Raw genomic sequence first — 57,671 nt, 5'->3', positions numbered from 1 at the left:
GTCAGAGGAAAACTGCGAAGCAGCCTGCTACGACTGCCTCATGAACTACAGCAATCAGCGGGATCATGCCCTGCTAGATCGCCAGGCGATTCGGGCTATCTTGATGCAGCTGACTGGGGCTGAGGTGTTGGCGTCACCCTCCCCCAAACCCCGCACGGAGCATTTAGATCACCTATTGAACAAAGCAGATTCAGAGCTGGAGCGAGACTGGGTTCGGCATCTGTATGACCACGGCTATCGCCTGCCTACCACCGCCCAAGTGAGGATTGCTGACTGCGGTACTCGCCCTGACTTTGCCTACACCGACCAGGCTACCGTGATCTACGTGGATGGCCCCCATCACGATTTTCCCGATCGCCACCAGCGAGACCAAGGCCAAGCCGACTGTCTAGAAGATTTTGGCTACACCGTGCTCAGGTTCGGTTACCGGGATGACTGGGCAGCCATTCTAAAGCAGTACCCCGGCATCTTTGGGGAAGGCTTTGCCCATCCACAGCCCGGAGAAAACAATGGATTTATCCCAGGATGTGGGCACGTTGATCTAGAGCTATTTGATCCACAGTGGCATCCACTGATAGAACAGCTTTGCCAGAACCATGACTGGCAAGTCGAGCCAGGCGGGGATGTGTTCGACGGCAGTCGTGTAATTGGGGATTATCTGGCCCAAGTGTCATGTACCGGTCAGACGGTTCACCTGATTGACCCTGAACAACCTGAGGCAACGGCCATAGCAACACTCCTCAACGCTCAAGGTCAATTGGTTTTACCCATCACGCCTAACCTGCCAAACTTAATGCAAACCCTAAAGACGCTGTTAGAAGAGAAATCGTAATGACTGCAATGACCACGTTTGACAGTACGAAAGAGGGGCTTCTGGATCTCCTCAGAAGCATTCGCAAAGGAGAGATTCAGCTTCCTGACTTTCAGCGTGGTTGGGTTTGGGATGACGAGCATGTGCGCAGTCTGTTGGCTAGCCTCTCCTTGGCTTACCCCATCGGGGCCGTGATGATGCTCCAGACAGGCAATGAGGAGGTTAAGTTCAAAGCTCGCCCCGTTGAGGGGGTACAGATAGCGTCCCCAGTTCAAGCCGATCGCCTAATTTTGGATGGTCAACAGCGCCTCACCTCTTTATTTCAGGCGCTTAATTCAGAGCAACCTGTCCTCACGCGAGATCTGCGAGGACGCTCCATTCATCGCTGGTACTACATTGACATTGAAGCGGCCCTCAACCCCAATGTTGAACGGGAAGATGCCATCATAAGCTTGCCAGAGAACCGACAACTCAAAAATTTCCGAGGAGAAGTCACTGAAGACTACTCCACACCGGCAAAGGAATATGAGCGAGGCCTGTTTCCGATTGGCCAAGTATTTGATTGTTCAAGCTGGCGCGAAGGGCACCAAGCCCATTGGGACTACGACAAAGACAAGATTAAGCTATTCAGCCAGTTTGAAAAAGAAATCATCAAACGCTTCGACAAGTACCAGATTCCAGTCATTTCCCTAGGCAAGGAAACACCGAAGGAAGCCGTTTGCCAAGTATTTGAGAAGGTAAATACTGGCGGTGTGTCGCTGACCGTGTTTGAGCTTTTGACGGCAACCTTTGCCGCTGAAGACTATTTGCTGCGCCAAGACTGGGCCGATCGCAAAACCCAGCTGACCCAGTTTCGTCTTCTAGAAACCATTGAGAGTACCGATTTTCTTCAGTCAATTGCTCTGGTGGCTTCTCTAGAGCGACAAAAGACCGCGATCGCAGGAGGCACATCCCCAGACAAGGCCCCAGGGGTAAGCTGCAAGCGACGAGACATTCTCAAACTCACCCTGGATGAATACAAAGCCTGGGCCGACCCCGTTACCAGGGGATTTCAGGAGGCCGCTAAATTACTGCACGGGCAAAAAATCTTCACCGCCCGCGATATTCCTTACAAAACCCAGCTCGTTCCGCTAGCCGCTATCTTTACGCTGCTAGGTGATCATGCCCTTAACCACGGCGTGCGACAGAAGCTGACTCGCTGGTACTGGTCTGGAGTGTTTGGAGAGCTTTACGGCAGCGCGATCGAAAGTCGCTTTGCGAAAGACCTACCTGAGGTGCTGGCTTGGGCCGCAGGGGGCGCGGAACCTGACACTGTGACAGTGGCCAACTTCAGCCCTGGGCGCTTACTCGGCTTAAGGACTAGAAACAGCGCGGCTTACAAAGGCATCTATGCCTTGCTGATGCAAGATGGAGGCCCAGATTTTCGCTCTGGTGTTCCCATTAATGACCAAGTTTACTTTGACGACAAAATCGACATTCACCATATTTTCCCCCAAGACTGGTGCCGTAAGGCTGGGCTCGATGTCAAACGCTATGACAGCATTATCAACAAAACTCCCCTATCGGCTGGCACCAATCGCCGCATCAGCAACAAGGCCCCCAGCAAGTATCTCGCCAGCTTAGAAAAAAGTGCTGAAATCCCAGCAGAACAGATGGATGGCATCCTGACCAGCCACCTTATTGATGCCACAGCCCTTAGGGATGATAACTTTGAACACTTTTTCCGCGCTCGGGAAGCTGCTCTGCTAGATCGGATTGGCAAAGCGATGGGTAAACCCATTGTGCGAGAAGAGACCAGCTCAGTAGATTACGACCTGTTTGCCTCAGAGTGGCATACCTTCCTCCAGGCTTTGGCCAAGCTAGATGGCCTATCGATTGAAGCTGGTGGAGATGTCGAGTCCCATGGAGCTGTTGTGGGTTCCTATTTGGCTGAGGTCATAAAAGATGAAAGAGTCATTCACCTGATCGATGGCCGACTGGCCTCAGTAGAAGCCGTAAAAGCAGTATTAGAAGGAACCGGTGCCACCACCGTCTTGGTTACTCCCCATGAGCCCGAAGCTGGTTTAGCTAGCATTTTGGCAACTTTGCAGGCACCTACCCAGGCGATCGCACCCCAAGAAGAGACTCTGCCTGAACCAGAGGAGGCTGAAAGAGAGCCCCCCGTTGATTTTCGGCAAGATTGTATCGACCAGGTCGCTCAAAAGCTAGGGCTGCCGCTGATATCCAAATCTCGCACAACCTACGCGACTGCCGATGGGGTAACAGCCGTTGTCTGCGTCATCTCTAAGACCCATACCCACACGGGCATACCCTCCTACTGGTTTGCCTTTCATCCAGCCCAGAAGGAGTTCCTAGAAAACTGCGTTAATGGCTACCTAGCTCTGGGCTGTGGTGGGCCAGAGCAAACCATTTTGCTGCCCTTTCAAGAGGTGTCGTCCTGGCTAGATGACTTTTGGACGACTGAAAAAGACGACCGCATGTATTGGCATATTCGCATTCACCAGGAGGGAAAGGCGTTTCGCCTAGACCGTAGGCAAGGCCTGGGTCGCATGGATATTACCCATTATCGGCTGCATAGCTGAGGAGGATTCTGATGCCCGTACTCATTGATCAATCCCTCCCAGCAGCTGTTGCCCTGCTTGACCCCAATGATGCCAGGCGGGTTTGGCAGTTTTTGGCCAAGTTTATTGATAACCCAGCCCATCCTAGCCTCAGCCTAGAGCGAGTCACCCGAACTAAAAACGAGAATCTATGGTCAGGCCGAATTACCCAGGGGCTGAGAGCCATCGTTCACAAAGACGGCGACGTTTGGACAGTACTCCATGCTGATCAGCATGATGCTGCTTACAAATGGGCAGAGACAAAGCAGATTGCGCGACACCCTAAAACCGGTGCCCTACAAATTGTTGAGTCGCCCGATACGGTAGTAACCCAAGGGGCCTTTGCGGGACCTGAGATTCCGCACCTGTTTGATGGCCATGACAGTGACTATTTAGAAAGTCTTGGCGTGCCGCCTAGTTGGCTGCCAACTATCCGCAAAGTTCAAAATATGGACGAGCTTTGGCTGGTAGTGATCAAGCTGCCGGAGGATGTGGGTGAGCGCCTGCTAAAGCTGGCAGATGGTGAGTTTGTTACTCCACCAGCGGCGATCGCCGCCAACCAGCCCATTACCGCCAGCCAAGATACGCAGCGCCGGTTCTTTGTGCTGGAAAACAACGATGACCTGATGAAGATGCTGGAGGCTCCCCTGGCTACCTGGGTAGCTTTTTTACATCCTTCCCAACAAAAGCTGGCGACAAGTAGCTTTAATGGCCCTGTCAAAATTTCTGGTTCGGCAGGGACGGGCAAAACGGTGGTGGCCATGCACCGAGCCCGACATCTAGCGCGGCAAGGTAAGCGGGTCTTTTTAACCAGCTATGTCTCAACCCTCTGCGAGAACATTCAGCGAAACCTGGAGCTGTTGTGTACAGAGGAAGAGCGATCGCGCATCACGGTCACGACGGTTCATAGCCAGGGGCTGGGCATTGCTAAGCAGGCTAATCCAGATCTCTACCCTGCTGTCAACGACGACATTTGGAAGCTGATTGACGAGTACTACCATCCCGGCATTTGTCCCCTAGATCCTGATTTGCTCAAAACTGAGTGGGAAACCGTCATTCAAGACCAGGGCATTACCTCTTGGGATGAGTATCGTAGCGCTAACCGGGCGGGGCGGGGCTTTCCACTGACGGTAAAGGGGCGACAGCAGGTTTGGCAAATCTTTCATCGGGTGTTTGAGACTTTGAATGAACGGGGCTGTCTGGACTACCCCTCCATCTGCCGCCTGGCCAGAGACCTCGTGACCTCTGGCCAGGTGAAGAGCCCCTTTGATGCAGTGATTGTGGATGAGCTGCAAGATCTGCGACCGCAGGAAATCATGCTGCTGGCTACCTTAGCTGGCGATGGAGCCGATGCCTTGACCCTAGTGGGTGACGGTGGGCAGCGGATTTATAGCACACCGTTTAGCCTCAAAGCTCTAGGTGTAGATGTGCGGGGCCGATCCCACATCTTGCGCATTAACTACCGCACTACAGAGCAGATTCGGCAGTTTGCTGATGCCATGCTGGGCTATCAGAGTGACGATATGGATGGGGGGCAGGAGAGCCGCAAGGGCACGGTCAGCCTGCTGAGCGGCCCTGAGCCGGTGATGAAAGGGTTCAATAGCCAGGAAGAGCAGCAAGATTTCTTGGTTCGGCAAATTCAGACGATTACCCAGCAAGGCTTGGCTCCAGAGGAAATTGCGATTTTTGCCCGAACCAATAAGGCGATCGCAGAAATGGAGGGGGCGCTGAAGCAGGCGGGATTGAAGTGCCATAACTTGCGTAAGGGGGGGAGTCGGGAGGCGGCGGTGAATTTGGGGACAATGCACCGGGCCAAGGGGCTGGAGTTTAAGGCGGTGTTTGTGGTGAATGTGTCGGATGACCAGGTGCCGCTGAGATACATCGTCGAGAGGACGAAGGATGCTCAGCTACAGAAGGATGTGCTGGCACGAGAGAGACAGCTTCTCTATGTGAGCCTGACACGAGCCCGTGATGAGCTGTTTGTCACGTGGGAAAAGACAGCAAGTAGATTCTTACTCTTACAGTAATTTTTTAGCTCTTATAAGGAGAACTTAAATGGCTAAACATCATCCTTTAGGTGACATCGAATACCTACGAGAGAATTTGCTAAAGAGCTACAAGCTAGGATTTCCGATACTTAAGGAGTTGATTCAAAATGCAGAAGATGCAAAGTCAACCTGCTTTGACTATGGCTGGGTCAAAGGTATTGAAAATGCCGAACATCCTCTACTCAGATCCCCAGCGCTATTTATTTTAGACAATGGAGAGTTCACCGAGAAGAATGCAAAGGCAATCCAATACATCCTAGGTGGAAGTAGCAAGCCAGATGAAAATGAGTCAATCGGGAAGTTTGGCCTTGGCTTGAAAAGCATTTTTCATCTTTGCGAAGCCTTCTTCTATGTAGCTGACAAGGAAAAATATGGAGTCAATCCAGGCTACAGTATTTTCAACCCATGGGCAGGAGAAAACAATAAAGATCACTACCATCCTGATTGGAACGACTTGAGCCTGAGTGATCGGAATAAGCTCCAAGAGTCAATCCAAAAGATTTTGAATTTAGAAGAATACACAGAAGAAGGTCGAGACGGTTGGCTACTCATTTGGATACCACTAAGACAAAGATGTCATAGAACCCAACCCGAGGAGATATCCTTGGAAGATGGAATTGAACTAGGCTTCATTAAAGAAGGCTCTGTAGATTTTTTTAAAAATTTCCCTCCAGCCTTTCTGAATGGTCAAGAAGCACAGCATCAATTGTCCCTATTACTTCCGTTACTTAGCTACATAGGAAGAGTAAGATTCTGGAACCAAGATCAAGAGCTAGAGAAGCCTGAATTTGAAATCACCTGTATAAGTGAAGCAAGAAGAAGCTTGTCTATTGGGATGCTCAGGCCAAATGAATTACGACAAATCTCAGGCGAGATTCATGTCAGAGACATGAATAATCACAAAAGAATGCTTTTCTCTGGAATTGAGTCCCTATTCTCCGATCCCATACTTGATGAGATTGTTAATGTTGATTGTTTTCCTAAAAAGTTTAAATCTATCAAGCCTCATGCATCAATAATCTTTGCATGGCCAGATTTAGGTTCAAACCAGAATGAAAGCAGAACCTTGACACTTAGAACTGCCGTGTTTTTGCCAACAGGTGAAGATGTAGAATTCATTACTTCATCCAACTTAAATTGTTTCCTGACTTTGCACGGATATTTCTTCGTAGATTTTGCTAGAACTGGGGTATTAGGATGGGACAAAGAAAAACTTTGTATAGAAGATGAGCCTATACAATCAAAAACAACCTTTCATGAAAATATCGAAACACAGATTAATTCCGATGATTCCCTAAAAAAGAAGTGGAATAAAAGATTATATGAATTGATGTTGGGAGAGTTCACCTATGCCCTTAAAGAGACATATTTATTTAGGTCTAGGACTGTAGACAATGTCAACATAGGCTCTCTCTGCCAAGCACTAAAGCAATATATTTTAGACAAGGATAATATTTCCCAAAAAGTCCTTGATCGGTATTACTGGGTATATAGGCTCGATAGGGAAAGTTGTGATTGGGAACTTGTATCTTCCCAGCAACGTATCTTAGCAATGCCTAATATCCCCAACTGGGAAATATGGAAAGAACTAGATAGTCTCCCTACCGACATCTGTCTTGTCTTAGATAGTGCTCCGAATCTTTTATCTTCAGGCAAACCTGACGAATGGGGTGATAAAGAAGTCGTTAGAATTCTAGAATCGCTCAATATCATCCAAATTTTTGATGAGCCAGAAGAAGTAGATTTTTGGTTAGATTGGCTAGAGACCATTGCTACTCAGAATAAAGGCAAGCATTTTTCTGTCAATGTCCAGGACTGCTTACAAAAACAACTCAAAAAGATGCTTACAGAAATTGACTCTCAGAAGTTAGGTGAGGAAAGACGAACTTCCCTCACCTCAATTATTTGTAAATTAGATCAGTCAAGGTGGTTCTGCTTAGACTGTCTTGATGTAGATCTATTTCAATATCTAAACCAGATGCTAGACAATGTTCTATTAATACCTAGGCAATTAAGCCCTTCTTACGAGCAGCAAGCTCTCTCAGGACGCAACGCTGCATGGTTGATCTCTAGCTTAATAGAATATGGCGGAGAAAAAGAACTAGTTATTTCAATTATCAATCAAATAATTCAAGCAGTTGCAGCGCAAGACTTAGCAGATTTTCGAGAACAGACTAAAACGTTTCAATTTATCCCTATTTATAACTGTCGTACTGGAGAAAACAATTTTCATAGTCTCAACAAGCTTAATAGCTCAAGCTATTTTGCCTTTAGAGATACACCTAGCAGAAGAGACATTGCTAAGGCCTTGCAAAAGACTTTGGCAGAGAAAGATGTGATCTTAGTTGATCGTGAATTAGCAAAACGACTTTTTGATCAGCTGAGAGAATGTGATAATTCAGCATGTTTTCAGGTTTTACAGCAGTGTCCCACTCTATCTGCATCTGAAAATCGTACCGACTTACTAGAAAGGCTATTGTGATGAATACCCAGGCTCTACGCTTTTTATTGCATGGTTCTTCTGAAAACTTTGACAACACAGAATTGCTTCTTGTTACATCTGAGAGTAATTCTGTTTGGAGTAAGGTGGCTAGATATATTTTCGAGCCTTGGCGTATTATTCCTCAAGAGCTAGCTAAAAAGATCCTTGAAGATAAATGGAAGATATTAGGAATTTGTTCTACATCTCCTCAAGAACTTATCCCATCTTTAGATCCTTCCCTCTTGAATGGGCAGAATTTCACGCTAGAAGAAAGACAAGAAGTCTTGAATCAGGTCTCGATTTATGGTGGCAAAGACCTTTGGAGAAGCCTCGAATTTCATACAGCAGATGATGGAGCAATCGTTTCGATTACTCCCGACACATATAGAAGTAATCCAGATTTTGAGATCCCTCTTCGATTGAGCCCTTTAGTTAGCATTATTTCTGAGACTAGCCGCCTAGACTGGATTCCTTTATGGACACCGAGAGCAGCAATCCTACTAGTCCTCAGTCAGCCCCAACCTGAGCAATATTACGATCTGCTACTTAAATTAATTCCGCAAGCCAACGATCTGAAATCTGATAACGAGTTACTTAAGCACCTCAGGGAGGTTACTTGGCTTCAGTTAAATACAGGAGATAGAGTTGCACCTAAAAACGTTATCCTTCTCCCTCCTCAACTAGACTCCTTTATGCCTCGATTAGAGGAAGCTTTTCGAAGTGAAGGAGATTGTGTCTATGTCACCTACTCAATGCTAGCTAGCCAGCTTACACATCTCCAAACACTTAGACATATATGTGAGACCTGGTATGGAAACAATATCTTAGAGTTTTTGTTAGGGAGAGACCAACGATACTCAGTTAAAGATCCTTCTATTTATGCTTGCTTTATTCTAGATATACTAGGCGCACTAGGTAGACTTGAGCAAAAAAATCAAGGTCTTCGCAATAACCTAATCCAGCCATTGAGAGAAACTGCATGGCTAGTAGATATCGAAGGTCAATCGCGATCACCTAACCAAATTATTTATCTTCCAGAAGCAACAGCAATAGTAACAGAGTTACTCAGTGGTTTCAATCCTAGGAACTATGTAAGTCCCGACATGCTTCGTGCGGACATAGATATCTTAAGCTCCAGATATATTTCAGAATGGCTGATATCTGGTGAGTTAGCTTATGAAATATTAGGTGAAGTAGTCGCAGACCAGCCTTGGCACCATTTAGGCAATCTACCAGAAAGTCAAAACTTGCTAGAAAACGTAGTGTCTGTATTGGTCAACTGCCCAGAAACGTCAATCTTAGCTTTAGCTCAAGATTTAGATGCTTTTGCTGTATTTATTTTTCCAAGCCTAATTAAAAAAGTTAAAGGAATTGAAGGTTCTACTAAAGTCAAAACCATCCTGAACTGGATAACAACACATCACGGCAATCCCAAAAAAGAAGCCATTCAAGTTTTTAATAGCTTTCTTTCAATTGCGTGTAATCTACCTGACTTTTGTTCTGCTATCTTGCCAGAAATTCAGCTACTAAGCCAAAGCAGAAAACCAGAGTGGCGGACTACAAAGCTTCTGTGTGATGGAAGCGATAATCACAGTATTGATCCAAGTTATCTTCTAAATGAAGCTCAGAGAATTATTTTAGCTTCATATTTTGACGATTTAGCCTCAAGCCACATCACGATCCAGAATTTAGACCAAGTTACTCAAGTAGAACCAGAAGAAGATGCTGTGGAGAGTCTTAGCAGTAATGCCCAAAGGCTTGAGGAATACTTTACATCTTGGCTCAACCATGTTCCATCGCAGGTTATTGGAGGAATTGTTGCTCTACTGGCAGGTTCTGATAAAGGTGTTCAGATGTTGGCACAGAGTTTCCTACAAAGACGGCCCTTTGAAACTCTTCGCAATGAATTAGTTTGGGGACAGGCTCGAACCAAATCCTTCACAATTCAGATAAATCAGGAGAAAAGTCAGCAGGTTAGAAATCTCATAGGAGCTATCATTGATGTCCCCATATCAAACTCTACTCAGCTAGAAACTATTTTTGTAGGCAGCCTTAAATCTAATATCAGCTTAAGAAAGTTAGATCTTCAAAGTTTAAACTCAAATATATTAGCTAATTTGCTATTTCGTTCTTTTAAGCAGCTAATCAAATCTTTGGACGAGAATGGATATAGTGATAAAGAAAGTCTAATAGAAAATATCTGGAAGAGGCTGAATGATTCGCAGCAGATAGAGATTGATGTAGCTAAAGATTTTATACTCAAGAACTCTCGGCATCTTTTGAGAAGTCTAGGAATAAGAAACCCTCAAATTCGAGAACAGTTACGCTTGTGGGATGATAAAGAGTTTGCCTTAAGTGACTGGCGTAGAAGAAGTCATAAAAACCCAAAGGAATTCGAGAGGTTGTTGCAAGAAATTCAAGATATCTCAGATACGATAGAAAGCCTCATTCAATCAAACGAAAATCAGGCTGAAATTCTTGCTGCTGTTAGAAAAAAGATTGGTGAAGGGCAGTATGGCTATCACTTAATTAATATACCATTTGAAATATTTCAGAATGCTGATGATGCCGTCAAAGAACTAGTACATTTTTCAAATGAAGTTGAGGCAGGACATGAATACTTTGTATTGAAATATGATGCTCAGAACCTAGTTTTTGCGCATTGGGGAAGAACCATTAATAAATTTAGACACTCTGATTATACAAATCATGATTTACGAGAGAGAGGATTTGATCAAGATTTAGTTAAAATGCTCTCTTTCAACATTTCTGATAAGCCAGAAGATGAGACAGGGAAATTTGGACTTGGCTTTAAGACAGTTCATCTTGCAACAGAAAATCCAGCCATCATTAGCGGCGATCTAAGCTTCAGAGTTTGCGGTGGAATTCTACCGCTGCCAATAAATGACTTGAAGCTGTTAGATAGCTTGAGAGAAGAACTAGTTAATGAACAGTCAAATCCAGATCTTACAGATGGAACCTTAATATCATTACCCCTTGGTGAGGACTTCAAAAGTGATTCAATTATTTTGGAGTTTGAGCGCCAGGCAAATTTATTACTGATCTTTGCAAAAGCCATTCGAAAATGCAAGCTGGTTACAGTGCATGGTTCTAGAAATCTCTCATGGTCGCCTATTTCAATATTTAGTATCCCTGAAATTGAAGTCGGTAACGTCTATCTTATGAACGCATTGAGACAATGGGAATGCCATAAGCTCTTGTGTTTTAGGTTGCCTGCTGGAATTGTTGCGATAACTTTCTCAAAGGATTTAGACAGTAGTAGTTCCCCACTGCAAGACATCTCGTCGTTTTGGGTGACAACTCCTACCAAAGAAGATTCTGATTTGAGGTTTATAGTCAATGGTAATTTTGATGTTACCACTGGCAGAACTCGTCTGGATCCTAACTCTTCTCATAATCGCGTCTTGATAGAGGAAATAGGACGTCAGTTTGGAGAAAAACTATGCCAACTTTTTCAACTTTCTATAGGAGATAACTGGTCTTCCTTAAAGCGTCTTTTAGGCTTTGAAGGTGCTGTTCCTATTGAACTCTCTTCCCAGACTCTTCAAAAAGTTTCTGTTGAGGATAGAAAAAAAGTAGATAAATTGTTAGCTATGGCCAATCAATCAGTCTCACCTCATGAGGCAGAAATCTCTCGGGAAAAACTTTTAAAATTACTGGCTCCTCACGGAATAACGATTGATACTTCTGACAGATATAAGTTCTGGAAGTTTTTATGGGAAGCTTTTGCTGCGGATTGGCTAAATAAATCTAGTGAAAGTATATCGACCAGCCTAATTCATCATGGCTTCTCAGGGATATCTCAGGGAATTGGCCATTTAATTAGCACTTGTAAAGCCTTGCCAAATGGATTGTCTGGTCAGCTTGTTGCTTTGCAGGATATAAAGTGTCAAGTAACAGGCTTATTAGGTAAGAGTAGTCTTTTTGCGTGTGTATCTTCTTGGGAAAAATTTCAAGACTGCTATTCTGACGAACAATTGATTGGCTACAAAGTTTGGGGAGACGTTAAGAGGCTTTTGAACTTTGATGAAATACCTCAAGTAGAAAATCTTGATCTGGCTGATTGCTTGAGAGAAGAGTTGGGAGGTCAGAATATTAGAGTTGTAACAGCAAGTCGCATTGGACAGATAATTAATTCTGATAACCTGAGCACTTGGGAGATTTCCAATCGATCAGATCACAGCAGAATTCTTGATGTACTCAAATCTTCGTCCACCTCATTTACGAATCAGTCAGGAGGTTACCTAGCCGCATCGCTTCTTCTTCTACATCAGCCTGAAGATCTCGAAGAGAAGCGTTTAGTAGCTTTTGCTCCCCCAAATCGAATCTTACACCCTGACTATACAGACACAGCTCTTCAGTTTTTCCGTGTTTGCCGTTTACGACGTGAAACAATTGAGATTGATGAACTAGTTCGGTGGGCAAGAGCAGCAAACACAGAAAGCCAGCAGCAAGGCGTTTTAGAATATCTTTCCAGTGGGGATAGGAATTTAGATTTCTCTAGCCTACTTAGGGATTCTATTTCTGGATGCTGGATGGAAAGTGACCCTAGAGTTCAGAGTTTACTAAAAACGAAAGAACGGCAAAGTCTAGAAGATAAGGCTTTGAGAGGAGAAATTCCTTGGGATCAAGTCTCTCCGAATGGAGACTCTCCATTCGAAGCTATTACTCCCCCCTCTCTCCCTCTAGCAGAACCTAATCAGCTAAAAGATATTTATGCTTGGTGGGAAGAAAACTACCTTACTGAGATAAGAAGATATAACGAGCGGCTTTACCCTATCGATATTACTGAGTTGCAATATGGGTTAATCGATGATGATCGTAGTGCGTGGCTAATGCTATTTTTCATTGGAGCTACCCACACGATGGGACGCACTACCCACGAACAACATCGAAACTTTATACGCTTTTGTATCGACCAAGGGTGGTGGGATGTTTTCTCCTCCCCCGATCCACAGAACCAGCCCGATCAGTGGATAGAGGTTCTAAATAGCTATGTAGACTCTTTGACAGACAACACAACTTGGTATTCCTGGATCGAGAAGTACCCAAATATCTATCAGATCTCCAAATATCTTGATGAGTATCGAGAGTCTTTTTGTAGCGCAGATCGAATGCAGAAAGCCTTCAATTTGAGGTCATTAACTAATCCAAGGGTCGCAAGCCATTTATCACGGGGAGGCGTAGATGCACCTCCCCTTAGAATTGGTATCGGAGCCAATTTTATTGTTAGAGAATTAGTTCGACTAGAAATCCTCAAAGGAAATAAGTATTTATCCTCTCACTGCTTTGTGCCTCGTGAAAATGTCCGGAGAGCACTAACTTGGCTTGGCTGTGATGGATTGCAAAAATCAGACTATAACCACTCAAAGCAGATTTTTAAGTTCTTAAAAAATAAGTTTAACTGCCTAGATATCTCGGAAAATATGATTTTAGATTCTCACTTTGATATTCCTTTTGAATTATTTTCAGAAAACCTAGATCTCAACCTAGTTGGCTTGAATGTTCAAGATGATGATCGAATATTCTGATGAGCTTTAAGCATTTATAAATACAGAAAATGCCAGTCAAAATTCAATCTAGATATATAGGAAACTAAAATGGAGTATAAACGCGGAGATCGCGTCAACCATCCTAGATTTGGTAGTGGTGAAGTCCGAGTAGACGAAGATGCCACAGTGGTTGTCCGGTTTGAACATGGTATTGAAGAATGTCTTAAATCAGAACTAACGCGACTACAATCTCTTCAGGAAGCTATTCTTGCTCCAGAATGGCACGATCCTCTAGAGGTTATTGCTCGTACCCAAGCTCTTGCAATTCGTTCTATTAACGATATGTGGGGAGTCTTTTCCCTTGCCCGCATAGTCCTACTACCACACCAACTTTGGGTCTGTCGCAAAGTCGTACAAGAACTGCCTACTCGATGGCTAATTGCTGATGATGTTGGCTTAGGCAAGACCATTGAAGCTGGTCTAATTATATCTGCCTTACTTAGCAAGGATGCCGTTAGGCGCATCCTGGTATTATGCCCTGCTGGTCTCGTTGAACAGTGGCAGGAACGACTGCGCAATATGTTTGATATCCGCATGGCGCGCTACACCACCGAGGCGGATACACCTAGAAGTGATTTCTGGAATACCCACTTACAGGTGATTGCCTCTTTACCAACTCTGCGCAAAGACAGTGGTAACCGACATCAGCGCATGTTTAACGCAGAACCTTGGGATTTGGTAGTTGTAGATGAGGCCCACCACCTGAATGCCGATGAGCAGACTGGTCAAACCTTAGGCTACAGCTTGATGAATCGCCTAATGTATGACCATCAAAAAATTAAATCTGCTGTCTTCTTTACTGGCACTCCCCATAGGGGAAAGCATTATCAGTTTTTTGCACTTCTAAAGTTACTCCGTAATGATCTTTTTGATCCAGCAGAAGCAGTAGAGTCATCGGACGATCTTCAGAAGCAGATGCGTTCTTTGCATTTAGCGATGATTCGGAACAATAAACAGCTTGTGACTGATATGGAAGGGAAAAAGCTATTTTATCCTCCTAATGTTTTTTCGGAGACTTATAGCTACTCTTTAGAAGAAGAAGATTTCTATTTTAAACTCACAGAATTTATCTTGACTGGTAAAGCTTATGCCTCAGGTCTCAGTCAGACAAATCAAAGAGCTGTAATGTTGATCTTAATCTGTATGCAGAAGCTAGCTTCCAGCTCAGTTGCTGCTATTCGATCTGCCCTCAAAAAGCGATTAAATAAAATTATTAATTACCGAGAGGAACTAGAAGACGCTAAAAGCAGAAAAGATACGCTTGAAAAATTAAAATTACTAGATGATGACGAGAAAGCTGACAGTGACGAACTGAGCCTGCTGGAGGAAAAAATATTTGATCTTAGCCTAAAAGTATATCTCATGGAAGATGAGAAGCCAAGATTACAAGAGCTTATCGAGGCTGCTGAGCTCGTCAAATTTGAAACAAAAATTGGAAAAATAGTTGAGATATTAGAAACAAGATTCTCAGGCCGACAAGTTCTATTCTTTACGGAGTATAAAGCTACTCAATCTTTACTCATGTCTGCTCTCATCGCTCGTTTTGGCAATGACTGCGTTACCTTTATCAATGGTGATGGTCGAGCTGATGAGGTGATTGAAAGTACTGGAAGGCTTCGTACCTATTTTGAGAAGAGGGAGCGTGCTGCCGAAAAATTTAACTCTGGAGAAGTTAGATTTCTAGTTTCGACCGAAGCCGGTGGTGAGGGAATTGATCTTCAAGAGACATGTTATTCCCTTATTCACGTTGATTTGCCCTGGAATCCTATGCGTTTACATCAGCGAGTAGGGCGGCTTAATCGCTATGGGCAGACGCAGAAAGTTGAGGTTATTAATCTGCGTAATCCTGATACTGTAGAAACGCGAATTTGGGATAAGCTTAATAGCAAGATTGAGAATATTATGCAGTCTCTTGACCAGGTCATGGAAGAACCTGAAGACTTACTTCAATTGGTACTTGGGATGACTTCACCAAAAATGTTTCGAGAAATTTTTAGCGAAGCTGACCAAAACGAAGAAAACTTAAGTCGATGGTTTGACTCTAAAACCGCAACGTTTGGTGGCCAAGATGCTGTAGCAACGGTTAAAGAACTCATGGGAAGTTGTGAGAAATTCGACTTTCAGAGAGTTTCTTCTTTGTTGCCACAGGTAGACTTACCAGATTTGCGTCCTTTCTTTGAAGCAACACTTCTGCTTAATAAGCGGCGGATTTCTCGGAATGAGGATGGTCTGTCATTTATCACCCCAGAATCTTGGCTGACGGAACCAGCAATCCGTAAGCGCTATGAGCATCTGCATTTTGATCGTGCTTGCCGAGACAAAAAGAAGATCAATAATCTCCTCGGTGTAGGTCATTGTCTAATGAATCAGGCGTTGAAGCAAGCCTCAGAACTGGATAGCTGTGTTGCACAAGTGGCTGAACTTGAGCATCCTGTAGTCATTTTCCAAATTGTAGACCGAGTAACAACTGTGCAAACAAATGTGCGACAGGTTGTAGTAGGGGTAAAATTTACAGGATCGGAAAAAGATATTTTGAAAGATTGGGAGTTGCTAATACTCTTGAACAGTAATATTAGTCAGGTTGATCGATCGCCTAACTTAACAAGGCCAGAGGTCGAAATAGGTAAAGTTTTGAGCTTGTTAGAGGAGGCCAAAAATCGTCTTGATAGTTACCTGGATTCGCTGGAGCTACCTTTCCAGTATCCCAGGATTTTGGCTAGTGTATTACTCTATCCCAAGCAGAATTCTCAGTGAAAAGCGGCTGATAGTATCAGTTAATTTTAGGAAATTAATTTAAGACATGACTTTTGCCGTTGGTTCTCTCGTTAAAGCACGCGATCGCGAGTGGGTCGTCCTCCCCGAATCCACCGAGGAGATGCTCATCCTGCGCCCCCTCGGCGGCACCGAAGACGAAGTCACCGGCATCTTTCTCCCCCTAGAGTCCGTCGAGCCCGCCCAATTTGAGCTACCCGACCCTAGCCAGCTCGGCGACTATCGCTCCTGCCGTATGCTACGAGATGCCGTGCGCCTCGGCTTTCGCTCTAGTGCTGGCCCATTCCGCTCCTTTGCCAAGCTGGCCGTCGAGCCCCGCCCCTACCAGCTCGTGCCTCTGCTCATGGCCCTCAAGCTAGAGCCCGTGCGCCTGCTCATTGCCGACGACGTGGGTATCGGCAAAACCGTCGAAGCCGCCCTCGTCGCCAAAGAACTGATTGATCGCGGCGAAGTTGATCGCCTCGCTATTCTCTGCCCACCCCACCTAGCCGAACAGTGGCAGTCAGAGCTTCAGAGCAAATTCCATATCGATGCCGAATTGGTGCTGCCCAGCACCGCCACTCGCCTAGAGCGCAGCTGCCGCCTGGGCCAGTCTCTCTTCGACCTCTACCCCTATGTCATCGTCTCCACCGATTTCATCAAATCAGAGCATCGGCGCGATGAATTTCTCCGTACCTGCCCCGAGCTAGTGATTGTCGATGAGGCCCACACCTGCGCCTTTGCCGGGGAGGGGCGAAGCGGCAAGCACCAGCGCCACCAGCTGATCAAAGGCCTAGCTGATGCCCCTAACCGCCACCTGATTTTGGTTACGGCTACCCCCCACAGCGGCAAGGAAGCCGCCTTTCGGTCGCTGCTCGCCCTGCTCAACCCAGACTTTGCCAACCTCCCCGAAGAGTTGGGAGGTAAAGACAACGAAGCTATTCGCCGCCAAGTGGCAACCTACTTTGTCCAGCGCCGCCGGGGCGACATTCGCACCTACCTGGATGCCGATACCCCCTTTCCCACCCGCCTAGAGGCAGAGGATACCTATGCGCTATCCCCTGAGTACAAAAAGCTATTTGACCGGATTCTGAACTACGCCCGCGAAACGGTTCAAGATCCCGATGGCGGCAACCGTCACCGACAGCGGGTGCGTTGGTGGTCAGCCCTGGGGCTGCTGCGATCGCTTGCCTCTAGCCCCGCCGCTGCCGCTACCACCCTGCGCAACCGAGCCGACACCCTCGACACCCAAACCCCAGAAGAAGCCGATGAAATCGGTCGCCGGGCGGTGATGGATCTGATGGATGATGACGCCAAAGAAGGGCTGGATGTGGTTCCTGGCAGCGATATCGGCGAACTCACCACCGATGTCCAACGCCACCGCGATCGCATACTGCGCATGGCTCGCGAAGCAGAGGGGTTGAAGGGTAAGAAAGACACCAAGCTCCAAAAAATTATCGCCCTGGTCAAAGACTTCCTCAAAGAGGGGTTTCAGCCTATCATCTTCTGCCGATTTATCCCCACCGCTGAGTATGTGGCAGAAGAGCTAAGAAATAGCTTGCGTGGGGTTGAAGTGGTCGCCGTTACTGGCACCCTACCCCCGGCTGAGCGAGAAGAACGGGTGGAGCAGTTATCCCAGTCGCCTCAGCGAGTGCTGGTCTGTACCGATTGCCTGAGCGAGGGCATCAACCTGCAAGCCCACTTCAACGCCGTCATTCACTACGACCTGTCGTGGAACCCCACCCGCCACGAGCAGCGCGAAGGTCGAGTAGACCGCTACGGCCAACCCCAAGATAAAGTGCGGGTGCTGACCTACTACGGCACCGACAACCAGATTGACGGCATTGTTCTGAATGTTCTGATTCGCAAGCACCGCTCTATCCGCAGTTCTTTGGGCATCTCGGTGCCCGTGCCCGTGGATACCGATCAACTGGTGGAAGCCATTTTTGAGGGGCTGCTGCTAAGAGGGCAAACGGCTAGCGCCTCCGACCAGCTCTCCCTGTTTGATGAGGATGCCTTCAAACCTCAGAAAGACCAATTCTTCAGCCAGTGGGAAGCTGCCTCCGAGCGAGAGAAGCGATCGCGCACTATGTTTGCCCAGGAAACCATCAAGGTCGAAGAGGTAATGCAAGAACTCCAGGCCATTCGCTCAGCCATTGGCTCCAGCGTGGATGTCGCCGATTTTGTCAAAGGAGCCGTCAGCAGTTTTGGTGGCGTTGTCAGTACTCCCTACGCCTCTTCTCGCTCTCCTTCTTCGTCTCCCCCCTCCTCCCTCCCAATTTCTTACTCTTTCGACCTATCAGAGACACCTCAGGCCCTAAAAGATGCGATCGGTGATCGCAAAGTTTTCCAGGCCCGATTTGAGCTGCCGGTGCAAGATGGCCAACTCTACCTCAACCGCACCCACCCCATTGTGGAAGGGCTGGCCACCCACGTTATGGATACCGCTTTGGATGCCATCACCGATAGTGTTGCCCGCCGCTGTGGAGTCATTCGGACTGAAAAGGTAGAGCGGCGCACAACCCTGCTGCTAACGCGGTTTCGTTTCCATATCATTGCCAAGCAGGGGGATGAAGAAAATCCGCTTTTAGCAGAAGATTGCCAGGTCTTGGCGTTCACCGGCTCTCCCGATAAAGCAGAGTGGTTAGAGCCAGAGCAAGCAGAGGCACTGCTGGAGGCAACACCCGATGCCAACATCACCGCCGACCAAGCCACCGGCTTCCTGCAAAAAGTCATTGACCAATTTGACAGCCTCAGCCCCCATCTTGAGGCCGTTGCCCAGCAGCGAGGGAATGATCTACTGGAGGCCCACCGCCGGGTGCGGAGCGCGTCAAAATTGCGAGGGATCCGGTACCGGGTAGAGCCCCAGCTTCCCCCAGATATTCTGGGCATCTACATGTTTTTGCCGGTACCACGGGCTTAATGCCCTCCACCCCCCACCCCTCTCCCAAAGGACGTTGCTTGTTTCCTGAAGGGTGGGGAGTCGTCAGCTCTATATTTCATCAGTTATCGGGGGATAGATAGTCGGTTCTGGATTCTGTTTGTTAACGAAAATTCGACTATCTCTGTCAGATTGAGTTCAATAGAGATGAGAGGCTATAGGTTATCCCCCATCAACAATCAACTTCCTCCTGAATCGCTCGTCGGTAATAGTGCTTGTTTGATGTCTAGCAGGCTGCGGACTCGTGCGTTGGCGCTTGCAGAGGAAGCATGAAAGGCAACTCCAGGAACATCTTCACCACCGTTCGTTCAGAAGGCGCAATTCTCCCCAGCGACCTGCTGCAGCGGATTGTCAGTGGAGACAAGGCCCTGGATGGTTTAGATGCTCAATCCTTTCACCTGCTGGAAGGAGAGCGCATTAACGAAGCCATTAACCGCTCTTGGAGCCGACTGCGGGGCACCTGGGTCAACTTCCAACAGGCTCTGGCCCAGCTACCTACAACCGATGCCGCCACCCGTCTCACCCGCGAGAAGTTCTTGCTGCCGCTGTTTCAAGAGCTGGGCTATGGTCGCCTGCCATCCGCTCAAGCCATTGAGATTGACGAAAAACGCTACGCTATCTCCCACGGTTGGCACCATACTCCCATTCATTTAGTGGGCTACCGGGTAGACCTAGACCAGCGGATAGCGAGCATTGCCGGTGCCACCAAAAGCAGCCCCCACAGCCTAGTTCAAGAACTTCTGAACCGTTCTAGCCAACACCTCTGGGCCTTTATATCAAATGGGCACAAACTCCGTATTCTTAGAGACAACGCCAGCTTAACCCGGCAAGCCTATGTCGAATTTGACCTAGAAGCCATGATGGCCGGGGAAGTCTATGCTGATTTCGTGTTGCTGTGGCTGCTCTGTCATCAATCGAGAGTGGAGGTCAGGGAGTCGGAGCATCCCCCGATTCTCGACTCTCGACTCTCGACTCCCCAAGACTGTTGGCTAGAAAAATGGTCACAGGTTGCCGACTCCCAAGGCACACGGGCGCTAGAGCAGCTCCGCAAGGGGGTTGAAGTCGCTATCTCTACTCTGGGTCAGGGGTTTCTCTCCCACCCTGCCAATCAAGAACTGCGCCGCTTGCTCCAGACCGGAGTACTTTCGGCTCAGGAATACAACCACCAGCTCAGGCGGCTGGTTTATCGTTTGCTGTTCTTGTTTGTGGTTGAAGATCGCGATGTGTTGCTAGATCCTGCCGCTTCACCAGAAGCTAAAGAACGATATCAGCGCTATTACTCGCTAAATCGCCTGCGTTCCCTAGCCGATCGTCATCGCGGCACGCGCCATCATGACCTCTATCAGGGGCTTCAAGTTGTCATGAAGTACCTGGGTCGTGATGGCTGTTCAGCATTAGGCCTTCCGGCTTTAGGAAGCTTCCTGTGGTCAGAGGAGGCCACGCCTGCGCTGGATAGCTGCGAACTCGCCAACTCTGCGCTGCTGGAAACCGTTCGGGTACTGGCGTTCATTTGCGATCGCAACGGCAGACGCCCGGTAGACTACAAAAACCTCCAGTCTCGCGAGCTGGGCAGCATCTATGAATCGTTGCTGGAGCTGCATCCCCAGCTCAATATCGATGCCGGAACCTTCCAGCTCAAAACCGCTGAAGGCAATAGTCGCAAGACCACTGGCTGCTACTACACTCCAGAAAGCCTGGTTCAAACCCTGCTCCAAACCACCCTAGACCCGGTCTTAGCGCAAGCCGCTCGGCAGCCAGATCCAGAGACCGCCATTCTCAACCTCAAAATTTGCGACACCGCCTGTGGCAGCGGCCATTTTTTAGCAGCAGCGGCCCAGCGGATGGCGAAGCGGTTGGCCACGATTCGTACCGGCGAAGAAGAACCCGGCCTCGATGCCATTTGCACTGCCCTGCGCCAGGTGATCAGCCGCTGCATCTATGGGGTAGATGTCAACCGCATGGCGGTGGAGCTGTGTAAGGTGGCGCTGTGGATGGAGGCCATGGAGCCGGGAAAACCGCTGCCATTTTTAGAGCACCACATCCAGTGGGGTAATTCTCTCATTGGGGCAACCCCATCCCTCATGGCCAGGGGCATTCCCGATGATGCCTTTAAGCCTATCCGAGGGGATGAGAAGGCCCTTTGCCAGGCTCTCAAGCGTCACAACAAGCAAGAGCGAGAGCAGGGCCAGCTCACCTTGGTCGATCCATCCACGCGACCGTGGGGATGGCTAGAAGATATGGTCGTTTACGCCTCCGACCAGCAGCCTTGGCAGCAGCTCGAAGAGCTCGCCGCCCAGATGACTGAGCTAGATAACATCCCCGATGAGACCATCGCCCAGGTGCAGCTCAAGCAACGGCAATATCAGGAACTTCTTGCTTCCACCGAATACCGCTTTAGCCGATTTCGGGCCGATAGCTGGTGTGCCGCTTTTGTCTGGCGCAAAACGCCAGGGTTCGACTATGCCATCACTGAAGAAGTGTTCCGCAAGCTTAAACAGAATCCCTACAATGCCGCCGACTGGCTATGGGGGGAAGTTGAAGCCTTGCAGGCCCAGTATCACTTCTTCCATTGGCATGTTGCCTTTGCCCATATCTTTCGGGTGCCCAAGCAGGCCGAGTCCGTTGAAAACGAACAAGCGGGATGGTCTGGGGGCTTTGATGTCGTGCTAGGCAATACCCCCTGGGAGCGCATCAAAGTTCAAGAACGGGAATGGTTTGCGGCCCATCGCCCCGATATTTCCAATGCGGTCAATACAACAGAGCGCAAGCGAAAAATTCAGACCCTCAAAACCGAAGATCCCTATCTGTATGTCCAGTTTATGGATCGTTGCCGTCAGTCCGATGGGGAAAGCCACTTCATCCACCATTCGGGCACGTACCCCCTCTGCGGTCGGGGCGACCTAAATACCTTTGCCGTTTTTGCCGAAATCAATCGCCTGCTGCTCCGGCCCAGCGGACGGCTCGGCTGTATCGTGCCCTCCAGCATGGCCACCGCCGATACCACCAAATACTTCTTTCAAGACCTGATGGCATCAAAGGCCCTGGTCAGCTACTACGACTTCGAGAACCGCGAAAAGCTCTTCTTCCCTGCTGTAGACTCGCGCATGCGGTTTGCTCTGATGACGCTCTCAGGCAAACAACAGCCGGTAGAGCAGGCAGACTTTGTCTTCTTCGCTCACCGGGTCGAAGACCTGTCCGACCCCGATCGCCACATCCGCCTCACCCTTGACGACATTAACCTGCTCAATCCCGGCACCAAAACCTGCCCCACTTTCCGATCGCAGCGGGAGTTTGCCATCACCAAGCAGATTTACCAGACTATCCCTGTGCTGGGGCAGTCTGGGCCTCAGTGCGATCGCTGGCCGCTCCGCATTTCCCAAGGGTTGTTTAGCCAGACCGCAGATATCCACCTGCTCCAGCCCGCCACGGCCATTGAACCTAGCCAGACTGGCCTCATCCGCTGCTACGAAGCCCGTATGATCAGCAGCTTCAACCATCGAGAAGGCTCTGCTGGTATCACCGACAAAAATACCTTCCGCACCGGGGTCAGCATCCCCATTTCCGATCGGGAGCGCACCGATCCCTATTTTCTGGCGCAGTCGCGCTACTGGGCATCTCCCTCAGACACAGCCCAGCGCATCCCCGAGGGCTATCCCTACCAGTGGTTAATTGGGTTCAAAGATGTCACCAGCGCCACCAACACCCGTACCATGATTGCCTGCGTGCTGCCCAAAACAGCAGTATTGTGCAGCATTCGAGTGGTGTTTTTAGAAGACTACCGAAACACAGCTCCCAGCACTCTACTCAGCCTGATCACCAACTGGAACAGCTTCTGCTTCGATTTCTTCTGCCGTCAAAGCACCCCCGGCAATCACCTCTCTGACTACATCATTCGCCAACTGCCGACTCTGCCGCCCTCCACATACCAAAAGCTCTGTCCCTGGGATGCTGCTCTAACCCTGGAGGAGTGGATTTTGCCCCGTGTGCTAGAGCTGACCTATACCGCTTGGGATCTACAGGGCTTTGCGAAGGACTGCGGCTATGAGGAGGCTCCCTTCCCCTGGAATCCCGATCGCCGCTCGTGGCTCCAGGCCGAGCTAGATGCGGCGTTCTTCCATCTCTACAGCATTCAGCGAGACGATGTGGACTTCATGCTGGAAGGGTTTCCTATCGTGAAGCGGAAGGACAAGCAAAGGTTTGGTAGCTTCCAGACCAAGCACCGGATTTTGCAGATCTATGACCAGCTAGCAACAGCTATTCAAGCAGGTGTTCCCTACCACAGCGATGACCCACCAACCGGAAGTTTTGTCCCCTCTCCCGGCGGGAGAGGGCTAGGGTAAGGGCTCTCCCTTTAACCATCCTGGCTCTACCACCACTGACTCTCCGCTCCTGCACCTCCTCCTCTGCTATGAAAGTTCGAGCTAAAAATATCTTTACCACCGTTCGTTCTGAGGGGGCTATTCTCCCCACCGACCTGCTTCAGCGGATTGTAGATAACGATAAGGATCTCAAAGGGCTAACCCCAGCCGCCTACCACCTGCTGGAAGGGGAAAAGCTGAATGAGGCCATCAACCGCTCCTGGAGCCGACTGCGCGGAGCCTGGGCCAGCTTTCAGGGGGTGCTAGAAACGCTGCCCGCTACCGATTTGGCTATGAAGGTGACGCGCGATCGCATCCTGCTGCCCCTCTTCCAGGAGTTGGGCTATGGACGGCTGACCACCACCCGCGCAGTTGAAATTGAGGGCAAGGCTTACCCCATCTCCCATCTCTGGCAAAACACACCGATTCATCTGGTGGGGTACCGGGTAGATCTAGACAAGCGCACCGCTGGTGTAGCCGGAGCGTCTCGTAGCAGCCCTCACAGCTTGGTACAAGAGTTTTTGAACCGCTCAGATAATCACCTGTGGGCCTTTGTCTCCAACGGGCGACAGCTGCGAATTTTGCGCGATAACGCTAGCCTCACCCGGCAGGCCTATGTGGAGTTTGACCTGGAAGCGATGATGGCCGGGGAGGTCTACGCCGACTTTGTGCTGTTGTGGCTGCTATGTCACCAGTCGCGGGTGGAAGTGAAACAGCAAGAATCGATAGCCGAGAACCAGGACTCGGGTGCTTCTTCGACTCCCGATTCCCGACTCTCGACTCCCCAAGACTGTTGGTTAGAAAAGTGGTCGAAAACCGCTAACGACCAGGGCAAGAGGGCTCTGGCAGATTTGCGTCAGGGTGTAGAGGAAGCCATCGAAGCATTAGGCCAGGGCTTCTTGACCCATCCGGCCAACCGTAGTCTGCGGCAAAAGCTCCAGGCTGGCGAGCTGGTCACCCAAGACTATTACCGCCAACTGCTGCGGCTAGTCTATCGGCTTCTGTTTCTGTTTGTGGCCGAAGACCGGGAACTACTGCTCGACCCCCATGCAGAACCCGCCGCGAAGGATCGCTATATCCTCTACTACTCCACCGCTCGCTTGCGCACCCTGGCGGAAAAGCGCCGAGGCACTCGTCACAGCGACCTGTTCCATGGCCTGCGCCTAGTAATGGAAAAGCTGGGCAGCGATCAGGGTTGTCTAGCCCTGGCACTACCCGCTCTGGGTAGTTTTCTGTGGTCTACCGAAGCGGTTGCCGATTTGCTGGGGGATGAGTCCTGCCAGATTGCCAATACCGATCTCCTCAGTGCCATCCGTAATCTGGCTTTCCTTACGGATAAGCATGGCCCCCGTCCGGTGGACTACAAGAACCTGCAATCGGAGGAGTTGGGCAGTGTTTACGAGTCTCTGCTAGAGCTACACCCCGAGCTAAACATTAGCACTGGCACCTTTATCCTCAAAACGGCCAGCGGCAATGAACGTAAGACTACCGGCAGTTACTACACTCCTGAAAGTCTGGTGCAATGCCTGCTCGATTCGGCGTTAGATCCGGTAGTGGATGAGGCGATCGCTTCAGCGGTAGCAGCGGACGACCTGGATGCAGAAACCGCCCTGCTCAATCTCAAAATCTGCGACCCCGCTTGCGGTAGTGGTCATTTCTTGATCGCCGCCGCCCACCGACTGGCAAAGCGATTGGCGTTTGTGCGCACGGGCGATGAAGAACCGGCCCCAGAGGCCACCCAGACGGCGCTGCGGGATGTGATTGGCCGCTGCATCTATGGGGTGGATGTAAACCCAATGGCGGTGGAGCTGTGTAAGGTGGCCCTGTGGATGGAGGCGCTGGAGCCTGGGAAGCCGCTGTCGTTTTTAGATCACCACATTCGGTGTGGCAACAGTCTGTTGGGGGCGACTCCGGCGTTGCTGCGTCAGGGCATTCCCGACGAGGCGTTTAAGCCCATTGAGGGGGATGACAGCGCCTATTGTACTAAGTACAGAAAGCAAAATAAGGAAGAGCGCAAGGGGCAACTAAGTCTGCTAACGCCAGACCTGCAACCCTGGGAGCGCTTGGGCGATCTGGCGACGAGCATGGCCCAGTTGGACAACATTTCGGATGATGACTATGCCGGGGTGCAGCGCAAGCGGCAGCAGTATGAGGCAATGGTGCAGTCTACGCCCTATCTATACAGTTGCTTTTGGGCCGATGCCTGGTGTGCGGCGTTTGTGTGGAAAAAGACGAGTGAGTTTCCTTATCCGATCACCGAAGAAGTGTTCCGGCGGATTGAGCGGAACCCCCACAGTGTAGATAGGTGGATGCGGGATGAGGTAGAGCGACTGAGGGATCAGTATCAGTTTTTCCATTGGCATCTAGCGTTTCCGGATGTGTTTCAGGTGAAGAATGGGCAGGCAGGAGTTGAGATCCGCGAATCAGAGGAAGAAGATAACCTTGGCCCTGGTTGGAATGGAGGATTTAATGTGATTCTGGGGAATCCACCATGGGACTCGCTAGAATTTAAAACCGAAGAGTATTTCGCTGGACTTGTGCCAGAAATAACGAATGCCTCGAACAGCTCACAAAGACAAGAGCTAATCGACAAATTAGAAGATAAGCAGCCAGAAATATTTTCACAATACAATTGGGACAGACACTTTCTAGAAAGCGTAAAGTCTTTTATCAAGAAATCTGGCTACTTTCCATACACAGCAACTGGGACAATAAATATTTATGCTCTTTTTTCAGAATTGAGCATGTTTACCACGAAAATAAATGCAAGAGTCGGCATCATTGTTCCAACCAGTATAGCTACAGAATGGACGTACAGAAAATTCTTCAAGAGATTAGCAAGCAACAACCACCTAGTATCATTAATCGACTTTCAGAATAGACGTTCTGATGGCTCAATCTGGTTTAAAGATGTCCACTCCTCTTACAAGTTTTGCCTATTTACACTAGGCAAGAATTTTGACGGTGTAGGAAAACTATGCTTCTTTGCGGAAAATATAAGTGACTTTAAAATTCAAGACAAGACCTTTGAACTTCAGGGACAAGATATTTTGCGTATCAACCCAAATACGCTCACCGTTCCTGTTTTTCGTTTCAGGAGAGATGCGGAGATAACAACTAAAGTCTACAAGCTCATTCCTGCTTTGGTTAGTGAAGATGAGGCTATAGGGCGAAAAAATGATTGGAAAGTCAACCTAAAACAAGGACTTTTCAATATCAGTAGCTCAAGCAAATTCTTCATAACCGAGGAACAGGCAATTTCTAATAGCTGGGAACTGAGAGGCAATACGTTTTTTGAGAACGAAGAGAAAAATTGGCTGCCAGTCTATGAGGACTGGATGATTTTCCATTTCGATCATCGTTATAACTCAAATGATGTGGACGAGGTCACAGAAACGCAGCATCAGAATCCTTATTATTTGCCAAAACCAAGATACTGGATAGACAAAAAAAGAATTATTGAAGAAACACAAAAGTTAAATCAGAAAAAATGGTTTATCACTTTTCGTGACAGAGCGAGAAATACAGATTCTCGAACAGCAATTTTTTCGGTAGTTCCTCTTAGTGGAGTTACTCATCCAGTACCTATCATTGAGTCTCCACTATTTAACTCAAATCTCGCTTGCATTGCTTTAGCAAATTTTAATTCTTATGTATTTGATTATGTTATTCGTCAAAAACTTGTTGGCTATCATTTAACCTTCTATATTGTCAAACAACAGCCTTTCGTCCCAAGAGAAAAATATTCGGATGAGCAAATAGAGTTTATCTTCAAACGAGTCCTTGAGCTAACCTATACAGCCTGCGATCTCCAACCCTTTGCCCAAGACTGCGGCTACGAAGGTCCACCCTTCAAATGGGATGAAGATCGCCGATTCCTGCTCCGCTGTGAACTCGACGCCGCCTACTTCCACCTCTACAGCATCCAGCGCGATGACGTTGACTACATCATGGATACCTTTGCACTAGTCAAACGCAAAGACGAAAAAGCCCACGGCCACTACCGGACCAAAGACACCATCCTCCAAATCTACGATGCCATGGCCACAGCCAGCTGCCAACCCTACCAAACCCTCCTCGACCCACCCCCCGCCGACCCACGCGTAGCGCATCCACCAAGAGATGAAGAATAGGAAGGAGATACAAGATGCAACTATCTCAAGATGAACGTAACCAGTGCGAAGACTTCCTCACCGCTTTTAATCAAATTGAAAGCCACCTACGGCAAATCTTGAAAGAAAGAGAGGAAACAGAATTCAAGCGTTTAATTGATCGATACCTGGACAATCATGCAACATGGCGGAAAGATCGTCAGAAAATACGGAACTGGGCTGACTTGAGAAACATTTTGGTTCATCAAAGGACAGACCCTTACCAGTATTCGGCGATACCTAGTACATTCACTCTGACAGAAGTCAAGAAGTTCCGGGATGCGCTAATCAATCCGCGAAAAGCCATCCCTACTTTCCAAAGGGATGTTGAGTCTTTATCACCCGACAAATCACTTGCCTGGGTTCTGGGAAAAATTAACGACTGCGATTACTCACAATTTCCGGTCTACGAAGGCCAAACCTTTCTTGGTCTACTCACTGAGAACGGAATCACCCGATGGCTGGCTCATCATACTTCCAATGAAACCATAGTAGATTTTGAAGACGAGAAAATTCGAAAAGTGCTGCCGGAAGAAGAAAAACGCTCCAATTACACTTTTGTTTCTCGCGAAACACTTGTCGATGAGATTGTCGAAGAATTTTCAGGAAATTTGTTCCTTGAGGCTGCTCTCATTACCCACAACGGTCGTGAGAATGAAAAACTGTTGGGCATAGCGACCCGGTGGGACATCCTACACCAACTACAGTGATCGAAAACCTGAATCCTTGAGCTTGTAAACCATTGACCTCCTATCAACGAGCTAATCATATGCAAACCCTAAAACTCAGAGCCCACGTCAACCCAGACGGCAGCATTCAGCTCCAAATGCCCGAGCAACTCGCCAACCAAGACATCGAACTCATCCTGGTCTACCAACCCGTAGAGTCCCCCGACTCTACCGATGAACCTCTTCCCCCACAAGAAGACCCTTTAATTGGCCTCTTCTCCGGTTCTCCAGACCTAGCCACCCAAGCCGAAACCATCCTCAAACAAAACATTACCCCCACCTCAGGGTTCACATGGAAGCAGTCCTAGCCGATACCGGCGTTGTCGTCGCCCTAGTCAATCGAACAGATGACAGACATGCCGAAGCCAGCGCCGCCTACCTCCAATTTCCAAAAATCTTGCTACCTCAAGTCGTGCTGGTAGAGGTAGCCTATCTGGTGGGCCGCGACGTTGGTATTCCAACCGTTGTCGCTTTTCTTCAAGGTCTCCCAGCCAGCCGATTTGTCCTGATTCCGGCCACTGATGCCGATATTGCCAGAACAGCACAGATTCTCAGCCAATATGTTGATAGCAAAATTGACTTTGTCGATGCTGTCGTTATGGCCATAGCCGAACGCTTATCTATCGAAACGATTCTGACCATAGATCAACGTGACTTTCGCATCTTCCGCCCCAACCACTGCGATAGCTTCACCCTACTTCCCTAGCCCAGATTAGAACCAGCTACCCTTCTCAACTCAAAGATACGTTAAGTATCTACAGGGGAACACTGATCATTAAACAGAGAAGCAGTATAAGAACATACTCGGCCAGCCCTTTGCAGCAAATCATTGCGATCGCCCATTCATGCAGTCAGAATCATTGATATCGACCAACAACCATTCCTGGATTCTTGCACTTCTGCCTCAACGGCTTCCAGGAGAAGTTAAGAGAGTATTCCAAATTAATAATGGTCAAGGTGTTTTAATAACCCCTCTAGTTAAAGTTCCCTTGTCGGACGGCACTTGGGTGCAGCAGTTTTTTGCAATTGAAAACACCAGTCGCATTAACCAGGGTGATTATTTATCATTTGAGTGGGAAGATCCGGGGCAACGCAGTTATAATCAAAAAAAAGAAAAATATGACGACCCTAAAGCAATATCGCTAGATTCTATCTCTCAAGGAGAAGCGGAATTCCTAGCTGAAGATATCAGAAAGATCCTAGCCAGCGGTCTATGTTCTCAGCTAGAACAACAAGAGAAGGAACTTCAGCGCAAGCTCCGAGAAGTAGATAATCTTGTAGAACAAAGAGTTAAAAATCGCTCAGCAGAACTTGACCGAAACGCACAGAAGCTAGAGCAAAAAGAAGCAGAAATCAAAACCTTAGAAGAGAACTTGGTTGCTAAGCTTGAAGAAAAAGAGACTCAGCTCGCTTTAGAAAAGCAAAAGCAGGAGCAATTTTTTGAACGACGCAAAAAAGAGCTGCAATCTTTTTCTGAATCTGCAAAAATCTTGCGTGAAGAAGCTGAAAAAGTACAGCAAGATATCGAGCGCTATCGTCTGGCTGTACCACAAAAGGTGAATGCCTTAGCAGAACCAGATTTGGGCAGTTCCACCATCCCAGAAGACCTAGCTGAAAAGTGGCAGACTGCATTAGCTAATAACGGACTTATACTTCCTAAGACATTAGCGATCAGCTATCTTGTATCTCTCATCAGTGCTTTTTACTCTGGCAGCTTAGTTCTACTTAACGGCCCAGTAGGGGTTGGTAAAACCAGCATCGTCAAAGCATCAGCTAAACTTCTGGGCGGTCGTAGCAAAGTCATACCAGTTCGTCCAGCCTGGCTAGACCCTACTGATTTACTAGGTTTCTTCGACCCTATCAAAGAGGTCTTTCGCCCCACTCCATTTCTCACTGCTCTCAAAGAAGCTAGAGATTTTCCCAATAACCTTTGGCTAATCTGCTTAGATGAGCTAAACCTGGCAAGAATTGAGAACTATGGCTCAGATCTCCTCTCTGCTTTAGAGTATTCGCGGTCAGCCAATACAGCAAAAGGGGGAATAAAGGAAAAACAAGGTCTCCTCCTTTATTCTGAAGACATAGAGACAGACCTCTGGCAAGAAGCACTTTTCTTAAATGAAAAATCTGAAAAGAGTGACAGAGAGAAACTACGGTTACAACAACTTCAGAACTTACTAAACGATTTTCAATCTAATTTCCACCTGGCCTCAAATACTGCTATCTTAGGTACTCTAAATTCTGATGAAACCACCTATGATTTGAGTCCCAAGGTGATTGATCGTGCTTATGTGGTCAGCTATTCGGCAGCTGACCTAGCCTTACCACTTGCTTCAGATTTATTCTCTAAGAATTCAGAATTACTTGAGCCATTGAACTTATCCGTCCCTACACTAGTTAATAAAATTGATCAGCTACTGAGCTTATCCTCTAATCCCGAAAATGCCAATCAGCTTGAGATGAAAGATGTAACCGAAGGACTGAACATAGGCTGGGAAAGAGTCCTACAATGGAACAAGCTATTTTCCGAACTCGGAATTCCCTTAGGTCACAGAGCTAGTCGAGACTTTAGAGTAATGTATGCAGTCTGTTATCTCCTTGGCCTTTCTTCTCAAGATTGTTTAGGCCATTTTCTATTTATCAAGCTGCTTCCACGGATTTCCTTTTTCAAAGACTCAAACAAACAAGAGCTATTTGATCAGTTGCTAAATGCCCTTGACAAAGACCTTAAAGCACTCGGGACAAATTTGGAAAGCTACGATCCTGGTGACGTATTAACCCAGCTCCAAGCTCAAGTTGACGACAGCAGGCGGCAGTATGTTCGATATTGGGTACGCACATGATTTACCCAAGCATTTTCTTTGTAGACGCCTCAGGCCATCTATTTCCCCTAGACGAAGACGGGGTACCTTTCGTCAAACAGTTCAAAAAACGGTGGTATATCAAGCTGGATGGCCCTTGGTCAGGTGGCGTCGCTTTAGAAGCTTCATCCCCTTTCCCGTTGCACTCTATATCCAACAGCCATCTTTGGGAGCCCACCAAAGAATTGAGTCGCGATATAGTTCGCCGTTCAGGCGAAATTACAGCAGTTTTGACCGTTCTCAACGGTTCAGTTGTGAAGGATTCTCCTAAAGCATCGCTGAGAATACAACCGGCGAACATAACCGAGCAACAGATGAATAAAATGATTGCCGATATCGGAATCATGGCCCTAACGACTGCCTGTTGCGTTACGAGATCGGTGCCCATTCCACTAGGCGAAGGCTCTGGAGTAGAAAGCCTAGGACAGCAGTGGGCCGCTGGCGAAGGTGTTCTTGCAACAGCTACAGCCTTACTTGACCTGGCCGATATCGTAAGAAATTCCTGGTCCGACCTAGAAAAGCGGCCTCTCAAAAGCTTTATCGTAGAATCAGGCTCCGTAGACATTGAACGTGTGAACCCCTCACCCCAACTGCTGGTACGAAAGCTGGTAAATCCCTCCAAACGCCGCATCTTTGGCATAAAACGCTCAGAATCAACCCAATGTCCCGAAAATGAGTTTTTGTGCCATGTCCTTGACTACTATCTGCGAGATTTAGCCAGAGGTTTAGCAGATAGCCTCGGCTCCCTAGCTATTGAAGACATCAGTGAAAAATTCGTTCCCAAGATAAACAAGAAGAGAAATGATCATGAGTTTAGAGATTTCATCGAGAATTCTCGTAGAAAAATTCGCGATACTAACGCCCGTAGCGCAATATTAAGGCAACAGATTACTTCCGTCTTAAATAGGCTTAGAAACTGCGAAGCATGGGCTAGGCAAGCCAGACAGGCTAATTTTCTTAAAGATGTTAGAACACCATCTATACCTTCTCTAACATCCCTTAGACTTACAGAGTCACCCACCTATGGTCCCATTTATACAAAATTTTCTGAAGTAATGGGAGATGCTTTAAAACCACTCCATAAAGTCCTACATCTCATCGAAAATATGTTTCAGGGCAAGGTCAAGCCGACCTGGGAACTCTACGAAATTTGGTGCTTTGTAAAGCTGTATAGTGGCTTCATTCTTTGCACGACCTTAAAACCCGAAGCTAGTGAACCTGACTTATTTCAATGCTTATCTTTAGGTAAAGATGGCTCTATTCTCTTACCTAAGGAACGCGAGTTTAAGCTGACATCTAGAATTGAAAACCACACTAACTTAGAAATCACTTTAATCTATGAGCCAAATCTGACTAATCGAAAAGGGGAAAAACGAACTCCAGATATATGTATTGAAACGAAAATTGGGTTTGATCCATTCAGAAAATACTTTTTTGATGCAAAGTATCGAAATTATAGACAGCAAGGTTCTGATACTTTGATAGATGATGTCCTTCATACGGCCAGAGATAAATATCAGGATGAACTTGAAGCAGTAGCCTGTTTCATTCTCCACTCCGACTCAGAAGTTGATTACTGGGGAGAGGTACCATTTGACCGATTCTTACAGGAAAGTACTCCTGATGAACTTGACGAACTGGAATGGCCTGGACATGAGTATGGAGCCATATCCTTTGTCCCTGGACTCAATGAGGATAGTCAGCTTCGCAAAATTTGTAGATTGCTATTTCAGTATCATGACAGTTCTCTGTCTACCGTTTGTCTATCCTGCGGCTGCCGGTTAAGAGCTGGTGAACACTTACACGCTACCTGGATGCCAGATCGGATATCTGAAGAAGATTTAATTTATAGAGTTATAAATAGCCTTGGCAACTCCGGCAGCAGCACAGGTGTTTATTGTTCCTGCCCTAATTGTGGGGATTTCTGGGTCATACAAAGTTGTTATGGCGCGAGCCATCCGCTCTTGAAATTCCATGGCTGTTTCCATAGGAATTCTGACCATCCTGAGTTTAAGGATAAGTGGATGTACATCTGTCCTGAATGTGGAAGCGATCCTTCATTAGAGGAGTTGCGACAGAAGAGAGCTATGCAAATGGATATAGCTGATTTCTAGTAAGCCAAAGCTTGATTTTTTATTTTTGTGACAGCAACCCAACATCAAGAATATTTCTGCCCAATCTTCTGTGTGTTAACAGACGTCAACTTGGGAGATAACGGTGATAGACTAAGTCTTTCACTATGTTCGTCGGGCATGCCAGTAACCTGATTGGCTTAATCAATAGAGACTCAAAGCTCCATCATCTTGCAAATTCTGAGTGATGAATAATCTATGCTTCCTGCAATAGATTTAGGCTTTTGAAAAATATTTAACCAGCATTTTCATTAATTCGTCAGGCCGACACCGTAGAGGACGCTCAGGCGTAGGAGCTGGCATGAAGTCAGTCCACTCAAAGATTTCGGCAAAGCCGCACATATGCATCTGCTGAAGCATCGCCTGAATCGCCTCCCGAGACCCGATCGCCAAGAGCTTCACCGGCTCTCGGTCGGGCCTGGGGTAGTTGCTTAGCTTCTGTCTAATCTCAACACTTACCAAAAGGTCGTGTTCTATACCGCCAACCTCTGAACCAACAAACCCTTGGGGAACCAACATGATGTGAACCTCAAAATATCCTACCGCCATCATAGTGTCCATATATGTGTGCGTCAACATATATGGGTTCGCTTGCCTAGCCCTCCTCTGAAATGATGAGGATATGGGAAAGGCAGGCTACGTTCTCAAGCAGGTGCTGGAGCAATACGGCATCACTCAATATCGATTCGCGGCAACCATGGGCGTTGGCCGCAATAGCGTTTACCGCTGGTGCAGCGGCAAGATTGACCCCACAGGCGACACCATTCTGGACATCGTCCGCGTCCTCAAAACAATGAGCCCGGAAGCCGCAGAGGCTTTTGTCAATGAATACATCGGCAGCGAATTAGACGAATAGCAGGCCATTAGCCGCTCAACCCTAGCGCTCCAGGTTCCTGGTGCGAGGCGGCATCCGCTGCGATTGCCCCATCTGGAGCGCTTGAATCGCCTGCACCTGGGCCACCGTCCCTCGGGCATACTGCTCTACAGTCTGAAGTGACGTGCCCTGAACATCCTGCTGAAAACGAGAGTACGGCCCCTGAAGTAAGAGCGCCGCGACGCCATCTCCCGATTCCCCTACACCCAGTGCCGCCGCCGTCACCTTCTGGTCGAGTTGAATCGCCGACAGATCACTGCTCACATTGTCTCGATAGAGGTCTGAATAGCTCTGAGTTTTCCCCGTTACCGAGCAGGCATACTCCAGGTAGCGTTGCTGCTGAAGACTGTCCACGGTCTGCTGGGCGTACTGGAGCAGTTTGGGCAACGCTGCTTGCTTCTCCTCGTCAGACAATCCCAAAATCTGCTGCTGGGTAAACGGCCCCTGGGCCAAGAGCTGGATGACCTGTCGCGGTGACTTGCCGGTCTGTAACGCGGCTCTAGCTACTTCCTGATCTAATCCCTGCGCTACTACCGAATTATCGCTATAGCGGGTGTAGAGGCTCTCGTAGTCCTTGGCATCTTTGAGCGAAGCCTTGGCCAGCGCTAGGTATTGCTGGCGCATCAATCGCCCTTTCTCGGTCTCTGGCTCCTTCAGCAACTGTGGCTCACTCATAGGGCGTCCGTGAACTCATCAAGCAAGTCAGCCGCCGGAGCCGAAACGGTCACGGGCTGTACCAGTGCAGTATCTGCCTCTGCTGATAGATTCTCCGCATCAGGCGTGCCTACCAATTCGGTGCTACCGGATCGAGCCATCCCCAAATCAAATTCCTCGCGTAGGTGCTGAATCTGGGCTTCCATCTGCCAGATCGATTGCTGGGCCAGATCGCGTAACTCCGCCTCGGAGTGATTTCCCGATTGCCGGTAAGCGAAGGGCAGCCAGAAGGCACGGGTAGCGGTAGCGGCTTTCTCTTTGCCGTTGTAGGTCTCGTGTATCAGCCAAGAGTAGGTGATGCCGTTGGGAGAGGTGCGATCGGGCTCAAAAATGAAGCGAACCCTAGACTTTTTATCAGGGTTGGCAGGATCTGGGCTTGGGGAAGGGCTTCGTCCTCGGGGCATGGGTAAAAACTAGGCCAATATAGGCTTCTCAAACTTTGTCAGCATCTTGCAAGGTGAACGACCACCAACAGCAGCCTTTCTTTCATATTCTACACTGGCAAGTCTTTCAATGCTGATTTGATGCCAGACATCTATCTAGGCAAAGCAGCATTACTGAGTATCCGAGGATCTAAAAACCATCAAAACGCCTTCTAGTCAAGCCTTAAAGCCTTGCCGACAGAGGGAACGCATATCTCTTTTGTAAAGTTTGGTAAATTAATCAGCACATAGTCAGCTTTTCTCGGATGGCTCACCGTAGAATCGGTTCATCAGGTTTGGTGAGGCCAGCGATTTTAGCTATTTGGAATCGATTTTGGGGCTCTCACATAGTGCGCTACCTTCACTTTGGCATCGTTATGCCCTGATATTGTGGAGCCATTCTGATGGATCACTCCCAACCTATTCAAGACGTGGTCTTTGAACAACTTGTTCAAAAGTTAGAAGAAGCAACTGCCGAAATTCGAGCCCTACAGTCTGAAAGTCATCTCATACGAGGTGATATTCGAGAACTGCATGAGAGGTTGGGAGATAAACCTCAATCTGGTAAGGTATTGTCTCTCAAAGATGCGTGGCCGTTACTCGGCTATAGAAACTATGGTCAATGTCTATACATGATACGATGTGGCCATTACCGCAGCGGTATAGAAGCAATTGATAGGCGTGCCCCTGGTACAACAAAGGCCAGTTGGTACTTGAATATTGATGCCTGCAATAAACGAGATTTAGTTGCTCCACATAAAAGACAACCTGGCAAAGTAGTATCCTAGGGGCTATTCTCCAAGATTGTTATTCTTCAAAGCTTCAAAATATGCCTGTGCAGCCCTTACTTTACTAATATGCTTTTGATAGGTGCCCAGATTCAGGGTGGCTGAATGTCCAGCCATTTGGGCGGCAACAGCGGTAGGTAACCCTAAATCAAGTGCTGCCCTTATGTTCCAGGCATGGCGCAAGTCATAAGGTCTAAACGGAATTTTGTATCGCCCGAATTGAGTAGACGTGCGATCGCCATAGTCTTTGTTAAGACGAGCAGTAATCTTTGGTTTTTCTATATTCATCAGATCCCAGCGTTCAACCCATGAGAGCGGGAGTGGAAAAACTTCTCGGTTACCTGTCTTCGTTGCATCTGGAACGAGTGCAATAGGCCATGACTCGCCCTCGTACTCTTTATATACAATTTCACACAAAAATGCTTCGTGATCCCGTAACCCGTAGGTTGCCATAGTTCCTGCAATCCACTGCCAGCCCCGGTTATTGATGTTGTCTATTGCCGCAATAATCTGATCGTCAGGTGGAATATTACGAACCACTTTATTTAAGCTATAGTTACCCTGCTTCGACCTAAGATTGCACCCGATACCAGCAAAGTCAGCTAGCCGTTGCAATTTCTGGCAACCAATCTGCAAACTCCGACTGTTGGGCTTCCACCTCAGAGTAGTCTGCTCAAGTAGGTCTGCTGTGAGTTTGCGTTCTGGAGTAAGCCATTTAAATGCCGGATACCAAAATTGTTCCTTCCAACTGAGGGCAATCGCATCCTTGTCACCCGTCTGGGACTTTAACCAGTCTTGGCGGAATCTCTCGATCCAATAGCCACAAGTCTCTTTGCTACGATCAACCTCCTGAGCAACCACGTCCCATTCAAATCGCTTCTGGTCAAGTAGCCCACCGATGCGCTTTGCCTCAGACTCTGCAAATTTCAACCCTGTAGGGTTAGCGTAAACGTCCAGGCTGAGATACTGCTGATAGGGCTTTTGTCGCTTACTACCAGGCTTAGGAGGTAACACTGCTCGCAAGCTCAGCTTTTCCTGACGGGCACCTCGGGCGTAAACACGAACACCAATCTTGGCAGCCTTCAACCGTTCATTGATAGCTTCAATCGTCAGCGATTTTTGGGGCATCACATGACCTGCCGTGAACTAAACGTGAACTATTTTTATTCCGTTGTGTACAATTCTCTCTGCTGTCTCATATTAGAGCACCCGGCTGTAACTCAGCCATACCAGCTATTCTAGCCTATACGCAGGATTGGAGGGAGCTACGAAATCTCGATGCTGACCTGTCTTACAAGCAGGATGTCACTGGTTCGAGTCCAGTATCGCCCATATAGGTGTTGAACCGTTGTCCTCACTGCGGCAGCGAGGTCGAGCGTGCCCGCCAACAACTCAAAGCCGTCTATGAGCGGATTGAACTGCCCCCAGTTCGGCCTCAGGTGACCCGTGTCGAGCGCTACGGTGGGCAATGTACGTGCTGTCAGCAGAGCTATGAAGCCCCTGTGCCGGTCGGGTTAGAGCCTGGGTCGCCCTTTGGACAGAGTATCGCCAGCGTGGTGACGTATTTGAGGTACCACCATGCGGTGAGCTACCAGCGGCTCAGCCAACTGATGGGGGATCTGTACGGGGTCACGATCTCCGAAGGAGCAATTGCAAATCTGCTTCAGCGGGTCCAAACCCAGCTTGCAGCCCCAGTGGCGCGGATTGTCGAGCGTCTGCGGAGCGCTCGTCTGGTGTGCAGCGATGAAACCAGTGCCCGGCTCAACGGCCAGAACCAGTGGGAGTGGGTGTTCCAGAATGAGCAGGTGTGCCTGCATGTGATTCGTCCCAGTCGGGGCAAAGTCGTCATTGACGAGACGATGGCAGGCCATCGCCCTGAGGTCTGGGTCTCCGATTTGTTCAGTGCTCAAAAGGCCCATTCCGCCCAGCGTTGGCAAGTGTGTCTGGCCCATCAACTGAGGGATTGTCAGTATGCTATTGACGCCGGTGATGACCTCTTTGCCCCTCGGATGAAGCGCCTGTTATTGCGTGCCATTGCCCTAAACCGACGACGACAGACGTTGGCGGAATCAACGGTTCAGCAGCACCGGTCTCGATGTCGAGGCAGCCTGCGGGAGATCTTGAATTTGAACCCCAAGTCTGCCGAGGGACAGCGATTGCTCAAGCGCTACCAAAAGATCCCAGAACATCTGCTGCTGTTCCTCGACGATGAGACGGTGCCGCCGACCAATAACTCCAGTGAACAGGCGCTGCGGTGGAGTGTGGTCTTTCGCAAGGTCACCCATGGCTTTCGCTCCGACTGGGGTGCAGAGTTGTTCGCCCAGGTGCGCTCGCTGGTCAACACGGCTCGGCGGCAGGGCATCTCCGCCTTTGAGGCCATCTCCCGTGCCCTTACCTCACAGCAGGCTGATTGGCTACTGAGTTGAGCAATTACTCAAAAAGACTGTCTTACGAGACAGCTCTATAGGATAGCTCCAAAACCCGGAAACATAGAATCTATGTTCGCCCTGGTTGATACCCAGAGAAAGTTTGTCGCTCCTCAGCCATGCTCCATTACATTTTGGTAGCAACCCTTAACAAAGCGTTTTAGTTGCAACTACCAAGACCCTGTTTGTAGCACCATTAGAATAGCCATTTTCACCTGACTTCTCTGCATCAATTTTATTTGGTAAGAGAACCATGGGCGAGATTATCAACGCACTTGCAAATACCCCGATCCCGACCGTTTTAATTTTTGCTGGGTTGTTTTTTATTCTCCTGACCTTCGTTAGCAAAGTGGGTGGTGTTCTTGAGGTACAGCCTGCTCAGCAAAAGTGGTCTGCACCTATCGGCATTGCCCTGCTTGTCTTGGGTCTCATTCTTGCCCTCAATACAGTACCTGCTGATCCTTCTACCCGCGATGTTAAACCTGTCCCCGACGCTACGCCAAGTCCCACGGAGCCTAGCCTTAGCGGCTGTGCCACCTTTTTCGCAGAAAATGCCGTTCTGTCCTGGAAGATCACGGATAACGGGAGCCCAGGTAATTTTGGCACTCTGACCATTGTGGACGTGAATTCTGAAACGGGTGCTTGGATAGGGGATCAAATCACTGAGTCCAAGGGTAACGTGAAGATCCGCGTTTCAGGTCGGTTGGACGAAGCAGAGGTGACCTTGAATCACCCCAATGGAGCTGAAACTTGGCTGGGTAACTGTGGCGATCGCACCATTGAAGGCACGATTGAAACCACTTATCCATCGCAACTAACGTTTGCAATCAGTAGGTCGTAGCCAGGCCAATCTAATTTCAAGGTTTAGTCAACCCGATCCGGAATCGTCCAGACCCAGGCTGAAAGTCCAGTCATGCGTTGCGAGTTGGGTACGACATGGCTGCATTTTGGCGTCGGTTTAGTTGGCTACGATTATGGGTGTTGTTTGGCCTCACTCTGGCCCTGGTGTTGACCATCCTGTCGCGGTCAGCCCCGGCAGATGCTGATCTGGATCGACGGGTGGCTGAAGCGCAGAGCTACCTCGAAACCCAGACGGGGCATCGGTTTACCCACCCCATTGTGGCCACCCGCGACGACGTCTACCAGAGCCTGTACATTCGCAGCGACGCCTCCGGTGAGCACAACCTGGCCACCAGCCGCGCCGCCGTGCGTGACCCCGCCGACCCTAGCCTGTGGGTTGATATTCGCATACTCGAAGGCCGCACGGGGCGAGAATCTACCGGTGAATGGACAGCCTGCCTGATCGTAGTGGCCGATGCCTGGACTAGCCTTCCAGAACCCGCCAAGCGCAGCAACATTGCCCACGAGGTCTACCACTGCTACCAGCGAGAGAAGGCCGGGGCACTCTTTCCCCTGCCGCCCTGGGTATTGGAGGGTTCAGCATCCTGGGCTGGAGAAACTTATGCTGGCGGATCTTCCCTGGGCGAAAGCCGCTGGCGGCGCTACTTGACCAGCTACAGCCAGATCGAAGACCGCAGCTACGATGCCCAGGGCGTGTTTGCCCACATGGCCTACAGCGGCGAACCGGTGTGGAATCTGCTTGATCGCGCCCTCACCCCGCCCCTGTCCGCTCCCGCCGACGAACCTGCGTGGATTGAGCGCTTTCTAGGCCTGATGACCAACCGCGATGGCTTTCTACAAACCTGGGCCATGGGTCTAGAACGCAACGGCAGCCTACGGGATTGGAATACCAGTGGGCCAGGCATCACGGGCGATCGCCGAGAGATAGTCTCTCTCTCTATTCCCCAGGGACGGCGCATTACCCGCACCATTCAGCGGCTCTACCAACTCACTCTGCCCGAGCGTCAGGTGGTATCGGTGCAGGTCTTGAGCAACGGCCATGGGGCGATTCGCTGGGGCGATCGCGACACCACTCGCATCAGCGGCAGTTTTAACCAGTGGTACTGCGTTGGCGACACCTGCCGCTGCCCCGATGGCACCATGCCCGAGGGTGTCACTTCGGTAGACACCCCCCAGGCCATCATTGCCCTCACTGGCTACCCCGGCGATGCCGAACTGGGCATTGATCCGGTAGATAATCCTTGCGAAGAGGAAGAACCCGAACCGACAGCAGAAGGCCCCAGTACCCCTTGGGGTGGCGAGGGCGATCGCGCCAGCGGCACCAGCTATGGTGATCCTCATATCATTACCTACGACGGCTATCGCTACAGCTTTCAGACCATCGGCGAGTTTTGGCTGACGGCGGCTACCGATGGCCATTTTCAGGTGCAGGCGAGACAAGGGCAGATTCCCGGTCGGCCCCTGTCGATGAACACGGCGGTGGCGATGCGGGTGGGTGGCCATCGGCTGGCGATTTACGCCCAGGATGCACCCAATGACGGTTTCCCTGTGTGGCTCGATGGCAATCCCTTCCCGTTGTCCGAAGGGCCTACTGCATTACCGGGCGGAGGTACCGTGCTGCGGGTAGGCAACCGCTACCAGATCGCCTGGCCCACAGGAGAAACCCTGCAAGTTTCCCAAACCCCGATGGGTGGCGCAGCCTTTTTGACCCTCTCGCCAGAGGTGCCTCGCCGACCGGGCGCTTACCAAGGGCTGCTAGGCAACGTCAACCGCAACCCCGACGATGACTTACAGATTCGCGGTGGCTCAGTCATTCCTCCCCAGGATGTCTATGCTCCAGTGGCGCGACTGGTGCAGGGGCTAATTCCAGCCCCGTTGCCCTTGAACCAGGTGCAGAATGCCTTCTTTCAGCAGCTCTACCGTCAGTTTGGCGACAGTTGGCGAGTCGCAGCCAGTGAATCGCTGTTTGACTATGCTCCTGGGCAATCCACCGAAACCTTTACCCGGCGAGACTTTCCCAGTCAGTTTCCGTCACTTTTGGGCGTTGCCCCGGCCCAAATTCAAGATGCTACCCGGCTCTGCCAGGAGGCGGGCGTTAATGAGTGGATGATCGAAGGCTGCGTGTTTGACGTGGCGGCCACAGGGCAACCAGGCTTTGTCGAGGGGGCGGTGAATGCGATCGCCACCACCCTGCTCGACCAGGCACAAGACCGCATCGAAGATGAAATCCGTCGTCGGGTACCCTTTCCGCTGCCTCGGCTACCCTTTTAAGTGGTGCCCAATCTAGGCGGAACTTGGACTGGGCTCGTCGCCACTGGTCAGTTAGACGATGATGGGTAACATCGTTGTAGTCCAACCGCCTCAGAGCCTGAGTCCGCATGTGGCAGGCCGCAGCTTCGGTAAATCTCATTCTATGGTTCTGCGGTAGGAAGAGTGCCTCGTGCATCAGGTTAACGGGTGGCCGTCCCTGTCACCAGGGAATCGAGAGATGACGCTAGAAGGGGATGGCTTGTACATTCGCGTTGGCGTGAAGGCAAGAACCTTCCTCAAAACCCTTCCACAGCGATCGATCTAGAAAGCCTTTGAACATCCGCATTGCAAATGCCGCTCACTGCCTCAGATAAAGTCATCAGCACCATCCTCAAGCACGATACGAAAGTAACGAGCTACAAGATTGCGCTGCTGCGAGCCATCAACGATGTGGTGCTAACCTACCCCGACCTGAGAACCTATCAGAGCGATGTTGCCGTTCCCCTTAGGCTGCTGGCCGAGTTCTGGATCGCCTACTATTGGCCCTTCGTAGATCCCAACGACCCCATCCAGCAGGGACAGCGGGCCAACCGCCAGGGGCAGACCATCAACGACATGGCCTTCAGACCAGCCCTGACCGAACTGAGGCAGCAGTGGGAGCAGGTGATTGGGGGCATGAAAAACCCCGCTGATGGCTTCTTTCTCCTCAACGAGCTGCGATCGCCCCGCAAACACCAGCGCTACCCCCAGGTGCTCATTGAGGCATACCAGGCTGCCATTGCGGTTTGCTACGGTTGAGGCAGATGCTTTCTCTGGAAGTTTAGCGGTGGCGGTGGCGGGCCTGGTTGAGGAAGTAGCTGAGGCCCGCAACCTGGCCAGGTTCTAGCCTGGTTGCTCGACACAAGGCCCGCAAGTCTTGAAAACACGTTGCCCTAGAGCTAAAGCCCATCTGTGGCTCTGAACTGGAAAGCTGAGTCTAAGCAGCTTTCGGGAAATACACCCCAGGAGCAATCGAGGGGGGCAGGAGTTTCCTACGCCACCAAACACGGGTGTTAGGATACTGTCAGTTCTGGCATGAGCATAAATTCGTCGGATCCGACACCCGCTTGCAGTGCTGTAATAGGAAAATTACAGAATGACTGAACCACAACCTTTTCTCTTACGTGCCCATCAGATCGAAGCTAATTTGCAATCATTCTCCCATCCGTGGAATCCTCAATCTGAAATTATCGGTGCCTATTTAGGACGTGCAGTTGGTTTAACAAGAGTTGGGGTCAACTTAGCCAAAATTCCCCCTAAAAAAGAATCATTTATTTATCACAGCCACCACCGAGAAGAGGAATGGATTTATATTTTATCTGGCCACGGGGTTGCTGAAATTAACGAGAAAGAGTTTGAAGTCCATCCAGGTGACTTCATGGCATTTCCTACGCCTTCTGTTGCACATCATCTCCGCAATCCCAGTGATGAGGATCTGGTTTATCTAATGGGAGGTGAAAATCTAGACATTGAGATTGCTGATTTTCCTCATCTAGGAAAACGCATGTTCCGTCAGGCAGATACGGTCGAGATTTTCAACCTCTCTGACATGGAGCAGTTTGGTCCACTGTAGAAAATCTAGCAACCCTGATTGATATAAACAAAGAATACTGAGCTGAAGTTTACTACGGCTGAGGTGGGTGCTTTCTCAGAAAGTTTGGCAGTGGCGGTGGCTGGACTGGTTGAGGAAGTAGCTGAAGCCAGAAATATAGCAAGGTTTTAATTTGTCAACTTCAGCATGAAATCAGACTTCAATGGCGTCACACTAAGACGAATCGCAGAGGGGTGGGAGTTCTCTAGTGAATTGGCTCTAGAGAATTTTATCTGGGATAATCTGGAGGAAGTCTTAGGGCTAATATCGCTCAAACGTCAATACATAATCAAAGGCGAGATTTGCGACATCTTAGCGGTCACACCTCAAAGGCAGTTGACTATCATTGAACTCAAAAATGCTGAGGATCGCTATGTCGTCCAATAGCTGATGCGATACTATGACAGTTTAATTGAGGAAAAGCCTTTTGCTCAAGAAGTTGACTACAATTAGGGCATTCGACTGCTGGCCATAACACCAACCTTTCACCGCCATAATTACGTAGATAGAAAATATAATCGCCTGTTGATTGAGTTCATAAGGGCTTCGATATTGCAGGATTCAGATGAATTTAGCCTCAAGCTTGAATCCCTTGACAGCCCAGTAACACAGCAGATCGTAATTCCTTACCAAGAAGCCAAACTTGTCTTAGAACTTCAGGATAAACCAGACATCCCAGAGCAACTTTTACACTGGCTAGGCTCAAGCCCGCCTCAGAAACAGGAGGGCTTGAGGAAAATCCGCAGTTATATCCTGGGCTACCATGAGCGGATGAGAGAGTTCGTGGACAAAAAGAGTATTCAATACGGGCCTGGGAAAACAAAGCTATACGCGGAGTTCTATTTTGATTCTAGAAACCAAGTGCCTGTCTTTTTCTTATGACTTCCATTGCCTAGCAATTGGAAATCTAAGTCTACAGGTCGTCTTCGGGTTTGGACTGATGGCATTCTAGTTACGAATGTTGGCCATGTGCCAAAAGGTTTGGGGAAAATGCGATTAGAACAAGAGTGGAGAGAGATTCCCAAAGAGAAATAGCCTCGAAAATCTTTGCTTGACAATGGCTCTCATAGATCCCATGTACCTGTTTATTCGCAGGGATATTTGCGAGGGGTGACGGGCAATCCTGAGCTTAAGGAATTACCCAGCCTGGAAACCTTCGTTGAAATAGCATTGCAAAAGTGGCTTGAGAAGCTGTAGAAACTTTCACCACTGAATCCGGTCAAACCGTCTGGGGTTCGCTGCCGTGTACCTAACTGTGTGCTGAATGTTCTTGTGCCCCAGGTACGCCTGAATGTCGCGGGTCGGCATCCCTTGCTCGGCCAGATGATAACCACAGCTATGCCTCAGCATGTGAGGATGAACCGGCAACGGCAACTGAGCCAACCGCTCAGCCCGGTCTACAATCTTGGCGATCGCATCCGTGCTCAGCTTCGCCCCCCGCTCACTCGTAAATAAGTAGAAGCGCTGCGGGTATTTCTCTCTCAATTCCCGCAGCGCTTTGAGTGCATCTTCTTGCAGGCGATGGACTCCACTTTCGCCACGCTTCAGCCGCTTAATGCTGATGGCCCCGGCGTCGAACATGACCGCATCCCATCGCAGGATGACCGCTTCCCCAGCTCGAAGCCCGTGGCGAAACATTAATAGGAGTAGAGTGCGATCGCGCAGGCGATGACGCCCCCGTTCACCCGCCGCCTCGATCAGTCGCGTCACTTCCTCCAGAGTCAGATGCTCTCGACTCCGGTAAACCTCATTAAGCCCCTCAATCCCCAAATCGCTCTCAGGCGAATTGTTGGATGCATCGTCTCCAACCGCTTTTGGAGGAAGCCCTGGGTGAAAAATTGGTGCTGCCGAAACGCAAATTGACCAATCTTGAAGACTTTGTCGAAGCCTTTCCCGACATGGAACGGGTGATTCTTGACGGCATTGAACGCCCCATTCAGCTGGCGAAAAACCGGGACCAACAGGAGGAGGATTACTCAAACAAAAAGAAGCGTCATACCCGCACTCACCTGACCGCTGTTGTCCCAGGCCGCCAGATTCCCGTATTCAGCACCGTGCATCCCGGTAAGTCGCACGACAAAAGCATCTTCAATAACGAGGGATGGGCTGAATGGATTCCCGTCGAGGGGCATGCCTTTGCTGGCCTAAACCGCGATGGAATTGCCACCTAGGTCTATGGCAACCGCAGACATAACTTTGATGACCGCTCCATCTTCACAGCGGCAGGACTCTGGAACTTTTATCTGATGGCGACTTAACAGAGGGAGAAAGGAGGCCGCCTTTGAACAATCTGGCTGAGTACTATTTCATACCAATCGTCCATGCCGCTGGCGCGGTATCCCCAACGATGAAAAGCTGGGCTATTTTCAGGGCAAGTCTAATCTCTAAGGTTGGATATAAGGCCTGATGGCCCCCATCTCCGAGATCTTCTACACTTCGTCAGGACATAGACCCCCTCATCGCTGGATTTGTGTGAGCCCAAACTGTCGTTTGAGCAAAAACTCCATCAGCCTGGGCGGTAATAGCTGCTTGAGCAACGGTAACCACCCGCTCTTTTTCCCCAACCGAATCGTCATCAGCGGCTGCGGCCTCAGCACCGCCGCCACCAGTTGCTCCGCAAACTCATCCGCTGGTGTCGCCTGGGCCTGAGACAGCACCGCCCTGCCCCGAATCTTCGCCTCCAGCGGCACATACCATGACTCCGGCGACAGCACCCCCGCCAACCCCTGTTCTGCAGCCTGGCCAAAGTTTGACTGAATCGCCCCCGGCTGCACCGTGATCACCTGGATGCCAAAGGGGGCCAGCTCCATGCGTAATGCCTCAGACAGACTGTGCAACGCCGCCTTTGACGCACAGTAAGCGCCGGCAAAGGGCGTTGTCACCACTCCTGAAATGCTGCCGATGTTGACGATGATGCCCGATCGCTGCTGCTTCATCACCGGAGCCACCTGCTGTACTAGCTCAAGGGGGGCCAGCACATTGGTATGAAACTGGGTTTGAAGCTGGGTCGGGGTGAGATCTATCAGCGGGCCAAACTGGCCAAAGCCAGCATTGTTGACCAGCAGGTCGATGCGACCTTCCTGATCCACAACGGCTTCAATGACTTGCCGGATGCCTGCCGAGTCCGTCACATCCAGGGGCAGGGTCATGACGGTGTGAGCCTTCAAGTCATCTAGGGCCTCCAACCGTCTGGCCGTCGCGGCCACTCGACAGCCCTGCTGATGAAACGCCTGGCAGAGAGCTTTACCAATGCCCGACGAACAGCCGGTGATCAGAACGACAGGAGATGTCATAGCTAGCCAAAGACAGTGACAACAAAATACGTCATTGACAGTTTAATTTGCAAGTGACTATTATGGGCCTATGAGCATGTTGCAACAGATTGCCCAGCAACAGCCCGAGATGGTCTTAGATCGCTTCGTTGAGGTGACCAACGACCTGCTACCCCAGTTTTTGCCCAGCCAGAGTTCTGGCGGTCGAGGGCAAGAGCCGGTGAACCCTCGGCTGGTACGCTATTACACCACTCAGGGATGGTTAGACAAGCCCCTCAAGCAGGGGCGCGAAGCTCGGTACACCTACCGGCATCTACTGCAATTGCTGGTGCTGCGCCGTCTGCTGGCAGAAGGCTACAGCGCTAGCTCCATTGGTAGCCTGATCGGCGGCCAGGCTGACACAGCGCTAGAAGACATTTTGCAAGGCGGCGTGCAGCTGACGGTGGAGGCAGCAAACCCGGCGCTGGCGTTTTTGTCTCAAATTCGCGATGGGCAAGGCCCGGCCAAAGGCCAACGCAGGGAATCCTCTCCATCAGACCGCTCACCCAAACGATCCGCCAGTCCCGTAGGGGGAGACCCATGGGTCTCCCCACAGCAGGCGGCACCGGCACCCGCCGCCCCCTCGACATCTACCCCCCAAGCCTGGACTCGTCTAGAGATTCTCGACGGTCTAGAACTCCACGTTCGCCAAGACTTTGTAGCTCCCGCCACCGCCCACGAGCGGGATAGCCTGCTGCAACTGATTGCCGATCACCTCGCCCACCTCAAATCCACTCAGAGGCCACCATGACCCAAGCCAAACCCGCTCTTCCTACCCTCGAACTGATTCCGCTCCACGGGGCGATCGTCACCCAGCAGCCCATGACCCTTGATGTGCTGGTGCGCATCACGCCCCCAGCCGTCACCTTTAAGGCCGATCGCGTGCCGCTCAACCTTAGTCTGGTGATCGATCGCTCTGGCTCCATGCAGGGGCAAAAGATGCACTACGCCCGCGAAGCTGCCCGCTTTGCCGTAGAGAATTTGCTGCCCTGCGATCGCATCAGCATTGTCCTTTTCGATGACCGTATCGAAACCCTGGTGCCCAGCACCCTGGCCACCGACAAAAATACCCTGCTCGAAAAGCTCAGCCACGTCCACTCGCGGGGCTCCACCGCGCTCCACGCGGGCTGGATCGAGGGCGGGGTGCAGGTGAGCCAGTACCTCAACCCCGCTCAGCTCAACCGGGTGATCGTGCTCTCCGATGGGCTGGCCAATGTGGGGGAGACGAGGGTGGATGCGATCGCCAGCGACGTTCATGGATTGGCCCAGCGCGGCGTCAGTACCACCACCCTGGGCATCGGCGACGACTATAGCGAGGATTTGCTGGCGGCGATGGCCCGCAGCGGCGACGGCAACTTTTTCCACATCGAGTCGGCGGATCAACTGCCGACGATCTTTGAAACCGAGCTGTCGGGCCTGGCGGCTACCCTTGGCCAGCGGGTCAGTCTGGGTGTCAAGCCCGGCAGCGGCGTCACCGTCATGGACGTGCTGAATGACTTTGACATGACCGACACCCAGCGCTACAAACTGCCCAACCTGATGGTGGGGTCACCCATTCAGGTGGTGGTGCGGTTGCAGGTGCCTGCCCTGGAGCGCAGCGACGAACTGATGCAGGTTCGCCTGGCCTGGGATGGCGCGGAACAGTCCGGTCGGCAGGTGCTGCGGGCTGGGCTAGAGCTGCCCCTGGTCAGCCCTGAGCAGTTCAGCGACTTCCCCGCTAATGAATCGGTGCAAGAGCAGGTGGCGTTGCTGATGGCGGCTCGCGCCCGTCGCGAAGCGGTCATGTACTCTGACCGGGGCGACTATGCTGCTGCTGGTATGTCCCTAGCCAATGCCCGGATGGAGATGGCCGCGATGGCACCCAGTGCGGCCCTGCTAGAAGAGCAATCCATTCTGGAAGACTTAGAAGCTGACTACCAGAGTGGCAACGTCACCAGCGCCCGCAAGAAGGCATTTTCGCAGTCCTTCAACCTGTCGCGCACGGGCAAATCCAAGCCCCGGCGATCAATGGATTCTAAATAGACGACTGCACCAGATGGTTGTATCGGCCTGCCCTGTTTAATGTTTGTGCGCGAGCGCAAGCTGGCGGCACTGGCTGAGGCCAAGGGCGCAGCTGTACAGCCTGAGTCTTGCTAGAGTCCTGGGGTCGTCTGCTCGAATAGTGTTTGGAAATCGGTGGTGACTACCGCCCCAGGGGTGCCCTCTGGCTTAGAAATCACGTCAAAGGCTTTGTTGCGGGCAGTCGGTTCTAGCAGCGCCTGCACCACCACCTCGGCCACATCAGCACGGGGAATGGAGGTAGGGATGTCGCCTGGGGGATGAGCCAGCAGGGTATCGTCCTTGCCGACGATCAGCTCTCGCTGGCCCCCCGGCTGATCTTGTAAACCACCTGCACGAATGATGGTGTAGTCGAGGCCAGAGTCAATCAGGTAGGCTTCGGCCTTGCGCTTCCAGATCAAGATGTTGCCGTTGGCCATGCGGTTGAGGGGGTGTTGCTCGTTGGTGCCGCCCATCGACCCGACGAGAACGATGTGCTTTACCCCGGTAGCTTTGGCCGCTTCAATTTGGTTGATCTGGCCCTGGTAGTCAACTTCCTCTGGGGTGCCGCCCTCGGGGTAGACAAACTCTGGCCGCTGGCCTGGCTTAGGCGGAGCTTTCATTTGCGGGACAGCGCTGGTGAGAATGACTAGGGCATCACGGCCTTCAAGCGCTGCCTGTAGAGCGTCTGGACTTGAAACATCCCCAATGGAAAAATCTGCCGTGGTGCCGAATAGGTCGTTGGCCTTTTGCTCAGAGCGGGCAAAGCCTCTGACTGTGAACTGCCCAGGACGCTGCTGGAGCTTTTGGACGACTAACGCGCCAGTGCGTCCAGTTGCGCCGGTCACCAGCACTTGAAGGGGATGGGTCATCAGGGTTTAGTAAATCGCTACCTGCCCCATCATGGCCTAGCGGTCGCTGTTTTGGCTGTTGCCTGCCAGAAGTTTTCTTGACCCTGGGGCTGCACTATCCCGGAGACGCTAGGGCTCACCATTCATGTAGAGGTGCTTAAACTGGGTTGCGGCTTCGGGGCTAATACCTTCCAACGCCTTCACAATATCCAATACCGTTTCAGAATTTGGATCGCGAACTTCGTTTACCCAGCGGTAGACGTTAGATCGACCAATGCTTAACTCGTTGGCAAGCTTGGTCTGACTGATGCTGTAATCCTCCAGCACTTGCCGGAGTACTCGTCCTGCTTTTCCCATGACTTTAATCATGTCAGAGGATTATTAACAGGCATAAAATTGAGTCCAAATGGACTACAGAATATGTCATAATCGGCGCAAGAATCTGTAGTCCGCCGGGGCGACAGATTTGGTGGCGCTCAGTAGAGCGCCTGCTTTATCGATACTTGTAGTCCAAAAAGGCGGCAGCTATGCAAACTCAAGCTTTTCTTGGTCCATCTCAAGCCCCTGTTGAAACGGTTGGCGTCGAGGTCTGCGTTAAGCTCTACACCTACCCAAAGCCTGACCGTGAGCCTGTCAAGATTTTGGTGATTGGGTCTCGAGAGGCAGTGAGTTCGATTGTTAACTCGTTGCACCAGCTACGGTTTGCCGAAACGCTGGAGTGGACTGATTTTCTGCCTGCCCCTACTGGCGAAAGCCCCATTCAGTTCCGGGATGGGGAAGTGATGAAGGCTTTGGTCAAATATTTGCCACGCACTGAGGGCTAAAACAGTCTTGAGCCGCCAGTTTCAAGCCATCAACTGCTTTACTGTCTGCACTGCCTTGCTAAGAATCTCTGCGGCTTGGTGAATATCATCGTCGGTAGAGAACTTGCCTAGGCCAATTCTGAGGGCACCTTCGACGACGGGCTCGGCTAGCCCCATCGCCCTGAGCACATGGGATGGGGCTTCAACGCCTGAGGAACAGGCGGAACCAGTTGAAATAGCCAGAGTGCGGCGCACTCTGGCTATGATGGCGCTGTTAGGGATGCCGGGGATGGAGACGTGCAGATTCCCAGCCAGGCGGTTTTGCAGGTCGCCGTTGATGAACAGGTCGGAGATTTTGGATTGGAGGAGGGATTGGAGGCGATCGCGCTTTTGCCCAATCTCAACCCCATCCACCGCTATCTCTTCTACCCGCAGCCGACAGGCTTCACCCAAACCCACGATACCCGGCAGGTTCAGGGTGCCCGGTCGTAATCCCTTTTGCTGTCCACCCCCATGGGGACTTGGTAGCTTTGGGCGATCGCGGCAATTTTCTCCATAGGATAAATGGTGCCGACCTCGTTATTGGTTGCCATGATGCAGAGTAGGTGAATGCCGCTGGCACAGGCTTGCTCTAGCTGGTCAATGTCAAGGCGGGCCTGGGTATCGACTGGAATATGGATCAGCTCAATACGTCCCTGCTGGTGAAGGGCGTCGCAGGTATCGAGAACAGCTTTGTGCTCAACGGTGGAAATGGCTATACGAGGCTTGGTGCCAGATCGTTCTAGATGCTGAACGGGGCCTTGGATGGCGAGGTTGAGGCTTTCGGTAGCACCGGAAGTGAAGATGATGTCTCTAGGGGTAGCGCCTACTAGGTCAGCGACGTGGCGGGTGGCTTGCTTGACTGCGGCTTCGGCGCGATCGCCGACCTCATGATCAATGCTGCTGGCATTTCCAAATGATTCAGTTATGTAATGCAACATTAAGCTGGCGACTCGTGGATCTGTAGGCGTAGTCGCGTGATAGTCCAGATAGATGGACTTAGGAAGGAGGTAGTGGATTAACGTAAAGGGTAGAGAAAAACAAGGCATCGCCGTCGCATTCCTAGATTCTGAGGGAGTAAGACCCATGACAATCGAGATGACCTGTCCAACCTGTGGGTCTCACGACATCTCCAAAAACGGTACGACCCGGCGCGGCAAGCAAAACTACTAGTGCCGAGACTGCAACCGTCAATTCGTCGAGGATCCCCAGTGGAAGCCGAAAGACAAAGACACTCGAGCTTTTGTCAATCTGCTGTTGCTAGAGAAGATTGCCCTAGCCGGCATCGCCAGAGCCACCGGGGTTTCTGAGAGTTGGCTACAGCGTCATGTCAACGCTAGCTACGAGACCGTGCCAAAAGCGGCAGACGTCATTCCCAAGCCTAAAGGCAAGCTGACCGTTCAGATGGATGAGCTCTGGTCGTTTGTCGACCACAAAGGCAACAAACAGTGGGTCTGGTTAGCCATCGATGCAGAGACCCGAGAGATCATTGGCTATTACATCGGCGACCGCTCCAGGGAGTCGGCGATGGCCTTATGGCAGTCCATTCCTGGCGTATACCGCCAATGCGCCCAGGTCTATACCGATTACTGGGAGGCTTACGTCGACGTGATTCCGAGCAAGCGGCATGGTGCGGTTGGCAAAGACAGTGGCTTGACGAGTTACATCGAAAGATTAAACAACACCCTAAGGCAGCGAATTTCTCGGCTGGTGCGGAAGACGTTGTCCTTCTCAAAGAAGCTAGAGAATCATATCGGGGCGATCTGGACATTCATCCATGACTACAATCGGCGAATCAGAGAGAAGCTGGCAATAAGGGAAGAGTCCATCTTTTCCTCTGTCCTTTACTAAAGAGCACTACCGTCAATGTCTTTCGCCTTTGCGATCGCCACCTTCAACCCAGCAGGGGTGGCTGAAACCCCAAGAGCGATCTCGTAGCGACCTCCGTTGCTGTCCCCTGGCTTGGGGGGGAAGTGTCTCCCCCGCACATACAATCGGTTGTCCTGCTCGCGAATCGAGACCTTCTCCAGCCCCTGATTAACCTGGTTGATCCGTTCTTTGAGGTCAGGCGCAATCTGGTTCAGACTTCTCCCCCCCATCTCCCCCATTCCTCCCCCAAAAAGAGTACAAACTACCTACACTCAGCTTAATTTTTCTCAGCTGAGTGAAGCAAAGGGAACGCCGCAAATCTTTACGGGAGCTGGATTTCAACGGAGAGGGAGGGATTCGAACCCTCGTTGGGTGTGACCCCAAAGCAGTTTTCGAGACTGCCGCATTCAACCACTCTGCCACCTCTCCAGAGGAGCCTTGCTATTGTACCGCCGAATTGAACTGGACAGCGATCGAGCTGCCAGAAAAACTTATTTCTGAGAGCTTCTCTCGATGGGTCTGTCAGGCTTGGCCGGGGAGGCTGGGTGGTACGATCGCAGCACCTAATGAGGTTGGCTGCGGTCGAATTTTAGAGATGCTGCTTAAACGCTCTGCTGCCCTCAACCTAGGCAAACCCTAACTTTGGGCTGCACTAGGCGACGGTAACTGACTCTGACAAATAAACATCCTGAATCAGGTGAAACAGCTTGACCCCGGTTTCAAAGTCGCGCTGGAAGGTTTTGCGGCCTGAGATCAGCCCCATGCCGCCGGCCCGCTTGTTGATCACGGCGGTGCGCACGGCTTCGGCAAAGTCGTTGTCGCCGGAGCCACCGCCGGAGTTGATCAGCCCCATGCGCCCGGCGTAGCAGTTGAGCACCTGGTAGCGGGTGAGGTCGATGGGGTGGTCGGTGGTGAGGTCGCTGTAGACCTTGGGGTGGGTTTTGCCGTAGCTGGTGCCTAGCCCTTTGGCTACGGCCCCGTAGCCATTGTTGTTGGTGGGCAGCTTTTGCTTGATAATGTCGGCCTCGATGGTGACGCCGAGGTGGTTGGCCTGGGCGGTGAGGTCGGCGGCGGTGTGGTAGTCCTGGTCTTGGTTGAAGGCGCTGTTGCGCAGGTAGCACCAGAGAATGGTGGCCATGCCCAGCTCGTGGGCGCGCTGAAAGGCGGCGCTGACTTCCTGAATCTGCCGGGTAGATGATTCGGCGCCGAAGTAGATGGTGGCCCCCACGGCGACAGCGCCCAGGTTCCAGGCCTGCTCCACATCGGCAAACATCACCTGGTCAAAGCGGTTGGGGGCGGTGAGCAGCTCGTTGTGGTTGAGCTTGAGAATGAAGGGAATTTTGTGGGCATAGCGGCGAGAGACGCTGCCCAGTACGCCTAGGGTGGTGGCGACGGCGTTGCAGCCTCCGGCGATCGCCAACTCAACGATATTCTGCGGGTCAAAGTAGATTGGGTTGGGGGCAAAGGAAGCTCCGGCGGAGTGCTCAATGCCCTGGTCGACGGGGAGAATGGAGAGATAGCCGGTGTGGGCCAGTCGGCCTGCGCCATAGAGCTGTTGCAGGCTGCGCAGCACCTGAGGGCTGCGATCGCTCTGGGCAAAGATTCTATCGATCCAGTCGGGGCCGGGCAGGTGCAGCATTGACTTCGACACCTTGGCCTCATACCCCAGCAGTGAGTCGGCTTCGGCACCGAGCCAGTCGGCGATGGTGTTGGCAGAAGAAAGGGTAGCAACCATAGCGTTTCGGTTGAGTCACGGCGCGAACTGCCTCAACCCTAGCCCAGGAGATAGAGAACCGGGGCTACCCCAGGTAAGATTTTGCTGAGAAAGCTGAGTCTGGGGGGATGGTGCCATAATCGGGAGAACTTGCCCCCGTGATCTTCGGCCTCCGCCTATGTCTGCCATTGACTATCTCCGCATTAGCCTGGTCGATCGCTGCAATTTTCAGTGTCAGTACTGCATGCCCGAAGGGGCCGAGCTGCAATACCTGCCCCAGGGCGAATGGCTGACCCGCGCCGAGCTGCGGCAGCTGTTGCAGGAGGTGTTTATGCCGCTGGGGTTTGCCAACTTTCGCCTGACCGGGGGCGAGCCGCTGGTCAGGTCTGGGGTGGTAGATATTGTGCGCGATATTGCTGAGATGCCGGGGACAAAGGATTTGGCTCTGACCACCAATGCTTTTTTGCTCGACGGGCTGGCCCAAGATCTCTGGGATGTCGGGCTACGGCGGATCAATATCAGTTTGGATTCGTTAGATCCGGTCATTTTTGATCAAATTGTGGGTGGACGGGGGAAATCGCGCTGGCCCCAGGTATGGGCAGGCATTCAGGCGGCGCACCGGGTGGGGTTTTCGCCGCTAAAGCTCAACGTGGTGGTCATTCCTGGCGTCAACGACCACGAGGTGCTAGATCTAGCGGCCCTGACTCTAGAGCAAGAGTGGCACGTGCGGTTTATAGAGTTTATGCCGATTGGCAACGACAGCCTGTTCGCTGAGAAGGGCTGGGTCGATTCGGCGACATTGCGCGATCGCATTCGTCAGCGCTGGGGCCTCACCGAGGGCGAGGTGCAAGGCAACGGCCCGGCGGATGTGTTTCAGATTCCGGGGGCTAAGGGTACGGTGGGGTTTATTAGCCAGATGTCGGAGTGTTTTTGCGATCGCTGCAACCGCATGCGCCTGTCGGCGGACGGCTGGCTGCGCCCCTGCCTGCTGAACGAAACGGGCCAGATCGATCTCAAAACTGCCCTGCGGCAGGGGGTTTCTACGGCTGAGATCAGAGGTCAGGTGGCAGACCTGTTGGCCAATAAGCCCGAGATCAACTACAAAATGCGCCAGTCTGGCACCGCTGGGGTCTATGGCCGCACGATGTCTCAAATCGGCGGCTAAAGGGCGGCGCTCGGTATGGCTACTTTCGATACCAAGTGTCGGGTCACAATCTGTTAATCAAGGGAATGTCTGCCAGCGACCATTCGCCGGAGGCGTGGGTTGAGAGCGGCAGGGAAGGCAACCATGCGGATTGAGCAGCTTCAGGCATTTTTATCGGTGGCCGAGAGCGGTAGCTTTCAGGCGGCGGCCCAGCAGTGTCAGGTGACCCAGTCTACCGTTAGTCGTCAGGTGCAGGCCCTTGAGGCCGAGCTAGATGCGCCGCTGTTTCACCGGGGTGCCCAGGCTCGGCTGACCATAGCCGGAGAACGGCTACTGCCCAAGGCCAAGCGCATCTACCAAGACTGGGTACAGGTGTCTAGAGACATTGCTGACCTGATGGCGGGCAAACAGCCCGAACTGTGTGTGGCGGCAATTCAGTCGGTGTGTGCTACGGTGCTGCCGCCGGTACTCCAGCAGTTTTGCGCCGAGTATCCCCAGGTGCAGCTGCGGGTGACGGCTCTGGGCAGCGATCGCTCTCTCAAAGTGCTGCGCGACGGCCTGGTTGACCTGGCCATTGTGATGGATAACCCTCGCCTCACCACCCAGCCCGAGATGCAGGTTACCCCTCTATTTGACGAGCCCATTGAAGTGCTGATGGCCGCTAGCCACGACCTGTCCGGTCAGCCGACGATTTCCTGGGAGATGCTGGCCCGCTTTCCCCAAATTGTCTTTAAAGACGGCTATGGCATGGCACGGCTGGTGCAGCAGCAGTTCCAAGAACGGGGCCAGGTGTTTAACCCAGCAATGGAGCTCAACACTCTCGATGCCTTTCGCGGCGTGATTCGCCAGGGCAATTTTGTCGCTCTGCTGCCTCAGTCGGCCCTAGCCAACTGCCACGACGACCCTACCCTGGCGGTGCGCCCCACCGAAGCCCCGGTGCTGACGCGATCGGTGGTGCTGGTCACTACTCGCGATCGCTTGGCGATTCCCCCCATTAAGCGATTTCATGACCTGGTGCAGAGCCTGGCTACCCCCGCGCGCTCTAAGCCTACAGCGGTGTCTTACAGTTAGATAACTCTCTGCTCTACTACTAGACTCCTCAGCCCCATGAGCCAAGAATTTCGGGATTTGCTCAAGCAAGTCGGCAGCGGTAGCCACACCTCGCGGGCGCTGACTCGGGCCGAGGCCGCCGCCGCCACCCGAATGATGCTGACCCAGACCGCCACCCCGGCCCAGATCGGCGCGTTTATGATTGCCCACCGCATCAAGCGCCCTACCGCCGCAGAGCTGGCGGGCACCCTAGATGCCTACGAAAATCTGGGGCCGACTCTGCCAGGGATCTCAGACGGTCGCCGCGCCCTGGTGCTGAGCTGCCCCTACGACGGGCGATCGCGCACTGCTCCGGTCACCCCCATTACCGCCCTGGTGCTGATGGCGGCGGGGGTGCCGGTGGTGCTGCACGGGGGCGATCGCATGCCCACCAAAGCCGGCATTCCCTTAGTTGAGCTGTGGAGACAATTGGGGGTTGATCTGCGCCCCCACAGCCTAGATCAGGCCCACACCCTGCTCGACCGCACCGGCCTTGGCTTTGTCTATCTGCCCCGGCACTTTCCCCTGGCTCAGGGGCTAGTGCCCTACCGCGAGCAGATCGGCAAGCGGCCCCCCTTCGCCACCGTCGAGCTGCTGTGGTCGCCCTACGGCGGCCCCCACACCCTGATCATGGGCTTTGTGCACCCCCCCACTGAAACCTTTGCCAAAGACACCTTTGCCCTACGGCATCAAACCGACTGGGTCACGGTCAAAGGGCTAGAGGGCAGCTGCGACCTGGCGCGAGGGCGCACGGCGATCGTCGGGGTCAACCATCCCGCCTGCTCTGAACGGCTGCTGCTGCACCCCCGCGACTATGGCCTAGAGGGCGACGATGTCGAGCTGGGCGACGAGGCCTCCCTCGGAGCCCGACTGCTCGATATTTTGGCGGGCCATCAGTCAGAGTTAGCCAAAACCGCCCTGTGGAACGCCGGATTTTACCTCTGGCAGGGCGGGGTTGCCGACTCTCTAGAGACAGGGTTAACGGCGGCCGAACGGCTGATTGCCAGCGGCAGCGCCCTGGCGCAACTCGACCATCTGCGCCAGGAGTGTGCCCGTTTAGCAGCCACCACCGGAGAATCTCTCGGAGCGATCGCCGCCCGCCGCTAGGCCCCAGTCTCACCCCTCTCGTGCCCTGTCTCTGGCTTTAAAGAGAGAGTCAGTAGATCACCAAGTCCCCGCCAGCCCGCCCTGCGGGGAACAGCTCTTTGCGCGGCTGAAACGGGTAGGCCTTGACCTTGAATCCACCCGCTTGGCGTCGGTCAAAGCCATTGAACGCCTCACCATCCTTGCCCTGATGGTGGCTTTGAGACTGCTCCAACTTATAGCGATGGCCATTGCGCTTAGGACATACGCCTCGGCTTCGGTTGAGAACTGGGGCGGCGCAATGGCGTATAGCCATCGCTTCAGGGGTATCGG

Annotated in this window: 40 protein-coding genes, 1 tRNA gene and 2 pseudogenes (1 of these 43 running past the window's edge); 30 read left to right on the top strand and 13 right to left on the bottom strand. The window is 51.0% G+C overall.

The features are described from left to right. From AC0QKW_RS01530 to AC0QKW_RS01465, 14 genes are all read left to right on the top strand, one after another. Positions 1-832, top strand: partial view of a DEAD/DEAH box helicase gene (locus AC0QKW_RS01530; RefSeq protein ID WP_473149301.1) — the end only. It extends 4,718 nt beyond the left edge of the window; 832 of the gene's 5,550 nt are visible here — the last part of the coding sequence; its start codon lies beyond the left edge, outside the window; its stop codon occupies positions 830-832. Further along, entirely contained in the window at positions 832-3,393 is a 2,562-nt protein-coding gene (locus AC0QKW_RS01525; protein WP_473149300.1) for a GmrSD restriction endonuclease domain-containing protein, read from the top strand. Before AC0QKW_RS01530 ends, AC0QKW_RS01525 begins: the two co-directional genes overlap by 1 nt. 11 nt (positions 3,394-3,404) lie before the next feature. After that, a complete protein-coding gene (locus AC0QKW_RS01520; RefSeq protein WP_473149299.1) occupies positions 3,405-5,438 on the top strand; it encodes a 3'-5' exonuclease in 2,034 nt (677 codons plus the stop codon). A gap of 28 nt (positions 5,439-5,466) precedes the next feature. Next, positions 5,467-7,941, top strand: coding sequence for a sacsin N-terminal ATP-binding-like domain-containing protein (locus tag AC0QKW_RS01515; protein WP_473149298.1), 2,475 nt, complete (start codon positions 5,467-5,469; stop codon positions 7,939-7,941). Beyond that, a complete protein-coding gene (locus tag AC0QKW_RS01510; protein WP_473149297.1) occupies positions 7,941-13,493 on the top strand; it encodes a DUF2786 domain-containing protein in 5,553 nt (1,850 codons plus the stop codon). The genes AC0QKW_RS01515 and AC0QKW_RS01510 overlap by 1 nt, the downstream gene beginning before the upstream one ends. A 69-nt stretch (positions 13,494-13,562) precedes the next feature. Further along, positions 13,563-16,268, top strand: coding sequence for a DEAD/DEAH box helicase (locus AC0QKW_RS01505; RefSeq protein WP_473149296.1), 2,706 nt, complete (start codon positions 13,563-13,565; stop codon positions 16,266-16,268). A 46-nt stretch (positions 16,269-16,314) separates the two neighbouring features. Next, entirely contained in the window at positions 16,315-19,188 is a 2,874-nt protein-coding gene (locus AC0QKW_RS01500) for a helicase-related protein (protein WP_473149295.1), read from the top strand. Positions 19,189-19,475: 287 nt separating this feature from the next. Then, complete coding sequence (locus tag AC0QKW_RS01495) at positions 19,476-23,546, top strand: Eco57I restriction-modification methylase domain-containing protein (protein ID WP_473149294.1); 4,071 nt, start codon at positions 19,476-19,478, stop codon at positions 23,544-23,546. A gap of 68 nt (positions 23,547-23,614) precedes the next feature. Continuing rightward, positions 23,615-27,697, top strand: coding sequence for an Eco57I restriction-modification methylase domain-containing protein (locus AC0QKW_RS01490; RefSeq protein ID WP_473149293.1), 4,083 nt, complete (start codon positions 23,615-23,617; stop codon positions 27,695-27,697). A gap of 14 nt (positions 27,698-27,711) precedes the next feature. Continuing rightward, positions 27,712-28,425 carry a CBS domain-containing protein gene (locus tag AC0QKW_RS01485; RefSeq protein ID WP_473149292.1) on the top strand — a complete coding sequence of 238 codons (714 nt, stop codon included), beginning with the start codon at positions 27,712-27,714 and terminating at the stop codon, positions 28,423-28,425. A gap of 59 nt (positions 28,426-28,484) precedes the next feature. Continuing rightward, positions 28,485-28,751: a hypothetical protein gene (locus AC0QKW_RS01480; RefSeq protein WP_473149291.1), complete on the top strand. Its 267-nt coding sequence runs from the start codon at positions 28,485-28,487 to the stop codon at positions 28,749-28,751. Next, on the top strand, positions 28,736-29,149 hold the full coding sequence (locus AC0QKW_RS01475; RefSeq protein WP_473149290.1) for a type II toxin-antitoxin system VapC family toxin: 414 nt from the start codon (positions 28,736-28,738) through the stop codon (positions 29,147-29,149). Before AC0QKW_RS01480 ends, AC0QKW_RS01475 begins: the two co-directional genes overlap by 16 nt. A 139-nt stretch (positions 29,150-29,288) precedes the next feature. Beyond that, positions 29,289-31,283 carry an AAA family ATPase gene (locus AC0QKW_RS01470; protein ID WP_473149289.1) on the top strand — a complete coding sequence of 665 codons (1,995 nt, stop codon included), beginning with the start codon at positions 29,289-29,291 and terminating at the stop codon, positions 31,281-31,283. Further along, on the top strand, positions 31,280-33,415 hold the full coding sequence (locus AC0QKW_RS01465) for a nuclease domain-containing protein (protein WP_473149288.1): 2,136 nt from the start codon (positions 31,280-31,282) through the stop codon (positions 33,413-33,415). Before AC0QKW_RS01470 ends, AC0QKW_RS01465 begins: the two co-directional genes overlap by 4 nt. Positions 33,416-33,649: 234 nt before the next feature. Here the strand turns inward: AC0QKW_RS01465 and AC0QKW_RS01460 are convergent, their stop codons facing one another. Further along, positions 33,650-33,985 carry a hypothetical protein gene (locus tag AC0QKW_RS01460; RefSeq protein WP_473149287.1) on the bottom strand — a complete coding sequence of 112 codons (336 nt, stop codon included), beginning with the start codon at positions 33,983-33,985 and terminating at the stop codon, positions 33,650-33,652. Between the two features lie 70 nt (positions 33,986-34,055). Between AC0QKW_RS01460 and AC0QKW_RS01455 the strand changes: the two genes are divergently transcribed. Further along, the gene (locus AC0QKW_RS01455; RefSeq protein WP_473149286.1) at positions 34,056-34,289 is read left to right on the top strand and encodes a helix-turn-helix domain-containing protein; all 234 of its coding nucleotides are present in this window, start codon (positions 34,056-34,058) and stop codon (positions 34,287-34,289) included. Between the two features lie 21 nt (positions 34,290-34,310). On the opposite strand, the gene AC0QKW_RS01450 is transcribed toward AC0QKW_RS01455, so the two are convergent. Together AC0QKW_RS01450 and AC0QKW_RS01445 are read right to left on the bottom strand one after the other, a co-directional pair. Beyond that, entirely contained in the window at positions 34,311-34,982 is a 672-nt protein-coding gene (locus AC0QKW_RS01450) for a hypothetical protein (RefSeq protein WP_473149285.1), read from the bottom strand. Further along, positions 34,979-35,425 carry a hypothetical protein gene (locus AC0QKW_RS01445; protein WP_473149284.1) on the bottom strand — a complete coding sequence of 149 codons (447 nt, stop codon included), beginning with the start codon at positions 35,423-35,425 and terminating at the stop codon, positions 34,979-34,981. The genes AC0QKW_RS01450 and AC0QKW_RS01445 overlap by 4 nt, the downstream gene beginning before the upstream one ends. A gap of 422 nt (positions 35,426-35,847) precedes the next feature. On the opposite strand from AC0QKW_RS01445, the gene AC0QKW_RS01440 reads away from it, so the two are divergent. Next, on the top strand, positions 35,848-36,231 hold the full coding sequence (locus tag AC0QKW_RS01440) for a hypothetical protein (RefSeq protein WP_473149283.1): 384 nt from the start codon (positions 35,848-35,850) through the stop codon (positions 36,229-36,231). A gap of 3 nt (positions 36,232-36,234) precedes the next feature. Here the strand turns inward: AC0QKW_RS01440 and AC0QKW_RS01435 are convergent, their stop codons facing one another. Next, positions 36,235-37,359, bottom strand: a complete 1,125-nt coding sequence (locus tag AC0QKW_RS01435) for a site-specific integrase (RefSeq protein ID WP_473149282.1) — start codon at positions 37,357-37,359, stop codon at positions 36,235-36,237. 212 nt (positions 37,360-37,571) lie between these two features. Here AC0QKW_RS01435 and tnpC point away from each other — a divergent pair, with 212 nt between their 5' ends. From tnpC to AC0QKW_RS01405, 6 genes are all read left to right on the top strand, one after another. After that, positions 37,572-38,657 (top strand): IS66 family transposase, encoded by a 1,086-nt coding sequence (tnpC, locus tag AC0QKW_RS01430; protein WP_473149281.1) that lies wholly within the window; start codon positions 37,572-37,574, stop codon positions 38,655-38,657. Positions 38,658-38,910: 253 nt separating this feature from the next. Beyond that, entirely contained in the window at positions 38,911-39,498 is a 588-nt protein-coding gene (locus AC0QKW_RS01425) for a hypothetical protein (RefSeq protein WP_473149280.1), read from the top strand. A gap of 95 nt (positions 39,499-39,593) precedes the next feature. Next, complete coding sequence (locus AC0QKW_RS01420; protein WP_473149279.1) at positions 39,594-41,789, top strand: VWD domain-containing protein; 2,196 nt, start codon at positions 39,594-39,596, stop codon at positions 41,787-41,789. Positions 41,790-42,119: 330 nt separating this feature from the next. Further along, the gene (locus AC0QKW_RS01415) at positions 42,120-42,566 is read left to right on the top strand and encodes a hypothetical protein (RefSeq protein ID WP_473149278.1); all 447 of its coding nucleotides are present in this window, start codon (positions 42,120-42,122) and stop codon (positions 42,564-42,566) included. 337 nt (positions 42,567-42,903) lie between these two features. Continuing rightward, the gene (locus AC0QKW_RS01410; protein WP_473149277.1) at positions 42,904-43,380 is read left to right on the top strand and encodes a cupin domain-containing protein; all 477 of its coding nucleotides are present in this window, start codon (positions 42,904-42,906) and stop codon (positions 43,378-43,380) included. A 543-nt stretch (positions 43,381-43,923) separates the two neighbouring features. After that, entirely contained in the window at positions 43,924-44,280 is a 357-nt protein-coding gene (locus AC0QKW_RS01405) for a hypothetical protein (protein WP_473149276.1), read from the top strand. Between the two features lie 321 nt (positions 44,281-44,601). On the opposite strand, the gene AC0QKW_RS01400 is transcribed toward AC0QKW_RS01405, so the two are convergent. Further along, a complete protein-coding gene (locus AC0QKW_RS01400) occupies positions 44,602-45,168 on the bottom strand; it encodes a tyrosine-type recombinase/integrase (RefSeq protein WP_473149275.1) in 567 nt (188 codons plus the stop codon). 23 nt (positions 45,169-45,191) lie between these two features. Between AC0QKW_RS01400 and AC0QKW_RS01395 the strand changes: the two genes are divergently transcribed. After that, positions 45,192-45,569 carry a transposase family protein gene (locus AC0QKW_RS01395; RefSeq protein WP_473149274.1) on the top strand — a complete coding sequence of 126 codons (378 nt, stop codon included), beginning with the start codon at positions 45,192-45,194 and terminating at the stop codon, positions 45,567-45,569. 285 nt (positions 45,570-45,854) lie between these two features. On the opposite strand, the gene AC0QKW_RS01390 is transcribed toward AC0QKW_RS01395, so the two are convergent. Further along, entirely contained in the window at positions 45,855-46,691 is an 837-nt protein-coding gene (locus AC0QKW_RS01390; protein WP_473149273.1) for an SDR family oxidoreductase, read from the bottom strand. A 70-nt stretch (positions 46,692-46,761) separates the two neighbouring features. Here AC0QKW_RS01390 and AC0QKW_RS01385 point away from each other — a divergent pair, with 70 nt between their 5' ends. Together AC0QKW_RS01385 and AC0QKW_RS01380 are read left to right on the top strand one after the other, a co-directional pair. Further along, on the top strand, positions 46,762-47,460 hold the full coding sequence (locus AC0QKW_RS01385; RefSeq protein WP_473149272.1) for a MerR family transcriptional regulator: 699 nt from the start codon (positions 46,762-46,764) through the stop codon (positions 47,458-47,460). After that, a complete protein-coding gene (locus AC0QKW_RS01380) occupies positions 47,457-48,731 on the top strand; it encodes a vWA domain-containing protein (protein ID WP_473149271.1) in 1,275 nt (424 codons plus the stop codon). The genes AC0QKW_RS01385 and AC0QKW_RS01380 overlap by 4 nt, the downstream gene beginning before the upstream one ends. Positions 48,732-48,841: 110 nt before the next feature. On the opposite strand, the gene AC0QKW_RS01375 is transcribed toward AC0QKW_RS01380, so the two are convergent. Then, complete coding sequence (locus AC0QKW_RS01375) at positions 48,842-49,618, bottom strand: SDR family oxidoreductase (protein WP_473149270.1); 777 nt, start codon at positions 49,616-49,618, stop codon at positions 48,842-48,844. Between the two features lie 108 nt (positions 49,619-49,726). Beyond that, on the bottom strand, positions 49,727-49,966 hold the full coding sequence (locus AC0QKW_RS01370; protein WP_473149269.1) for a helix-turn-helix domain-containing protein: 240 nt from the start codon (positions 49,964-49,966) through the stop codon (positions 49,727-49,729). 158 nt (positions 49,967-50,124) lie between these two features. Between AC0QKW_RS01370 and AC0QKW_RS01365 the strand changes: the two genes are divergently transcribed. Then, positions 50,125-50,421, top strand: a complete 297-nt coding sequence (locus AC0QKW_RS01365; protein WP_473149268.1) for a hypothetical protein — start codon at positions 50,125-50,127, stop codon at positions 50,419-50,421. Positions 50,422-50,442: 21 nt separating this feature from the next. Here AC0QKW_RS01365 and AC0QKW_RS01360 read toward each other — a convergent pair. Continuing rightward, positions 50,443-51,488, bottom strand: a pseudogene (locus AC0QKW_RS01360) (cysteine desulfurase family protein). 49 nt (positions 51,489-51,537) lie between these two features. Here AC0QKW_RS01360 and AC0QKW_RS01355 point away from each other — a divergent pair. Then, a pseudogene (locus tag AC0QKW_RS01355) lies at positions 51,538-52,290 on the top strand (IS1 family transposase). On the opposite strand, the gene AC0QKW_RS01350 reads toward AC0QKW_RS01355, so the two are convergent. The 3 genes from AC0QKW_RS01350 to AC0QKW_RS01340 form a co-directional block, all read right to left on the bottom strand. After that, on the bottom strand, positions 52,287-52,538 hold the full coding sequence (locus AC0QKW_RS01350) for a hypothetical protein (RefSeq protein WP_473149267.1): 252 nt from the start codon (positions 52,536-52,538) through the stop codon (positions 52,287-52,289). The pseudogene AC0QKW_RS01355 and the gene AC0QKW_RS01350 sit on opposite strands and share 4 nt — an antisense overlap. Before the next feature lie 112 nt (positions 52,539-52,650). Beyond that, positions 52,651-52,737, bottom strand: a tRNA-Ser gene (locus AC0QKW_RS01345). A 223-nt stretch (positions 52,738-52,960) separates the two neighbouring features. Next, positions 52,961-54,043, bottom strand: coding sequence for a class I fructose-bisphosphate aldolase (locus AC0QKW_RS01340; RefSeq protein ID WP_473149266.1), 1,083 nt, complete (start codon positions 54,041-54,043; stop codon positions 52,961-52,963). 157 nt (positions 54,044-54,200) lie between these two features. Between AC0QKW_RS01340 and moaA the strand changes: the two genes are divergently transcribed. From moaA to AC0QKW_RS01325, 3 genes are all read left to right on the top strand, one after another. Continuing rightward, entirely contained in the window at positions 54,201-55,187 is a 987-nt protein-coding gene (moaA, locus tag AC0QKW_RS01335; protein WP_473149265.1) for a GTP 3',8-cyclase MoaA, read from the top strand. A gap of 123 nt (positions 55,188-55,310) precedes the next feature. Next, positions 55,311-56,237, top strand: coding sequence for a LysR family transcriptional regulator (locus AC0QKW_RS01330; RefSeq protein WP_473149264.1), 927 nt, complete (start codon positions 55,311-55,313; stop codon positions 56,235-56,237). 36 nt (positions 56,238-56,273) lie between these two features. Next, a complete protein-coding gene (locus tag AC0QKW_RS01325) occupies positions 56,274-57,362 on the top strand; it encodes an anthranilate phosphoribosyltransferase family protein (RefSeq protein ID WP_473149263.1) in 1,089 nt (362 codons plus the stop codon). Positions 57,363-57,411: 49 nt separating this feature from the next. Here AC0QKW_RS01325 and AC0QKW_RS01320 read toward each other — a convergent pair. Further along, the coding region (locus AC0QKW_RS01320; protein ID WP_473149262.1) for a hypothetical protein at positions 57,412-57,671 on the bottom strand (260 nt) is incomplete at its 5' end.

It is taken from the genome of Pseudanabaena sp. PCC 9330, from assembly GCF_055795045.1.
Note: the sequence above shows the minus strand (reverse complement) of the source record. Positions and strands in the feature narration are given on the sequence as shown.

What these genes read in the sequence shown, in the direction of transcription:
- AC0QKW_RS01495 (WP_473149294.1), top strand. Translation starts at nt 19,476, where the DNA reads ATGAAAGGCAACTCCAGGAACATCTTCACCACCGTTCGTTCAGAAGGC.
- AC0QKW_RS01445 (WP_473149284.1), bottom strand. Translation starts at nt 35,425, where the DNA reads ATGCCCCGAGGACGAAGCCCTTCCCCAAGCCCAGATCCTGCCAACCCT.
- AC0QKW_RS01325 (WP_473149263.1), top strand. Translation starts at nt 56,274, where the DNA reads ATGAGCCAAGAATTTCGGGATTTGCTCAAGCAAGTCGGCAGCGGTAGC.
- AC0QKW_RS01375 (WP_473149270.1), bottom strand. Translation starts at nt 49,618, where the DNA reads ATGACCCATCCCCTTCAAGTGCTGGTGACCGGCGCAACTGGACGCACT.
- AC0QKW_RS01425 (WP_473149280.1), top strand. Translation starts at nt 38,911, where the DNA reads ATGGGCGAGATTATCAACGCACTTGCAAATACCCCGATCCCGACCGTT.
- AC0QKW_RS01395 (WP_473149274.1), top strand. Translation starts at nt 45,192, where the DNA reads ATGCATCGTCTCCAACCGCTTTTGGAGGAAGCCCTGGGTGAAAAATTG.
- AC0QKW_RS01515 (WP_473149298.1), top strand. Translation starts at nt 5,467, where the DNA reads ATGGCTAAACATCATCCTTTAGGTGACATCGAATACCTACGAGAGAAT.
- AC0QKW_RS01450 (WP_473149285.1), bottom strand. Translation starts at nt 34,982, where the DNA reads ATGAGTGAGCCACAGTTGCTGAAGGAGCCAGAGACCGAGAAAGGGCGA.
- AC0QKW_RS01435 (WP_473149282.1), bottom strand. Translation starts at nt 37,359, where the DNA reads ATGCCCCAAAAATCGCTGACGATTGAAGCTATCAATGAACGGTTGAAG.
- AC0QKW_RS01490 (WP_473149293.1), top strand. Translation starts at nt 23,615, where the DNA reads ATGAAAGTTCGAGCTAAAAATATCTTTACCACCGTTCGTTCTGAGGGG.
- moaA (WP_473149265.1), top strand. Translation starts at nt 54,201, where the DNA reads ATGTCTGCCATTGACTATCTCCGCATTAGCCTGGTCGATCGCTGCAAT.
- AC0QKW_RS01340 (WP_473149266.1), bottom strand. Translation starts at nt 54,043, where the DNA reads ATGGTTGCTACCCTTTCTTCTGCCAACACCATCGCCGACTGGCTCGGT.
- AC0QKW_RS01525 (WP_473149300.1), top strand. Translation starts at nt 832, where the DNA reads ATGACTGCAATGACCACGTTTGACAGTACGAAAGAGGGGCTTCTGGAT.
- AC0QKW_RS01520 (WP_473149299.1), top strand. Translation starts at nt 3,405, where the DNA reads ATGCCCGTACTCATTGATCAATCCCTCCCAGCAGCTGTTGCCCTGCTT.
- AC0QKW_RS01385 (WP_473149272.1), top strand. Translation starts at nt 46,762, where the DNA reads ATGAGCATGTTGCAACAGATTGCCCAGCAACAGCCCGAGATGGTCTTA.
- AC0QKW_RS01390 (WP_473149273.1), bottom strand. Translation starts at nt 46,691, where the DNA reads ATGACATCTCCTGTCGTTCTGATCACCGGCTGTTCGTCGGGCATTGGT.
- AC0QKW_RS01505 (WP_473149296.1), top strand. Translation starts at nt 13,563, where the DNA reads ATGGAGTATAAACGCGGAGATCGCGTCAACCATCCTAGATTTGGTAGT.
- AC0QKW_RS01365 (WP_473149268.1), top strand. Translation starts at nt 50,125, where the DNA reads ATGCAAACTCAAGCTTTTCTTGGTCCATCTCAAGCCCCTGTTGAAACG.
- AC0QKW_RS01465 (WP_473149288.1), top strand. Translation starts at nt 31,280, where the DNA reads ATGATTTACCCAAGCATTTTCTTTGTAGACGCCTCAGGCCATCTATTT.
- AC0QKW_RS01440 (WP_473149283.1), top strand. Translation starts at nt 35,848, where the DNA reads ATGGATCACTCCCAACCTATTCAAGACGTGGTCTTTGAACAACTTGTT.
- AC0QKW_RS01370 (WP_473149269.1), bottom strand. Translation starts at nt 49,966, where the DNA reads ATGATTAAAGTCATGGGAAAAGCAGGACGAGTACTCCGGCAAGTGCTG.
- AC0QKW_RS01510 (WP_473149297.1), top strand. Translation starts at nt 7,941, where the DNA reads ATGAATACCCAGGCTCTACGCTTTTTATTGCATGGTTCTTCTGAAAAC.
- AC0QKW_RS01485 (WP_473149292.1), top strand. Translation starts at nt 27,712, where the DNA reads ATGCAACTATCTCAAGATGAACGTAACCAGTGCGAAGACTTCCTCACC.
- AC0QKW_RS01410 (WP_473149277.1), top strand. Translation starts at nt 42,904, where the DNA reads ATGACTGAACCACAACCTTTTCTCTTACGTGCCCATCAGATCGAAGCT.
- AC0QKW_RS01475 (WP_473149290.1), top strand. Translation starts at nt 28,736, where the DNA reads ATGGAAGCAGTCCTAGCCGATACCGGCGTTGTCGTCGCCCTAGTCAAT.
- AC0QKW_RS01415 (WP_473149278.1), top strand. Translation starts at nt 42,120, where the DNA reads ATGCCGCTCACTGCCTCAGATAAAGTCATCAGCACCATCCTCAAGCAC.
- AC0QKW_RS01455 (WP_473149286.1), top strand. Translation starts at nt 34,056, where the DNA reads ATGGGAAAGGCAGGCTACGTTCTCAAGCAGGTGCTGGAGCAATACGGC.
- AC0QKW_RS01470 (WP_473149289.1), top strand. Translation starts at nt 29,289, where the DNA reads ATGCAGTCAGAATCATTGATATCGACCAACAACCATTCCTGGATTCTT.
- AC0QKW_RS01460 (WP_473149287.1), bottom strand. Translation starts at nt 33,985, where the DNA reads ATGATGGCGGTAGGATATTTTGAGGTTCACATCATGTTGGTTCCCCAA.
- AC0QKW_RS01380 (WP_473149271.1), top strand. Translation starts at nt 47,457, where the DNA reads ATGACCCAAGCCAAACCCGCTCTTCCTACCCTCGAACTGATTCCGCTC.
- AC0QKW_RS01330 (WP_473149264.1), top strand. Translation starts at nt 55,311, where the DNA reads ATGCGGATTGAGCAGCTTCAGGCATTTTTATCGGTGGCCGAGAGCGGT.
- AC0QKW_RS01480 (WP_473149291.1), top strand. Translation starts at nt 28,485, where the DNA reads ATGCAAACCCTAAAACTCAGAGCCCACGTCAACCCAGACGGCAGCATT.
- AC0QKW_RS01420 (WP_473149279.1), top strand. Translation starts at nt 39,594, where the DNA reads ATGGCTGCATTTTGGCGTCGGTTTAGTTGGCTACGATTATGGGTGTTG.
- AC0QKW_RS01500 (WP_473149295.1), top strand. Translation starts at nt 16,315, where the DNA reads ATGACTTTTGCCGTTGGTTCTCTCGTTAAAGCACGCGATCGCGAGTGG.
- AC0QKW_RS01350 (WP_473149267.1), bottom strand. Translation starts at nt 52,538, where the DNA reads ATGGGGGGGAGAAGTCTGAACCAGATTGCGCCTGACCTCAAAGAACGG.